The following is a 57,671-nucleotide window of genomic DNA, read 5'->3' as shown; positions in this document are numbered from 1 at the left end:
GCGGCGTATCCCAGGTTGGTTAGCAGATGTTGTTCAAAGTCCTTTCCCAGTTGCTTTTTCACCTGTTGTTGTTGCTTAGGCTTCATACGCCAGTAGTCCAGCAAGGCGACTCGCAAGGATGGATCACTTTTGGGTGCTACCTGCAATTGCAACGCCCAGGGGTCTTCTGGCTGAAGAGGATCTTGGAGTTGAAAACAAAGGTAGAAAGGTTGCTCAGTTTGAGTACGAACGATGCGATCGCGCCATGCCAGCCATTGTTTGTACTGCTCCAGCTTGTCGACAGATTTCCACGGCCGCCCCGATGGATGCAGACAGGCATAGAGGAGAGAATCTGCAATTGTTTTTTCGTAAGCTTGCGTGGTAGGGATATGCGTCGCAATGTCGGTTAACAAGCATTCCGAAAAGTGACGTAACAGGGTTTCGCGATCGTAAAACAAAGGCGTTTCTTGGGGTTTAGAAAACCCGGCAACACAAATCAGCGGCATGTAATCCACATACTGTTGCACTGTTGTTTCATACTCTTCACCAACGAACTCCCATGCGGGATAAATCTCAAAATTAGAAGAGTCTGTCGTTGCGGTCACATCAATCGTCTGGGTCACCGCTGTTTTTCTTGCCAGCTCCGCCGAACGGCGACGAGTTGACGTCGCTGTGCTACCTCGTGGCTTACGGGCCTGGGTGGATGCCGTCTTTTTGGAAGTTGCCTTAGCAGCGGTTGCGGTCTTCTTGGCACGAGACTTTGTCTCTTTTAGCGGTACAGGCGGCAATTCTCGGTATCGCAGGGCTGGAATGTATTGATCCTTATAAATAATTCGTTTGAGTGCCTGAGTGTAATGGAACCAGAACAATAAATCTGAGCCTAACTGCACATCAGCCAGGTTGTGCATGGCCAGGAAGTGCAAGTCATTGAGAACAGCCACAACCGAATTTGTGAGTTCCCCGTTTTTGGTTCGAATTACGGTGGGACAGCAGTCTATTTGCCAGTACTGCCACTCAAAGTTCTCCGGTAATTCTTCTTCCAGATACCGGGACAATTCCAACGAGGGAAGCGGTTCATTGTTGACGGTTGGCAGCAGGAAGTATTTTGGTTCGATGAGGTTTACGAGATTTGGGCGATCGCCCCCAGATTGCACTCCAAAATCATCGTGGAGCACTCCAGCTAAATCTTCCGACACCAGCTGGCGAGGATGGCGTTGGCTTTTAGCACTCAACGTCTGCCGTTCTGTAGTTTCAACCCAAAGATAGAACGAACCCTTCTGGACAAAATCTTCAGTCGTTGATGCATCCTTTGCTCGGTTCTCACCTACTTGGGGAATCCATGTTCCATGGAGAATTTGCATGGCACACAAACCTATGGCGCGGTGATAATTGCCTTTTAGGGTACCAGAAATTTTCTGTAAGTTGGATGAAGGGAAGCCTTGCGGCAGGTATCTTGTAACAAAGTACCTACCACGGGGGTTTCAGACCTGAGTCTTTAGGCGGGTGTCAACTCAGCAAGGTTTCTATCTCCTGCAACAGCTTTTCAAGGCGAGCACTTTTCTTGGGGTCTTTCCAGATTTTTGTTTTCTTGATGGCTTTTACCACAGCCATCAGCTTAGTCGAGATCGCCTCAGGAACATCGTCCTGTTGATGACGTTGCCGTAAGGATTTTACCTTTTGTTGAATCGTATCCACCGACAGGTTATGCTTCACAGCCTCGTCAAGCAACTGCTTTTGACGAACGGGATCTTTGATTTTTAGAACTTCGTTGACCTTGGTATAACTCAACCGACCCTGTTGCAAAATTTCTTGAATCGGTTCAGGTAGCCTGAGCAAGGGAACGCGATGCTTTCGGAAGCTCTCCGGGGTTAGGCGTCCAACAACATCAAACACGTCTTCAATAATGCTCCATTCCTCACTACGGACAACGTTGTCCGTAAGCCCTCGTTTTTGGTTAGAGGCCCGGTTCAGAATGCTGACTACTTCTTCTGGGGACTTCTGAAGATTGCGGCAAAGCATTCCCATAATTGCATTTGTCTCCTCCCACTTGTTGAGATCCCCCCGCTGCAGGTTCGAGATCGCTTTAATATCTTCGGCGGTAAAGTCATCTACCTCAAAGATTCGGCAAGGCACCTGAGTGAGCTCGGCAATTTCCGCAGAGCGATGGCGCTTCTCCCCAGCTAATAAGTCATATTCATTTGAATCGGGTCGCGGCCGAATTGAAAGGGGGTCAATAATACCAACCGCCTTCATCGATTTGGCCATTTTTTCCAGCTCATCGGGATCAAAGTACCGTCGAGCCTGGCTGGGATCGCGATTAATTTTGGAGCGGTCTACCCATACAATTTTGGGTGCCGAGTTTAACGTTGCAGCCTGTGCTTCGGCTTGAGGCCTGGAAGTTTGCTCCTCCATTGGAACTGAAACGGTATCAACGGAATCAGTGGCACTGTCTCCCTTGTTCCCAATCACAGCCATTAAGGTTTTGAAGCGGCTACTCTTTTCCGGCGGCATGCATAATCTCCTTTCCAATCGTGCAATATTCATTCCAGGCCATGCGAGCCCGGCGATCGCCCTTCACCTTATGCACTAAAATCCCGTCATTCCCTGCTTTCTGAAACGCGACGGCCTCGCGAATTTTTCCAGTAAATACAGGAAAGCCCATCTCTTTCAGAAAATCTCGGGCATCCGCTCCTTCTCGCCGGGGTGGTGGGGGAACTCGGGTCAGCAGGACTCGGTATTTGCCAGTTCCAATTTTCTGAAGCAGCTCAACCGTTTGTACCAGAGCATCTAAGGATAATGTATCGGGGGTTGTGGGTAGCACCAATAAATCACATCCCTCAAGGATCTCTTTCAAATCTTCGGCTTCGGCCCGAGCCTCAGTATCGATCACGAAGTGTTCACAGGCGCGATAGCGTGCGGCCTGGTTTACTCCGACGACCTTGAAGGGAAGGGGTTGATTGTTGGCTAATCCACGTTCTGCCCAACGACAAGCGGAGCGGTTAGGATCGCCGTCAATTAAAACAGTATCGCCTCGTTCTTGCAGGTACGCTGCAATGTGAATTGCCGTGGTAGTTTTAGCAACACCACCTTTGAAGCTTGCTGTGGTAATAATCATCCTGCTATTCGTAACAGCAACATTCACAGTGTAATCTGTTTACGGACAACCGCTTTATATTAAAGCTATTTTTTAGGGCAAAAGAAGAAGATAAACCCTATGTGTGAACTCTCTTCTTTTTTTAAAAAGCCGTTTGAGAAACATGTAGTAGCCACATCACATGCAGTGTCATTCCCGTATGTTTCTCAAACGATCAAGATATTTCTATGAAGTGATCAATCTGGACAAAAAGAGGACGGATGCAGTTGTGTTATGGGGGAAGTATGACGCATCCCACTTCCAACACACATGTTTCTATAGCGCTGTGCACGTTGATTAAGTACGGTGGTGTGTGGCACTTCGTGCCACACACCACCGTTGTTGTACTTAACGCACTTGCACATTGCTATACAGGCTTGGAACAATGACGTTGAAAGCCAGTTGCGATCGCCCGTCTAAGCTAGATCTTCTCATCCTTCTAAATACACCATGACGCCCTGCATAAAGCTAAAACGTATGCCTCAACATACACATCTTCATTTCTGCTCTAGCAAGCTAGCAATTGCCTTAATCAGGGCCTCAGGCTCCACAGGTTTGGCAAGATGCTGCTGAAATCCAGCCTGTCGAGCCTGTTGCTCATCATACTCACCGGCATAAGCCGTCAAGGCAATGGCCGGAACTCCGCCACCCCGTTCGGGCGATCGCTTACGAATTTGTTGAATTAGCGAATAGCCATCCATCTCGGGCATCCCGATGTCACTGATCAGGATGTCTGGAGGCTGGGAATCAAATTGCACCAGTCCTTCGATAGCCGAAGCTGCCATCACCACCTGCGCCCCTTGCTGGGAAAGAATGACGTAGACCAGCTCTCGCATATCTGTATCATCGTCCACAACGAGTACTTGAAGTTGGCTCAAGTCAGTATTAGGGGCTGTTATTGCACCAGCCGATCGAGATCTCGCTGGCCCCCGAAGCAGGGGTAAGCGCACAGTGAATGTAGCTCCCTGTCCATCTCCTGGGCTTTCTGCCTGAACTGTGCCGCCGTGTAGTTCTGTCAAATACCGCACAATCGCCAACCCCAGTCCCAACCCTCCAAATTTTCGGGTCGTTTTGCTATCTTCCTGCCGGAAGTAGTCAAACACATAGGGAAGAAATTCAGGATTGATGCCCTTTCCAGTATCTTTTATCTGAATTTGCGCATCCTGATCGACCTGGCAGAGATACACGCAGACTTGCCCATTGTGAGGGGTAAATTTCACAGCATTGGATAGCAGGTTCCACACAATTTGCTGAAGGCGTGTCGAATCTCCAGACACAGAATGCTCGCCCAGAGCCAAATGTGTTTCGATGTGAATATGCTTTGCTTCAGCCGCCAGTTGAACGGTTTCTAACGCTGACTCCACTACCGTCGTCAGGTTGACCGGGTGAATGTTCAGAGCCATCTTACCCCGCAGAATTCGGGAAACATCCAGCAAGTCGTCGATCAACTGGGTTTGTAGCTTTGCATTGCGCTCAATGGTTGCTAGCGCACGTTTGGTACTGGAGGCATCGAGCTGTTGACTTTGCAGGAGGCTAGACCAGCCCAGAATTGGGTTGAGGGGCGATCGCAACTCATGGGATAACACGGCCAGAAACTCATCCTTAATACGGTTAGCCCTTTCGGCCTCAGCTCGGGCGGCCTGCTCCCGCTTCAGAAGTTGTTCCCGCTCTGCTTCCTCATTCTTACGCTGGGTAATGTCGTTGAAGGAGATCGCGACGCCATCGCCTAACTTAACGGCCATGTTGCGAAACCATCCGGTCGCCCCATCCAAGTTGTAGGGCAATTCAATATCATGGGGTTCACCCGTTTCTACCACCTGCCGATAGCGTTGGAATAGCTCACGGTTGAGCTCGTTGTTGGGTGATACCGTCAGCAACCGTTGTCCAATCAAATCTTCAACGGGATGCCTGAGAATTTCAGCCGCTTTAGGATTGACATAGGCCCAGATGAAATCCACGATCGCCCCTGTCTTATCCCGCATGCTATCGAGAATGGTAAAGGCATCCAGCGACAATTCTTGGCTAATACGAAAGCGTTCTTCACTGCGACGCAGAGCTTCTTCATCACGTTTGCGATCGCTAATATCTACAAACGTTGCGATCGCCCCAATAATCTGACGTTTGGAATTTTGCAAAGGAGCTGCACTAATGAGAATGTCGTAGTAGCTGCCATCGCTCCGCACCATGCGAGATTCAAAAGCACTACTGGCCTCTCCCCGCAAGGCTTTTGCAATAGCATAATCCTCCGGTGGAATGGGTTGCCCCTGGGTGTCGTAAGCCATCCCCCAATTCAGCAAATTCCAATCCGGAAGCGACTCCTCAGGGTCTTGCTGGGCTAGCCGTCGAGCTGTGGAATTGACAAAGGTAATGCGGCCCTCAGCATTGCAAACGATAATGGCATCGGCCGCTTGCTTGAGGATGGTACTGAGCAGAATCTGCTGCTCTCTCAGGGCGGCTTCCGTCCGCTTTAACTCGGTCAGATCCAGGTAAAAGCAAATAATTTGCTCCTGCTCGGTATAGGGCTCATTCAGGAGCGCGGCACCAATCATAATGGGAACGCGGTGTCCATCCTTGTGGATGTATTCCTTCTCAAAGGCTTGGGCAACCCCTCGTTGCCGCAGTTCCTCAACTGCCTGTAAGTCAAGATAGAGCTGTTCGGGAGGGGTCAGGTTCATCCATTGAATGTGTCCTGCCTCCAGTTCATCGCGACTATAGCCGATCATGTTGAGCAAAGCATCATTGGCATACAGCACATTGCCGTCAAAGTCTCCCATCGCAACCCCAAAGGTGCTAACTTCCACCAGACGCCGAAACTTCGCCTCACTCTGCTTTAAGGCTTCCACCGCTAACTGGCGATCGGTTATATCCTGGGCAATGCCCACGATTTTTTCAATTTCACCCGCTTCATTGCGCACAGGAAAACCGCGATCGCGTATCCAACGAATCGAGCCATCGGGACGAACAATACGGTATTCACTTTCGATCTCGTCCTTATGCAGGCTAGTGGTGGCGATCGCCAGAACCCGTTCCCGATCGTCGGGATGCAGTGTCTCAACCCAGCGCGAGTAATCCTGATAAATCTCCGTCCGAGAGCGTCCCCAAATCTGCTCATAGGCAGGGCTGACATAGAGTATTTGAGGAACACCAAAATCACTCATCCAAAACACGTCTTGAATGGTCTCTGCCATTAGCCGAAAACGGGCTTCACTTTCGCGCAGAGCCATTTCCGTACGTTTTTGATCCGTGATGTCTTTAATTAGAACAAGCCAGGCCCGTCTCCCTAAATAGGTCTCTTCATGTGCCGTGATCTCAACATCAATCAAACTGCCATCCTTCTTACGATGCCGCCAGACACCCGAGTAATCCAGCGCTAGGGGCGTTGTCGACAGCTTATCTAACTTATTCAAAAGCGCAGGAATCTCTTCAGAGGGGCGAATATCGCAAACACTGATGCTCAGAAATTCATCTCTGGAATAGCCATAGTGCTGAATGGCCGCTTCATTTACATCCAGGAATATCAGGGTTTCCGCATCAAAAACCCACATGGGCTGCGGATTGTGCTCAAACAGGCGGCGATACCGCGACTCCCGCTCCCGCAAGTTATTCTCATCGTTCAAGCCACGGGCAAAGTTTTCCACAACTTCTGAGCGCGACATGCCACGTCGATGGGCTTCTTCTTCCAGGAATCGCCAAGCTGTTGCGGTTAATGTGATGCAAACTTGCTGCTTCGTCTCAGTCTCCCAATTGGGAACAAACTTGCCTGTCGTATCACGCTTCATGGAGGGGAGGCCCGTATATATGCACGGTTTCCTCTATTCAATCCTGCTTAATCTTCAGTAAAAATCCCTCTTAAGATAGAGGATTAATGGAATGGAACGCCATTAGTCGTAAACCTTGAAAGAAACAGGACTTACCCACCTTTGTTGTGGGTGGGGGTGCTCTGCACCCCCACCCACAACAAAGGTGTTCTAGATATAGCGGACTTGCGTAAGCCCTAGGAAATTAAGCCTGTTGAAAGGGCAATTGTCTCCCTGTACAGCCTTTGTCGCGTTAGTTAACGTCAGTTCGGGATAAGCCGAACCGCCCATTATTGCGTGCGCGACGCGCACGCAATAATGGGCTTTTTCGAGTGCCGCGCTCCGTGCGGCACTCGAAAAAGCCCTTAACCCGGACTGAGGTTAGTTAGGACATCAGGAGCAGGTGGGAGCAATGCCCCCATCCGATCCTGATGTCCTAGCTAACGGGATCTAGCAATAGATGCTGAAATTAAAGGTTTAACAGCGCATTTCACGCTGGCACTTAGCATTTCGTAATGTAAGAATTTAATTTAGCTACGTTTCAAAGGGGAATGCATCGGCCCTGCTGTTAGCACTCCATGAAGGCGGGGCACGCTTTTATTCTGGGGTGTTGGCCTTTGATCACCTTGTTACCCGTGACTCCTCACTAAGATTTATGTTGGAATTGGTAAAAAGTCTCCTGTTTCCCAGCCAGTACGTTCCCCATGGCCACTGTTATTTGTGGCAAACGCCACTGGTTGGGTTGTATGTGGTCAGCGATGCGTTGATTGCGATCGCCTACCTTTCCATCCCCGCCATGCTCATTTACTTTGTGCGGAAACGGGAGAACGTTCCATTTTCCAATGTATTCCTCCTATTTGGTGCCTTCATTGTCCTGTGTGGAACCGGACATTTATTTGATATCTGGACACTCTGGTTCCCGGCTTACTGGGTTGCTGGGGTAGAACGGGCCTTGACGGCACTGGTGTCATGCTATACAGCTCTGCGCCTGCTGGAGCTTCTACCACAATTTCTGGCGATGCAAACGCCCGAGCAGTTAGAAGCCATTAACCAGGAATTAGAAAAACAAATTGCTGAGCGGCAGCGCACAGAAGAAACTCTTCAAATGATCGTGGCTGGCACTTCTAGCGTAACGGGAGACGCGTTCTTCCCAGCACTGGCACAGAACCTGGCGAAAGCTCTGGGGGTAAGCTACGTTTTGGTCTGTGAAACTGTAGACGAACCCATCCAGACATTGCGAACTCTGGCCATGTGGGCCGAAGATCATTTCGTCGCCAATATTGAGTACAAAATAGCTGGCACCCCCTGCGACGTCTCTCTGCAAACCCCATCCGTCTGCACCTACCCAGAACAGATACAGGAGCAGTTTCCTGACTCTCCCTTGCTCCAGGAAATGAATGCTGAGAGCTATGTAGGTGTGCCTTTATTAGATGCCCATCAACAGCCCATTGGGCATCTATGCGTTCTCGATGTCAAACCCTTTTTCCCCGATGAGCGCACCCAGGCTTTGTTTAGCGTGTTTGCGGCACGGGCTGCGACGGAGTTACAGCGGAAGTGGGCTGAGGATGAAAAACGTCGTGCTTACGAGGAACTGGAAGCGCGGGTGGAAGCCAGAACTGCCGAATGGGTTACGGCAAATTTAGCTCTGGAAAGCGAAATTCGTGAACGGATTGGCGTTGAAGCGGCATTGCGCCAGAGTCAAGAACAGTTTTCTAAAGCCTTTCACTCGAACCCCATTGCTTGCAGTATCTCTACGTTGCAAGACGGGCGTTTTTTGGACGTCAATTCCAGCTTCCTGAAGTTGTTTGGCTACAGCCGGGAAGAAGTGATTGGTCGTACCTCCACCGAGCTAAAGATTTGGGTGAATGCTGAGGATCGCGATCGCCTGGTTCAACACCTGAAGCAACACCAATCCTGGCAGCAAGATGCACCGTTCTGTATCTGCTCAGGAGAAGTGCGGGAAGGGATGTCATCCTTTGAGAGGATTGACCTCCAGGGGGAGGCCTGTCTGCTGAGCATGGTCTACGACATTACCGATCGCAAACAGGTAGAAGCAGAACAGTTACAGCAAATGCGACTGGCCGCCCTGCGAGCTGACGTGGGCACAGCCTTAACCGAGGGTGACTCCATTCAGGATATGCTGCAACGCTGTGCGATCGCACTCCAGAAGAACCTGGACGCCGCCTTTGCCCGCATCTGGATGCTGGATGAATCGAAACAACTGCTCGTCCTACAAGCCAGTGCCGGGATGTATACCCGTCTAAACGGTAGCCACAGCCGCATTCCGGTTGGGCAGTTTAAGATTGGCTGGATTGCTAAGCATCGCCAACCCCATCTGACTAACCAGGTTAAAACTGACCCTTTTATTGCTGATCACGCCTGGGCGGAGCAAGAAGGCATCGTCGCGTTTGCAGGTTATCCCCTAACCATTCAAAATCGCCTCCTGGGGGTTATGGCAATTTTTGCCCGCCATCCTCTGGAAAAACGTACTTTGACGGAAATGGCTTCCATTGCCAGTGCGATCGCCGTAGGAATCGATCGCAAACTTTCTGAGGAAGCCTTACGCCAAACCGCAGAACGAGAGCGAGCCGCTGCACGGATGCTGCAACGAATGCACGAAAGCCTGGAGTTGGAAACCATTTTTCGGACCACCACCGAAGAACTGCGGCAGGTGGTGCAGTGCGATCGCGTCCTGATCTACCAATTCAACCCCGACTGGAGTGGACAGGTTATAGAGGAGTCTGTAGGCGATTCCTGGGGAGCCATTCTGGGAAATAGGGGCGATCGCTCGGTGCTGAGTCAGATCACCGTCGATCGCAACGATTGCATTATGCGCCAATTCAATGGCACGGAAGTCATGATTCGTGACACCTACCTGCAAGAGCGGAAAGGAGGGCTTTATAACGACAATGACTATTGCTGTGTTAGCGACGTCCAGCAGGAACGGTTTGACCCTTGCTATTTAGAGTTGATGGAGGCCCTACAAGCTCGCGCCTATATTATTGTGCCGATCTTTTCGGGTAACCATTTGTGGGGCCTACTCGCCACCTATCAGAATGGAGAACCCCGCCAGTGGCAATCTGCTGAGATTCAAATGGTGTTGCAAATCGGAACCCAACTGGGCGTTGCCGTACAGCAAGCCGAGCTGTTTGCCCAGATTCAGGAGCAAGCGAAAGAGCTGCGCTACGCCAAAGATATTGCCGATGCAGCCAACCGTGCCAAGAGCGAGTTTCTCGCCAACATGAGCCATGAGCTTCGTACTCCCCTGAACGCCATTTTGGGCTTTACCCAACTGATGCAACGGGATACCACGTTGAGCTCTGACCACCACCGCTCGGTCAAAATTGTGAACCAGAGTGGTGAGCACCTGTTGGGGTTAATCAACGATGTCCTGGAAATGTCCAAAATCGAAGCAGGACAGGTCACCCTGCACGAAACAGAATGTGATTTCTATCAGCTGCTAAACAATCTGGAAGATATGTTGCGCCTGAAAGCCCAATCCAAAGGGTTGCAACTTGTGTTTACCTATGATGCTGACATTCCGCTCTACATCAAAATTGATAAAAATAAATTGCGACAGGTTCTGATTAATCTGCTGGGCAATGCTATCAAGTTTACCGAGCAAGGCTGTGTCGCTCTGCGGGTTTCCAGGGTACGCTATCCGTCTACTTCCCCGCAGAGGCACGGCACGCTGCTGTTTGAAGTAGAGGACACTGGCTACGGTATTGGAGCGGATGAATTAGGTGATTTATTCCAGGCCTTCAAGCAAACTCACACAGGCCGACAATCTCAGGAAGGTACGGGGTTAGGGCTGCGGATTAGCAAGCAGTTTGTGCAGTTAATGGGAGGCAACATCACCGTACGGAGCGAACCCGGTCGTGGCAGTTGCTTCGCCTTCTCCATTCCAGCAACGTTCCTGGAAGCAGCCCCTGAGCTACCTGAGTTTCACCCGCTCCCGAGAGGAATTGTACGGCTGGCCCCTCACTGTATTACCCATCGAATTCTGATTGCTGAGGATAACGTCAATAACCGATTGTTACTGCGACAGCTCCTGACAGAACTGGGGTTTGAGGTGCAGGAAGCGGAGAACGGTCAGGGGGCGATCGCCCTCTGGCGACAATGGCAACCGGATCTCATCTTTATGGATATGCACATGCCGATCCTCAACGGCTATAAGGCGACCCGACAGATACGGGCTGAGGAGCGATCGCGCTTGTCTGAACGGGAACCTCACGAGCCATCCAGTGAGAGATTCGTACCCAGAACCAAAATTGTTGCCCTCACGGCCAGTGCTTTTACCGAACAACGCCAGGAAAGCCTGACGGCTGGTTGTGATGATTTTGTTAGCAAACCCTTTCAGCACGCAGAATTGCTCAACATTCTGGCGCGACATCTGGACATACAGTACGTCCATGAGGGCTCAACATCGGAGGATAGTGCCTCATCTCTTCCCCAAGCCCCTGAGAACCCATCCAATACGGCGGATTTGACTGTTATGCCTGCCGGTTGGATTGAGCAACTTCATCGGGCGGCCATGCAGGGCGATGATGCAACCTGCCTTGAGCTGGTTAACCAAATTCCCTCGGAGCAATCAGCACTGATTCAAACCCTAACCCACTGGGTGGAAGCTTACCAGTTTGATCAACTGATCACACTGATTCAACCAGTTGCATAAAGTTGTGGGTGGCGTGCTTCGCACGCCACCCACAACAAGCCTGTTAGATGGCTGACGGTGCTTACCGGCGCACAAAGTTCGCCGGGTCCTGATCGCGACGATGTTTGAATGGGATAGGAGTCCCCTGTCCATCACCTGCTAGAGCGGCGGTTTTCTCCAGGGCTTCTCGCAATCGTTTGGCCGCGTAGATCGACATATCGCGAGGGACGTTGATGCGATCGCGCAGATACCGCAATGCCGCATCAGACCCGGTTGGTGGGGCACAGACCTCGCCGGTCATCAGCGTGGTCAGGGCACACCGCAAGGCCTCGTCAAAGAGGCGATCGTCAGCGGGGTTAACGCGAACAATATTGGCGCGGTGCCGGAGGACGTAATAGAGGGCTTCCTGGCGGGAGTTTTCTGGCTCAGGATAATTGACATCTGGCAACCCAAACCAGGGACCCTGATCAACCTGAGCTTTATTCTGGAGCATCTGAGGTTCACCATTTTCCCAACAGCCCCCCATCTGTGGAGGCAGGTCATGGACATGGGTGTGAAAGTCGCTCTGAGTGCCACGGTAGGTAGGACGGCTTTCCATGGCCTCAAACCAGGCCGCCAGGCGAGGATTATCCTTGAGAGAATATCCCTTGTAGTAGTAAAGGCTGGCCAACATCCGCTCGACATAGGGCGTAAACACGACATCGGCGGTACTGAACTCCTCCAGGAAGTAAGGACCCGGAGTGCTAGCGAGGGCGTATTCAACCTTATCGACCGTTTCAGTAAATATCTCCCGGTTGCGTTGTTCCTGCCGGGGGGATGAGGCTGGGTAACATAGCCAGTTGCACCAGGCTCGAAACAGCAGACGCTCTAGCCGCCGCAGAGGCAGCACGGCCGGAGATCCCATCCCCTGTCCCAAAGGCCCAAAGGCCCGCTCCAGCGCAAGCAGAATATCGTCGCTTTCAGTGATGAGACGGCCATCCAGCTCAAGGGCAGGCAACATGCCAGAAGGCACCTTGCGTTTGTACCAGCTCTCTTTTTCCCCGTAACAAAACATCGTCACTTTTTCGATGCGATAGGGAATCTGCTTTTCTTCCAGCCAGAGCCACACTTTCTGGCAATAGGGACACCAGGCATGGTTGTCACGATATAAGGTCACACGCACATCCGACTCGGAGTGACCAAAGAGGCGGAGCCGAGCCTGAGCATTGGTAGGGCCGTTAACGGTATCAATCTGAAAGTCGGTGAGGGCTTCCAGTTCTGTCCAGCTTAGGGGTGCCATGGTCACGAAGATTCTGAAGGACGTTCAATCTCATCTTGTCATGTAGACCAGACGCCTTCTTATTATCTCCAGGACATACGCATTTTTATATAGGGAGATTTCCAACCATGAAATTACCAAGATGTTCGGTAAATTCTTATGCAGAAACCTCCTAACCTTACGTTATCGGGTTATGACAGTTCACCCGTAGCTTTTTTATTCTTAGGATCACGAACAAAATAACCTGTAATTCTTGTTGTGAGAGGGGCGGCAAAGCCGCCCCTCTCACAACAAGAATTACAGGTTAATAAATACGCGATCCTGAGTAGCAGGTAGTATTTTCAGGGGAAGAAACACTGCTTTAGGAAACAACGCCGATGACGTCTGTAGAACTGGTGCGCGGTCGCTGGGTTTTCACGGGAGAGGATACGCGGGTGGATGGGGCGATCGCCCTTCAAAACGACACGATCCTAGAAGTCGATAGCTGGGAAACACTACAGACAAAATATCCTGATGCCAAAGTTCACGGTTCCAGCCAGTTTGCGATTCTGCCGGGATTGATCAACGCCCATCACCACAGCAATGGCGTGCCCAATTCCTTACAGGGTGTGGATGATGACTTTTTGGAATTGTGGTTGTTTTCGTTGATTGGGTTGCGATCGCAAGACCCCACCCTCAAAACGCTGCTCAGCACTAGCTACCTTCTACAAAGCGGCGTAACCAGCGTATTGGACGTTGTCTCTATCTCAGGCACCCCAGATACCTGTCTGGATGATCTGCAAGCAAGACTGAACGCCTATGAGCAAGCTGGAATGCGAGTGGCTCTGGCTCCAGGCGCCAGCTACTCCAGTACCCTGGTGCATTTTGAAGACAATACGTTCGTGTCGGGGTTACCAGACGCCCTACAACAGCGGGTCCAAACCCTGATCTCTTTTCAACAAACCCTATCCACCGAAGAGTATCTGGCCCTCATTAGTGATTTAGTCGTACGCTATCAATCCCACCCTCACATTCGTGTATGGTTTGGGCCACCCGGGCCACAGTGGGTCAGCAATGAGCTGATGATCCAGGTGGCTGAAAAAGCGGCTGCTTTGCAAACTGGAATTCAAACCCATGTGGTGGAGTCCTTCTATGAGAACTTAATGGGGCCAAAGTTCTACGGAAAATCTGTCGTCGCGCATCTGCACGAGCTTGGTGTACTCAGCCCCCGTTTTTCCATGGCTCATGGAGTTTGGCTCAGCGAAGCTGATATCGAAATTTTGGCAGAGACGGGAGCCTCCGTGAGCCACAATCCCAGTTCCAACTTGCGCCTCCGAGCGGGGGTTGCCCCCCTGAATGCCCTGCTTCAAGCAGGGATCACCGTGGGCCTGGGCATGGATGGCACTGCCCTGGGGGATGACGAAGATATGTTTGCCGAAATGCGCCTGGCCGCTCGCCTGCATCGCACTCCGCAAATGCAAGCTCCCGCTCCCACCTTAGCGGATGTTTTTCATATGGCGACCACAGGCGGAGCCAAGCTTTTGATGCAGGAACAGAGTTTGGGTAAGCTGGCTCCGGGGTATAAAGCAGATCTGGTGCTGGTGAAGTGCGATCGCATCACCTTTCCGTGGATTGCCCCAGAAGCAAATCCACTCCATGCTGTCCTGATGCGTGCTCGACCAGCAGACGTTGATACTGTTTTTGTGAATGGCAAAATTGTTTTGCAGGATGGACGACCGACAGGATTTGATTTGGGGGCGATCGCCCAGGAAATTGCCGACCAGATGAATGCATCAGAATTCCGAGACGACTATCGGGCTCTGGCTCGCGAATTACGGCCTTATCTCCAGGATTGGTATAGCCGTTGGGAAGTACCCGAGCTAAAACCCTATGCTTCGTTTAATTCGCGGATTTAATACGCCACATCCTCAGGACTCGTCTGTTGATGGTGCGATGCGGTTCGGCCACCACCCCTATACTCTTACATGGGAAGGGAAGGAGTGCTTCACACTCCTTCCCTTCTCACGTCCTAAGACTGCTATACACCCTCTAAACGTTCCTGTTCTTCGCGGAGCCATTGCTTGAGGAGATCTTCCGATGGCAGTGCAATCAGATAGCGGGAAACGAATAGTTGATTGTCGAGCCCAGCGGTTGCGTAGCGGACGGTTTCTGCATCGCGCTCAGCGCAAAGAATAATGCCGACCGGAGGATTTTCATGGGGATACGCGACGTTTTCGCGCAGGTAGTTGAGGTAGAAATTCATCTGTCCGGCATAGTCGTGCTTGAATTTGCCGAGTTTGAGATCAATGGCAATTAAGCATTGAAGCGATCGATGGTAGAACAACAAATCCAAATAATGATGCTCGCTTTCCACCGTCATACGAAACTGCCGTTCTACAAAGCAAAAATCACGCCCTAACTCCTGCATAAATTCTTGCAGGTGATCGATAAGTGCCTGCTCCAAGTCGTTTTCTGTATAAACGGGCTTCTCTGCCAATCCCAAAAATTCCAGAATGTAGGGATCGCGAACTAGAGTCTGGGGGCTATCAACAAGTTGGCCCTGTTGAGCGAGTGTGAGTACGGCATCTTTATCCTTCGACAGCCCAATACGTTCATAAAGCATGTTGTTCATCTGGCGCTTCATTTCACGAAACGACCAGTTGCTTTTAACGGCTTCCAGTTCGTAGAAGGCACGTTTGAGGCGATCGCCAATTCGACACAGCTCCAGCAAATGCGACCACGACAGCGTTACAAACAGCTTCTGGTAATAGGCAGCATTCTGCCACCGGAGGGGCGGCTCCGTTTCTGCACGACTCTGGAGTGACGGAAAGGCAAGGCCAGAGGGATTTGTAGGAGAGGGCGATCGCAACCCTTGAGATTCACCAGACGTTGTCTGGTGAATCTCAGCCACCACCCATTCACCAGACGCTGTCTGGTGAATTTCCGCAGGTAGCAGTCGAGCGGAGGCTAGGAGTTGTGGCAGCAGAGTGTCTTGAGCCAGATGCGGGTATGTCAGTGCAAACTGTCGAAAATTCCTTAAATTACTGACAGCAAAACCTTTAATGCCCTGTTTCTTCAAATCCTTGGCCAGGGTTTCAATGAGTTGAGTGCCGTAGGCAGCGCGATCGACACCGTTCTGCTCGTATTCAATGATGTAGGCACCCACTAGCCAGTTACGCAGGGTCAGGGTCTGATTCACCGCACGCGCTACGGCAACCTGGCTGACTCGATTCACATCGCTGATTCCAGCAAGGAGGCGATCGTATTCCACGCGCAACGTTCCTGAACTAAACCGGACGATACTATCATGCCTGAGGCCTGAGACCTTTATGTTGTATTCCTCGATTAGGCAAAGCCTCCACGGTTCTTGCGTCCTAGCATCAATGGCCATGCGTTATGGGATAGGGGCAAACTCATAGCTCGTAGGCGATGTGGATTTGTTTTTCGGACGAACTTCTACAAATTGAGTCGCCGTGTTCGCATCCCCCGATGGTGAAAAGCGAATGTCTCCAGAAGCGCCATTGGCAAAGAAATTAGGTGCTCTTAATGCCTCTTGAATACCCTCACGACTCGGATTTTTCTGTCGTCTCAGGGCTTCTATGATTGCTTGTGTGGCATTGTAAGAAGTTGCACTCGCATGGCTCACAGGTGCCTTCCAGAGCTCTACGGAACGGTGAGAAAACCCCGAATTAGGGTTAGCCTCACTATGCCATGCCAAAGCCATGACCATCCCAACCGCTTCTTCACCACCCACTTCTAACGTTTTGGGTGTATATAAATTTGCGATATCTCCAATCAAAGATAAACGACCACGATTGGCTGTAATAACCTGCAAAGCATCATTCACTGTGTCAGGTGCAGGGACTAACATAATAGCGTCTGCTCCTTTCTCCATCGCCTGGTCAAGACTATTGGCAATACTAAAACTTTGATCGGATAAATCAAACCGATTCGTGACGTTGCCACTTGCCTTTTCCAGAACCTTGCTAAACTCAGACTCAAGTTCTTTACTGTACTGGCTTCTAGAGTCAAAGAAGATTGCAACTTTTGTCTTCCTTAGTTTAGTTACTGCATAATTTGCCAGTGCTTTCCCTCCCGTACTCGTATTCAAATTAGTACGAAAGACATAGGGGCTACGATGAGAAAGTTCGATCGTCGTACTGACAGGAGTAATAAATGGAATTTTCCCAGCAATATATGCCGGAACGGCTGCCAAACTCGTATTACTCGACCAATGACCTAGCACAGCTAGAATGGTTGGATCTCCAGTAATCGTGGACGCAACTTGTTCAGTGATTTTGGGGTCATCACTATCGTCAAAGATCTTCAATTTAAGCCTCGCACCATTAATGCCTCCAGCCTCATTAATTTCGTTTTGGGCCTGGGCAAATCCCCGCAACATCTCTAAAGCACGGCCTGGAGAATCTCCCGTAATTGGCACCGACACAGCAATTTCGTAGGATTTTTCGGAACCAATCCGAGCATTATTGAGATAAATCAATGTCTCTGGAGCATTTGGGTATTTCTTAAGAGCCTCTGTAAAAGCAGCGGCCGCTTCCTCATAGTCTCCTTTTGCCATAGCGGCTGCTCCTTTCGCCTTGGCAACCTCAAACTCAGGTTTTTCAGGATTGCCACCCTCTCTTTTTATTAAAATTTTATTCCCGGAGCTCATGCGATCTTCGAGAGAAGCAGGCTGAGTTTGGGGAGAGGCATCGGATGCCGTGAGGAGGTTATTGGGGGTTTGGGTACTGGGTTCAGATTGGGTCAGTGACCACACACCCAGTGAGAGAAGGAGCCCTGCGATCGCCAATCCCGAAAATATGAAAATCTTTTTGGGCGTTCGAGAAAAAATTTCAGCAATCGTTGCGCTCGAAGAAGGCTGAGTAGCTTGGGATCGTGGTAGCGATGAAACGCGCTGTGCTAGCTCCGCAGGTCGCCTTTCTGATAGCTTTCGTGCCTCTAGAACTGTAGGACTTTGAGAAATCGGAGGAGGAGAGTTAGATGTCTTTAGCCCGATCGCGTCTGTTTCTGCACTCTTCGCTCCTAAGGTACCTTGAACATCCCTGGAGGATAGAAGCCTCCCCTCAAGATGAGCAACGGTTTTGTCGGAAAGACCCAGAACTTTCTGAAAGCGCTTTAACTCATCACGTGTTTCTTCCACTAGCGGATATTCGTATTGAATAGACTCTGAAAAGACTTGCTCATACTGCTGGCACTTTTTCAATTGGTCTTCAATACCGGCGATAATAGGCGTTTTAAGTGCCTCTATATCCTCATCCGCCAAGTTCAGCTCTGTTTGACGTTGGTTGAGTTCTCGCAGTGTTATTCCACTCAATGGATATTGCTGCTCGGCAGCCTGGATAAATTCCCGTTCATACTGCCGCAAATTTTCTTGGTAGAGGTTGATCTGAGTTGTAATTTCAGATTCGATCGCCCTGACATCTGGTTCCTTTAAAGCCAGCGCTTGGCTGGTTTGTTGTAACTGCGTACGAACGGTGTCACTGGGCTGGTAGCGGCGCTGCGTGGCATTGATGAACGCCTGTCGGTACTGATCTAGTTTTTGCTGATAATTTTCGATCTCTGTAGTAATCCTTGCTTCAATTGGAGCAACATCAATATCTTTTAGGCCCAGATTCTGTTGTTGTTCCCGCAATTCATGGCGCTTCGCATCTGTAAGAGGAAACTGTTCCTGAATAGCTGCCGCAAAACTCTGCTGATACACCTTTAAGTTACGATGGTAGCGTTCCATTTCAGCAGTAATTCGAGTCTCAATCAACGCTACATCAACATCCCCTAGCTCTAGTTGCAAGAGTAACTGTTGCAGCTCATTCCGTTTCGTTTGCCCCAGAGGATACTCCTGATGAATAGCCTCTAAAAACGCTTGCTCATAGGTCTGTAATTTCTGCTGCCGGGCTTTGAACTGAGCATCAACTTTTGCCTCAATCGGCAATGTATCTTCTTTCCTGAGTTCTAACTCCTGTTGGAGATTTTGCAGGTCAGTGCGATCCTCCTCACTGATAGCCCCATGGTGCAGCAGCAAGTCAGAAAACGCTTGCTCATACTGTCGAAGTTTGGCTCGAAACCTCTGGCGGTAGGGCTCAAGAACCTCGTCCTCGATCGCCTTTGCTTGAGAACTACTCAAACCCAACTCGGTTTGCTTCCAATCCAACGTTCTGCGACCAACGAGAGAAAGCTCTCCCCTGCGGATATATCGCATCACTTCCTTACGATATTTCTCGTGGGGATCGCCAGGGGGCACCCGTACCAACCGAATTTTAGAACCGTCCCGGACTGGAAAAATTTCGGGTTTAGCTTGAGGTCTAATTTCTCGAACTTTTCGACTGGCGTACTCATGAAGTTCATCAACAGAAATCACTTCGTCTTCATCTTGATCAGCGGCCCCTGTTTTAATCCCTTCCACCAAGAAACGGGTATAAAGTGATAGCTCAGAGCCTCCATGCTCAAATGAATATTGTGTCGAGCTTGAAGAGGTCAGAATTGCTCGACCTTCCCCCCCTAATTGAGCCGGAATATCAACTGTATTATCATCTTTTGCAGATAGCCCTTCGGCAAAAGCACCACTGAAACAGCTATCCAGAATAATCACCTGTCGCCTCGATCGACTGCGGTTCATACAGTCGTGAAGGATGTTGCTGGATACAGCGGTAGAGCGAATCAAGTCTCCTTGGGCTGTTTTACGAGTGCTACGGGTTGCTAGAAAAAGTCGACCGGCATCATCTTTAATTCCATGGCCCGAAAAGAAGAACAGGACTAAGTCATCTTTATGACGCCCTGCGAAGAGAGCCTCAATTGACTCCTCCATGGCCTGTCGCTCAGGGTTATTCAACACCAATACATCAGCTTTGTTAAAACCGCCAATTTCAGGATTTAACAGAAGTTCTTGTATCGCGGCAACATCATTAACTGCCGCTGGAAGTGCATTTAATCCTGGTTCATACTCGCTGACACCAATTAATAGAGCGACTTTTGCCATGGTTAAACCTATGCTTCTAAAAATTTTCGAGCCGCTTCAACAGCCGCATCTAATTCTTCTCGGCTATGTGCCTTCACATTCAGTGTTTTCCCATTGCCTTCTACAACAAGTTCAATAGGTTTTCCGCCAAGACGATCGCCTAAAAATCTACATAATGCTTTTATATTGGTTGGACTTACTTCAGCACTTAGAATTCCAACCAAAAAGCCACCTAACGCTTTATTTCCTTCTGGTGGATTGGGATCAAGAACACGATCAGCTGCTTCAACTTCGTCTAGATCTCTCAATTCATTGAGAAAGCGCCGGGCTTCCCCATCTAACCCTTCTTCATCTAAATTAGGATCTTCGAAACGGATTGTAAATTTAACATTAGAGTTGGCTACCATTCAAATCCTCTTATTTTTCTCAAAATACAGGAAAAATTGAAATTATCTATACTCTATAGCAGAGGAAAATTTTTGTAACGGGCTATAAGCCTTATGTTTATAACGCGAAACAAAAACATTCAGTATGTGTAGCGCAAGATGTATTATTAAGCACCTTTCACTCTTGTGCCGTTGATTGAGCATCTTCTCTAATACAGACACTTTCCACTTCCGTAGAAATCGATTAAGTATAGAATTGGAGCACCATTTACCCCATCTTCTATACTTAGAAACTCTGCAAAAATAGTGTTGCTAAATGAGGTCATGAAACGAGATGTGAAACCTAAGTTTCCACATCTCGTTTCTGATAGAATCAGTAGATCGCAGACGAGCGTTTGGGCGTGCAAAACACACTCAAACGCTCGTCTGCGATCTACTGAGGATCTTACATAAGCTAAGAGAAGTAACACGGGCCTCGTCCGCACTACTTCTCACAACTCATCTCGCAAAACTCGGACACACCCGACTGCTATAGCTTTATTTACAGCGCTTTGCGCTTGAATCAGCTACGGTTGTTTTGTGAGAGCCGCGCGGAGCGCGGCTCTCACAAAACAACAGGATTTTAAGCGCTTGAAAAGCGCCGTAGCAACTGGACATAAGCCTTAAGGTACTAAGGGCTTGAGATAACACAACTTACATCAAATCTGGTTGAAGAACCCTGATGCGCCGCGCCACTGCACATCAGGTTCTTCAACCGGAGATCCTATTATGCTTATCAGGCTCCTAACGGTAACAGTTCACCTGTTGCAGTAAGGATTGCCGAAGCCTCGCATCTTGAAGAGTTTGAATTACTTGCCGAGCCTGAGACATTTGACCCAGTTGGGCATATCTGAGGGCGATCGCCCCCAGCAAACTCCCCCGATCGCGGTCATCCTCCATGCTGAGAGGTGCTTCACCACCGCGAATCATAACCGTTTGCGATTCGTCTCCGGGTACGGTACGGGCCACCTGAAATGCCTGATTGAGCAGAGTAGCGGCTTGGGGGCGATCGTCCATTAAGCGGTAGCGATCGGATAAGGAGATAAACCAGAAGGATTGCAATGCCGGGTCATTCAACCGAGTGATTCCTGTTTCAACGGTTGGGAAATCACCCATCTGGATTGCTTTTTCGATCGCCTCATTAATTTTAGCTAGCCGCTCTGAAGGCTCCGGAATCGCCTCGGCGACTCGTAATGCCGCACGGGGTTGCTTGTTAAAGGCTAACTGCTCAGCCAGTGTTCGCAAAGCATAGGTATGGCTAGTACTATCCTCAATAGTTTGGGCGGCAGCAATGGCTTGATCCAGCATTTGTATGGCCTGTTCCTCTTGCCCAGAGGTCAAGTAAGCTTGAGCGATCGCCCCGAAAACAGCCGTTTGAGTTGAGGCATCGTCAATGGATGCAGCCTGTGCAATCGCTTGATTAAACAACGTTGTCGATTGTTCTGACTGCCCCAGCAGTTTTGACTCAGCTGCAATGATGGCCAGAATCCGGGGTTGAAATCCCAGATCAACGTTTGCTTCCTGGGCAATGGGTAATGCGGCGTCGATATCACCCTGGTGTGCTAAGCCCCGAGCCGTTTTTGAAAACAAGTTATCGCGCCAACTGGCAAAACTGGGTGGAATTTGTTTAGTAATTTGTAGAGCTGCATCATAGCGCTGATCAGCAATCGCACGTTCTCCCAGAGCCGTCAATACATCCACTCGGTCGAAGGGTATTTCTTCCCCCGCTTGAATCGTTTGGGCAATGCGCACACCATAGTCATAGCGTCCCCGTTCAGCCACCTGATCCATTAATTGTTGACGAGCCGAGTTCTGGGCATTGACATCCGGAATGGTTCCCAGCTTTTCAATAGCCTGACCCAGTCGGGTTTCAGCGCGGTTTTCTTCGCCAGCCTGAGCATAGAGCAGAGCGATCGCCCCCAACCCAGGAGCTTGCACAGCCGGGTCCGCGATCGTTTGCACCGTTTCGTCGGCCTTGGCAATCAGACCACCTGCCTCACCATAACGTCGGGCTACGGCCACCAGTGCCGTATCAGCGGTTCCCAGCGATCGCGTCTCACTTACAGCTTGTCCGTAAATTTCATCGGCCTGCTGTGGCTGCTGGGCCGTAAGGTGCCCGGCGAACGCAGCCAGCGGGATCACTCGATCCTGAGTAGGCAAACTTTGCAGCACCTCCAGAGCCCGGCCAACCTGCCCCTTTTCTCGGTACTGTTCGGCAACAGCCACCATGACTGTGGCTGTATATCCAGGCACCGGGATGGATTGCGCGATGGAAAGGGCGCGATCGGGCATATCAATTTGTTCGTAAATGCTGGCAATCCGTTCCAGCACAGCAGCTCGGCGGTAAGGGTTGGGGTCGTTGATAGATTGGGCTAAGGGTAGCGATCGCTCAAGGGTACGGGCTGCAAGATCTGACTGTCCGGCATTTTTATACGCTTCGGCAATGCCATTCAGGGCGATCGCCTTCAGCTCGGCCCCCTGAATGGTATTACTGGCAATCATGGCCTGTCCCAAAATATTAACGCTCTGGTCGGGCTGCCCCACCTGGGTGTAATCGTTCGCCAGAGCCGTTAAGGTACGGGTTTTAGATGCACTGTAGCTAGGGCTAATGGTTTGTGCGACATCAAAAGCAGCCGATAGAACGGCGATCGCGGCCTGAGGCTGTTGAGGCGAGACAGATTGCATCAGCCGGTCGAGGGGGCTACTGTAGGCAACATTTTCCCCCAAGCTCCCTACCAGACGTTCCAGCAAACCGATTCGGGCAGAGCCATTGGGCATCACCCGGATACGTTGCAGGATCATCACCAGGAGCTGAGAACCATACTCAATACGACCATTAGTGATAGCCTGCTCTGCCTGCTCTAACCCCATGTTTAATAAGGCTTCTTCAGATTGTTGCCGCTCAGTCTGGCAGGTGGGTGCTGCGTTTTGAACCGATTGCGCTACCAGGACAGCAGCCAAAACAGGTTGAAGTGCGCTACTTGTGGCGATCGCAGAACTGACACACAAAATAGTGCTGATTTTCCAGAGAACTTTATGAGGCTTAAAGGAAGACATTTGACATTTCTAGCCATAGATAATGTGAAGAGCGACGATACTGGAACAACAATCTACGGTTTTCCAGACGTGCCTCATGCATTCGCATTTACGATCCAAGACGCTGATGGATCAATCTAGGTGCCTTCAAATTACAACGTTGTTCAACAGACCGCCTGTATGAATCGTTTTTTGAGGGTGCGAGAGGTTGCACAGCCAAGCGAGCAACCCACACAGGAGATCCAGGGTAGGGAGGCGCTGCCTCCTACCCTGAAAGCTTTGCGGGTGTGGCAAGCCTTGCCTGCCACACCCGCAAAGCTAAGTTTTTAATCTGCACAAGCGGGATGCACCCTTCTGGATGTTTTAATCGGCTCCCATTTGGAGGGCATAGAGATTGGCATAGACACCCTGACGAGCCATCAGTTCGGCATGAGTGCCGCGCTCGGCAATCTGGCCCTGTTGGATGACGAGCACCTGATCAGCCTGGGTAACGGTGCTGAGACGGTGGGCAATGACAAAGCTCGTGCGGTTTTGGAGGAGACGGGCGATCGCCTCCTGCACCAATGCCTCTGTCCGCGTATCAATGCTGCTTGTCGCCTCATCCAGAACCAGAATGCGGGGATTGACCAGCACAGCCCGAGCAATGCTCACCAACTGCCGCTGTCCCTGGCTGAGGGGAGCACCGCGTTCTCCCAGTTGAGTGCTGTAACCCTGGGGAAGGGTCGTGATAAATTCATGCACATTGGCGGCTTGAGCGGCGGCTTCAATTTCTGCATGGCTGGCATGGGAAGCACCAAAAGCAATGTTTTCAGCCACAGTGCCACTAAATAGCAGGTTATCCTGCAACACAATCCCGATCTGACGGCGCAAACTGGCCTGAGTCACCCGCCGCACATCCAACCCATCAATTTTGACGGCCCCATCCGTCACATCATAAAACCGCAGAATCAGGTTGATAATCGTACTTTTTCCCGCGCCTGTGGGCCCCACTAAGGCAATCATTTGCCCCGGTTCCGCGATTAAGTTGACGTCGTTCAAGACCCGCTGGTTAGGGGTGTATCCAAAAGACACGTTTTCAAAACGGACTTCCCCCTGAATGGGTGGCATCTCCCAGGCATTAGGGGCGTCCTGCAATTGGGCGGGCTCATCCAACAGGAAAAAGATGCGATCCAACCCTGCCAGAGCCGACTGCGCCTGAGTATAAAACTGGCTCAGAATTTGAATGGGACGGAAAAACTGCTGCACGTATAGCAGAAAGGACGTAACCATTCCTACGGTTGCGGCTCCTGTCACGGCCAGGTAGCCCCCGTAGGCCATTACCCCTGCGGTTGCAAGAGTATTCAAAAAGTCGATTGAAGGTAAAAATGCTGCCGTTACAGCTACCGCCTGTACATTGGCTCGACGATTAGCAGCATTGAGGCTGTCAAACTCTTCAATGTTGAGCTGGGTGCGGTTAAAGGCCTGAGCTTCGCGCACGCTACCAATGTCTTCTTCTAACTTGGCGGAGAGTTCGCCAATGGTCTCGCGGGTAACCCGGAACCGCTGTCTGGCCCAGCGCGAGAAGAACCCGGTCGTAAATACCATCAAGGGCACCACCAAATTGCTGAGCAGCGCAAGCGGCACATTAATAGAAAACATGGCAATAATGATGCCCACCAGGCTGAAGGTCTGGCCCAACATCTGGGGAATGGTGAGACCGAATGCCTGATTTACGGTGTTGACATCATTAATTAAGCGGCTCATCAGATCGCCCGCTTCACTGCGATCGAAAAAGCTGACGGGCAAACTTTGAATTTTAGTGAAAATATCTTCCCGCAACTGGCCCAGCAAGCGCTGCATGATCGAACCCATGCGCAAGATTTGACCGCGAGTTGCCCACACCCCCAGGCCATAAATCAGGGCTAGAAAGATCAACAGTTGCACCAATCCAGGCCAATTGCCCTGAAGAATCAGGTGATCGATAGCCCAACCAATCAGCAACGGACCAATAGACAGGCTAGATGCACCCAACAGAACGAGTAGAAACGCGACCGGAAGTTCATCCCGGTAGGGTAAAAAGTACTGGAGAAAACGGCTCAGGGTCGAGGCTTTGAGTTTGGCATCGGTTCCAGCTTGCATCATTAAATTACCTCCTGACCCTGCTTTACCTGAGATTCCAAAATCACCCCATACAGAGGGCTAGTACGCATCAGCTCTTCATGGCTGCCCTGGGCGACGAGACGGCCTCTGTCCATTAGCAAAATGCGGTCAGCGGTACGTACCGTACTAATCCGCTGCGCTACCACAAACGCGGTACAGGTACGCCGACGCATCAGGTCGTCGAGAGCTGCTTGAATTTGGGATGCGGTTTGGGCATCTACAGCGGATGTGCTGTCATCCAGAATCAAAACACTATAGTCGGTGAGGAGGGTGCGAGCGATCGCCACCCGCTGCTTCTGCCCACCCGACAGACCTACCCCCCGTTCGCCCACAATTGTGTCGTAGCCCTCGGGCAAACTCATTATAAAGTCATGAATTTGCGCAGCCTTTGCCACCTCAATGACCTGTTCCAGCGTAGCCTCTGGTTTGGCATAGGTCAGGTTGTCAAACAGGGTGCCTGAAAACAGCGTAGTTTCCTGAAAAACAATACCGATGTGCGATCGCAAACTCTCCAGGGTGAAGTCGCGTACATCCCGCCCATCAATCCGCACAGCTCCCGATGTGACGTCATAAAACCGGGGCAATAAATTCACCACCGTACTTTTTCCGGATCCCGTCATGCCGAGAATCGCGATCAGCTCATTGGGTTTGGTTTCAAAAGAAACGTTGGAGAGGGTAGGAACTGTGGCACCCGGATAGCGAAAGGAGACGTTTTCAAAGGTGATGCGCCCACCACAAGTTGTAAAGGGAGCCGCATTGGGGCGATTGCGAATTTCAATCTCGGCATCCACCACTTCATAAACTCGTTCAGCAGAGACAGCGGCCTGAGCGATCGCCGGAGCCGCGAATCCAATTAATAACACGGGTTGTAAGATCAGGATGAGATAGGAGTTGAACGCTACCAGTTCTCCCACCGAAAAGCGGCCCCCTATCACGGCCGCGCCACCATAGCCAATAACGGCGAGTGTCACCAAATTGCTCAGTAGAAAGATAAATGGAAAGGTGTTACGAATCGCCCGTACGGTTTTCATGTTCGCAGCCACCAGATCATGATTGAGATTGGTGTAGCGCTCCGTTTCCACCGACTCACGCACGAAGGCTTTCACCACTCGCACCCCCAACAGGTTCTCTTGCAGCACTCCGTTCAGATCGCTGAGCTGTTCTTGTACCTGGCGAAATAACTGACTATTGCGTTGCAGGAAGCGTGCCATCAACCATCCCGACATGGGCACAACGGTCAGACTGATGAGTGCTAGTTCCCAATTCATCAGCAGCAAGATCACGGCGATCGCCAACAACGTTACCGAACCACTGATCACCTGAATCAAACTGGTGCTGAGAAAGGTACGGATTTGTTCAATGTCACTGGTGACACGGGTCAGCAGTTGTGAGGTCTGCGATTGATCGTGATAACTAAAGCTGAGGTTTTGAATTTTGCTAAAAATACGATTGCGCAGGTCATACACAACACTTTGAGACAGAGCCTCGGCGCAGAAGCTTTGGCCAAAGTTGAAGAGGCCACGGGCGATCGCTGCCACCACCAACCCCGCCGCACTATAAAGCACAACAGTTAAATTCTGCTCCGCAATCCCCTGGTCGATCGCCCATCGAAATAGCTGTGGCGTAGCGGCATAAGCAGCAATTAAGCATAGAGCGCTCCCTAACGTCCCCAGGGTGAGCCAGGGGTAAGTTTTGAGATTTTCTAGAACCCGCTGCAGCGGTTGGCGGGATGACGGTTCCGAAGGCTGGGATGACTGAACCAACGCTGGACTCCTGCGACACCTGACGAACTCTTAAACCGTAACAGGTCAAACATGAGTTCGAATAGCGTTGGAGGGGGTGATCTTATAACCCCTTCCGATCTAGTAGATCCGAGAAATAGATGTGAAACATCGCCCCACATTCATCTCACGCATCTATCAGATCGGAAAATACTGTGTAAAGCACGATACATTTTGACCCTAATCGGGCAATACTAATGGCATCAATGACTTAGGAAAACCCTACTTTGCAATCTTCAGGTCGGTGGTTGGAAGTGGTATCTAGCAGAAAGGTACGAGTTCGAGCCCGTGGAAACAGGATATCGTGTGACAGAGAAGGTAAAGCGCTCTAGACGCGCATGGGTCAAGACAGCTCAATCGACATTAGCCAATTGGCTACTTGGGTTAGCGAACCGACTAGAGCCAGGAAACAGAGAGCAGAGTTTACAGATTCCGCCTCCCAGAAAAAATATCCCTTCTATAGTCCCTGCAAGACCTGAGAATGAGGGCGATCGCCTGACTGCCCTGAAGCGCTATGAAATTTTGGATAGCGCGGCTGAAGAAGAATTTGACGATCTCGTTCGTCTGGCATCTTACATCTGCGGCACACCGATCGCGCTGATCAGCCTAACCGATTCGCATCGGCAGTGGTTCAAGTCAAAACTGGGAACACCTCTGCCAGAACTGCCGCGAGAAATGACCTTCTGCTCCCATGCCATTCTCGAACCCATGCAACCGATGGTGGTGCAAGACGCTTTAGATGACGATCGCTTCGCCGACAATCCATTAGTCTCTAACGATCCCAACCTGCGATTTTATGCCGGACATCCCCTGGTCACCCCCGACGGTTATCCATTGGGAACGCTTTGTGTGATGGATTATATTCCCCGCCACCTCAACTCAGCTCAGCTTGAGGCACTACAGATGGTAGGGCGCTGTGTCATGACACAAATGGAACTCCGGCTGAATCTCAAACGTCTGGAACACCAACGCACACAGCAACAAGAAACGGAAGCCAAACTGCGAGCATCTGACCAGCAGGTCGTCAATTTGCTGGAACACATGACAGATGCTTTCCTTGCCACCGATCGCCAGGGACACTTTAGCTACATCAACCAGGAAGCAGCGACTATTTTGCAACGGGAGAAGCATCTTCTTTTGGGGCACGTGATTTGGGACGTGCTGCCAGAGTTGATTGGGTCTACCTTTGAGCAAAAATTTCGGTGGGCATTAGCGCACCAAACAAATGTGGTTCTGGAAGAATTCTATAAACCCAGCAACCGATGGTTAGAGGTACGCATCTTCCCGTCCTATGATGGAGTATCTGTCTTCTTCCATGACATTACGACGCGCAAAAATACGGAAGTGGCTCTGCGCTTGGCGCAAGAGAAATCCGATCGCCTGTTGTTGAATATTATTCCCCAATCAATTGCTGAGCGGCTAAAACAGAATTCAGCCGCCATTGCCGATGACTTTGAAGATGTCACGGTTCTGTTTGCCGATATTGTCGGTTTTACAGAACTGAGTAGCCAGGTGTCACCGATTAAGCTAGTCGGATTACTCAATCAGATTTTTTCTGTCTTTGATCGATTGGCTGAACAGCATGGGTTAGAAAAAATCAAAACCATTGGGGACGCATATATGGTTGCAGGGGGGTTACCTGAGCCCCAGCCCAATCATGCAGAAGCTGCAGCACGAATGGCACTCGATATGCAGCAGGAAATCATCCAGTTTACAGCCCGAGAAAACCAACCCATTGCTCTGCGCATTGGTCTTCACACGGGCCCGGTGGTAGCAGGGGTTATTGGTTCCCGAAAGTTCAGCTACGACTTGTGGGGAGATACAGTGAATATTGCCAGCCGGATGGAATCCTGTGGGGTGAGTGGTGGCATTCAAGTCACCGATTCAACCTATGAGCGTTTGCGCGACCAATACTGGTTTGAACCCCGAGGCATGGTCAGCGTTAAAGGAAAAGGCGAGATGATGACTTACTGGCTAAAAGGAGCCATGCCATAGGGGCCAAGACGTGCCTTAAAAGCTGCTACGCGAGTTCTCTATGTTTAGGAAATTCCTGTTGTGTGTGGTATACGAAGCACATCACACAACAAAAATGCGTAAGTCCTGAACCTGTAATTCCTTTTAGGGGAGTGGCGGCTTAGCCACTCCCCTAAAAGGAATTACAGGTTGTTTCATTTGTGATCCTAGGAGTTTTTGTTTGTACGCTCGTGTATAAACATTCAATCCCGAAAGCAAGGTCTAGCAGTCCGTCAATGTTTAGGTGTGGGGTAACCCCACACCTAAACATTAAATTCCAGGACTTTTTGAGGGGTCTACGGCCCCTCAAAAAGTCCTGGATAGAAGACTAGTATGCTGAGGCGGAAATCCATCACCTATGTTTTTGTGTGGGGTGCTTCGCACCCCACACAAAAACATAGTATGCAAACTTAGGCGGCAGCCTACTAGCCAATCACACGAAAGGTTAAGTTGATGCGGGGTGAAACGGGACGTTTGGTTTTAGGAATCTGGTGCTGCCAGTGATGTTGCGTTGCCCCTCGCATCAGTAAGAGACTTCCTGAGGTGAGTTCCACTTGATGCTTCAGGGTTTTATCAAACCGATGCCGCAACATAAATCGTCGGGTTCCTCCCAAACTGAGGGAGCCGATAACTGGATTGTGTCCCAATTCGGGTTCATCGTCACTGTGCCAACCCATGCTGTCATTTCCATCCCGATACAGGTTGAGAAGCACACTGTTATACACAACGCCCGAGATAGCATCGGCCTTTACTTTTAGATCAAGCAACGGTGGTATCCAGGGGGTTGGCATCATCGTGAGATTTGAGTAAGTATAGGATTTACCGGGATCTCCATACCAGGCTGTGAGTCGGGGTTGCAGCAGCGATCGCCCAAACAATGTAATAGCATCCTGCCGCCATTGAATACGCTGAGTCAACTCTGTCAGGAAGCGATCGCTCTCCGATACATTCAAGAAGTTGGGGTAAAACTGGATGTCTGCATCGGGTAGGGGCAAGGAAAGCTTGAGCATATAACGCAGCAACGGAAGATTAATGAAGTTTAATACCAGTTCAGAATGAAGATGTCGCTGACTTCGTGACCCACCCGAGTTCCCATAGAAGGTGGGGTGCATCCTGATTCGGAAGAAATACAAGCCTGAGCAATATCATCGAGCAACAGGTAAAAGGCGCCAACGGGAACAACAGGGTAATAGAAATCTGACAAAAGTAAGAATTAATCGCAGATGACCCTAAATAAATGGTAATTCCTTCCAAATTTAAGCTAAAAGTAATGCAGGACTCGTACGAGTGATCGCAAGATTCAATACGAGGGCAGAAATCAACTATCCACCTATTTGATATCCGAGAATACACCTATGGCAGCCAAAAGAGGGCGATCGCCCGCAGCCGCAACCATCACTCAAAATTCCATTGACGAGGCGTCCGCCGCTTTAGAGGGATTGCCTGAAAAACCCAAGACCTCCTGGTCGCTTCGAGAAGCTGTTAATCAATTGCAGGGAACCATTAATGCAGCTCTAGAGCGGGGTTATTCCCACCAGGAAGTAGCAGAAATGCTCGGCGAGCAAGGTATTCGCATCAGCCCGGCTTCTCTCAAGTCTTATCTAGCAGCGATCAATCGTGACGCAGGTTCGTCGGCTCCCAAGCGGCGACGTTCGTCAGCCAAAGCGAGTGCCCCCGAAGAAGCGGCTGCTCCCGAAGAAGCTCCCGCACCTGAGCCTACCCCCGCGCCCGAAAGCCAAGCTGAAGAAGCACCTGCGCCTAAGAAGACTCGGGGACGGGGCACTGGTCCTCGCACCGCTAACAAAGCAAAAGCCCCCGCTGCGAAAACAAAGAAAACTGGTACTGAGTCCGGTGCCCCTCGAGGCCGTCGGAAGAAGACGGATTCAGCTGCTAAAACAGCGTCCTGATGCTTAAAGCCACAAATTAGGAAGCGTGCAGGGGCGAATGACCTATTCGCCCTATTTTTGGCTGCAATCTCATCTTTTGTGGGAGCAGGTGGCTTTGCCACCGCTCCCACAAAAAGAATTGCAAGTTGTTAAATGCAAGGTTCTTAGGGCTAAGGAGATTTCCAGCAATGAAATTACCCCCCAGGATGTTGGTGTTTTGCCCGCGAAGCGGGCAAAACACCAACATCCTGGGTAAATTCTTATGCAGAAACGTCCTAAGAGGATTATTTTCTAAAAGCTGTGTTCCAAGTTGCCTTTCAAAAATAACTGGTCCTCACAAGATTGTGTAAGGCAAGAAAATTACGACTGACTAGTAGGCTGGGGCAGAAGTGTACAACCTAATTTTTTGTGGTGGGGTGCTTCGCACCTCACCACAAAAAATAGGCAACGAACTTAGGCCGTAGCCTACTAGGATCTTTCAGAGGTGTTTCTTCGTGCGCTAAGTGCTCAAAAAATATCTCTTCCAGCCATTAAGACATACCCTAGTCCTGATCCGGCTGGTTATCAAAATCACCCAGTAACGCTTTAATTTGCTTCAGGTGCTTTGGCTGAATGGTTCGCTGACCTTTGAGCCAGCGGGTGACCAGGGAGCGATCAACTTGCAGAGTATCGGCCAGCTGTGCCTTTGTCATGCCCTTCGCTTCCAAAGCGGCCTTGATGGCTTCACCCGTCAAGGCAGGGGGTTGGGGAACCGCGCGAGACGCCTTTAGGGCAATAGGTGCATGGCCTCCTAGCTTCTCTTGAATTTTGACAGAAGGTTTAATAATAACAATGGCTTTCAGCCATATAGATAGCCAATTACGTGGGCGATAGCCTGAATCCACATCCTCATTCAGCGACCAGGTGGGGCGAATGCTCTCTGGATAAGTGGCCGGATCAAAGCCGATTTCCCATCCCAATTCTTTGAGGGTGAGCAATGCACTATCCCACTGATTGATTAATTTGACCCGACGCAGGCGATCCTTGCGCAGGGCATCTAGTAAATCCTTTGGTTCTAACCGTTCCAGCAGCGTTTGTACTTCATAGCGGCCATCATCGCGAATGCGGCTCATGATAGTCAGGAAAATAGCCAGCTTGGATGCTAAGCGTTGACGATAGGGGTTGATTTGCAGCGTACTCTTCGCAAGATAGCCGTATTGAAAGAGAGATTCTCTTGCGTGAGTATCACTAGCATTGAGGAATTTTTCAGTCCAGATTCCCGGACGTACTTTTATATATAGTTCATCCGGATCACCCGCTTCATACGTCGGTGAATCGGGCTGATTCATATCCATGGTTAATGCTAGTTGACCCGCATACCCCAAGCCCTCCAGAATCCACATTGGACCTCGTTCAACGTTATAACGCTTGGCTCCAATGTTAATGTTCTTGACTAAAACGGAAAGGCTACAAACCAGTTCTACCAAGTGTCCGATCTTCTTCAGTTTTTGAGCGATGGTGATATCGGTACGCTTATCCCAACCGAACAGGCGGATCAGATCTGTACCTCGTAACCGAATTTGCTCAGCCCAGGGCTCCTCTGAATCGGTCGCGTAAGAGGAAAAGATCAGAAATACATAGGCTGCTTCTGGACCAAACTGTTGAATAATTTCCCAGGCCGCTTTGCCAGGAACTAACTCAATCTGTTGACTAGACGGGCTCTGGCGTACAATCTGGTGCTGGATGAAGCCTTCCCCTACCAGCTTTTTCCAGTAGGGATACTCTCCATCCTCCCATTGGGAATTGATGAGTGCCTGAGCTCCTGTCAGGATGGGATACCCTGTTGCAACCCGTTCCATTTCCGTATCCTGAAACAGTGGTTCACGGCTCGTTGTTCCATGGCTGGACTTTAGCCCCAACAATTTGTCAATTTCCGCTGCACTGTGGCCGGACAAATTTAGGTGGCGTAACCACTGACTGGCCGTGTGGAAGGCACAAGCACTAACAACGAGGGATTCACGCCATTCATCACTGTCGGTTAAATCAGCACCAGACTCCAGGGACAACATGCCGACCACAGCACAGTCAGCAGGCATTAAATCTTCGCGACGCCATTGTTCAAGCCGCACTAATATCCAGTTTGCAGATTGTTCCCAGAACTCATCGGTTTTTAAGACTGAACGAAATCGACGTTCCAGCCGCATCATCGTCTCTTTTTGTAGAGCACCGATTTTTTCAGTTTCGTCGTAGAGGTTGATAACATCGGCATCGTTCTGTAATCGCGCATTTGCCAAATGCAATCGAAACTGATTGATTCCGGTGGCAACGTTGACCAACACTAAATTGAGGAAAGACTTACCCGCTTTTAACTTTGCCGCGTACTGTTGCATCTGTTGTTGGTTCAACGCAATGGATGCAAGGTCAGAGGCAAGCGGCTCAGTCAGAACGGATGTTGAGTCGAGAGTGAGATTGTTAAACTGAGTCACGGGTTTTACGCAAAGCTTATCCACATCGGCATAGTATACTTCCGAGATCGAAAGATCTGGATCATCTTCCAGATAAATGTCAATAGACTTGACTGAGCGATCGCCTTCATCCACTTCCTAAAAAAATTAGATAGCTTCACTAGCATGGGTTTTAGCGATCGCGCCTACTCTTTCTCATTGCTTTTAAAGACTAGGATCGTGTAACTTTCTGACTAGGATCGATAAACATATTAGACAAGTGACTGATATACCCTCTCAGAGAGGGACCCAAGTACCGCTTGAAACACTGAATAATTGGTAATTTTTCTAGTTGTCAATTCAGGACTCAATAAAAGCTAGAATTTGGCAAAAGTTTAACTTTCTTAACAATTGACACAATTGACCTGGATTCTAGAATCCTATTACATTTGTCAATTCTTGAATGGGCAACGTGCCGGAACCCTTTTCAGTAACTGGCAACTCTCCCTCATTTACAAGGCATTGGCCAAAAGTCCTTCTATGGTTTTATCCACAGGATGGAGTACTTTGAGCCTGTAGTTGGATGCGTTGAAAGGGATCATCTATGCCCTCGCCAACCCACTCAACTATCGATCCAAACACTCATTCGCCTCGATATGGTGGTTAGGGAAATCGAGCGTTTTCCTAAATTGACAAATTGACTTGTCGTTCTAGAGTCCAGCAACATCTGTCAATTTTACCGGCAGCTACAGGTCGATTGACAAATTGACTTGTTGTTCTAGTATCAAGCAACATGGAGTGCCTGTGCTCTGGCTTTGTTGACCTCGCTCAGCTCGATCAATCATGGGTTTCAGGTCAGTAGAACCGGATTGACAAATTGACAGGCCACTCTAGAATCTTGCAACGTTTAGGATAATCCTAGCAATTCTCATTTTGGAATCCAACCCGAAAATAGCCCGTCTTCGGCGGGCTATTTTCGGGCTTCAAAGCTGAGAGTTCCTGCCCTTCGGGCAGGAACTCTCAGCTTTGAAGCTCATACTGAGAATTGCTGCCTCTTAAGGGTTCGAATTGACAAATTGACAAGCCACTCTAGAATCTTGCAACACACCCTATTTTTCTAGCGTTGACAAAGTTGACAGGTTCTCTAGTATCCTAAAACATTGCGTTGACAGATTTGACCAAGGCTCTAGAATGCCATAACAAAAATTTCCGAGAGTCTTCCTTCTTGCTCAAAGCTCTAATACTGGACAACCTGGATTTGCCTATGTTTAGTGGTGTAAGGTGCAAAGCACCCTACGCCACTAAACATTAAGTTGGCTGCTGCCATCGAGCTCTAGGATGCTACAACAAAAGCCCTGGAAGCCTTGCTAGAGGTCTAGAATAGCGCTACGAAAAAATTTAGTACTGAATTTTCGCCGCTAGGATCTGCCAACAAAGAGATCTGGCAACTTACGCAAAATCAAGGGTTGTAGCTCTAATTGCCAAATCTAAGAACTATTTAGATACCGATGGTTGACTAACTCAGCTTTGCCAAAAACAGGTTGTTTAATGATCAAACATAATCATCAGCCAGCATAGTATCCGCTGGTCTGTACTTTTGCGCGACCCCTCAATTTCTAGGGGGTTGGTTCTGCATAGCCTATGCAGCAACTCACCCTTTGGAATTTTGTCTGGGTATGTTTGTCGTGCTTTAGCTTCGAGTCCCTGGTTGGGAGGCATCCTGATTGCTATAAACCCTATGAAACAGACCCATACAATTCGGTTTGAAAGTGTTCGTGAATGGGGAGATGCATTTCTATCTCTGTTTCCCCATAGGTTTGACTATATTTTTGCGCCCCATGCCAATCCAGGTGAAACGCCTGCATGGCGAACTGAAAGCCGCCATCCATTGAGCGATCGCCTTATTCAACAAGGGGCTTATCTCTATGGTGTTCGCTTTGGTGCAGAAACCAACTATGGCCTTTTAGATATTGACTCTGGGAGTCGCTATCACCCCAAACACGACCCGTTGGCTATCTCACGGATTGCAGCTGCGTTAGAACCCATAGGTTTGGTTCATTATGTTGCCTGCACCTCTAGCTACAGCGGTGGCTTGCATTTGTACTTTCCGTTTCAGAATGCGCAAAGCTCGTGGCAGCTAGCGATCGCCCTCGCTTGCCTCTTAGAAAATGCTGGATTTAAAATCCAGGCCGGACAACTTGAGATTTTTCCAAATCCTAAACCCTATGGAGTGGGAGGGAACCTCAGTTTGTTTAATGCCCACCGATTACCGCTACAAAGCGGTTCCTACCTGCTCAATGAGTCCTGGGAACCTATTTGGAGTGATACGCAAACCTTTGTCAATCGTTGGAAACTGGCTCAACAACGCAACGACATTGATAGTCATGCGTTGAAACGGATCATTAAACAAGCTAAACGGAAGCACTTTGGTATTTCTGGAAAAGCAGAAAAGTTTATCAACGATTTGAATGCTGAGATCGAGGTGGGCTGGACAGGATATGGACAGACCAATCGTTTATTGGGCCGTATTACTATGCGGTGCTATATCTTTCATCACCTACTTTCCGGTGGAGAACCACTACAGGGCGATGCGCTTGTAGCGGAGATTGTTGAAACTGCTCAAGCACTACCGGGCTATCAAGAGTGGTGTCGGCATCAACATGAAATTGAACAGCGGGCTGAGGAATGGGCTCGATGCATTGAACATAGCCACTACTTTCCTTTCGGAAGCCAATCGCAAAAACCAAAACCCGAAGAACGAGGTCCCGAATTAACGGCTGCGATTGACCAATCGCCCTCCTGGAATCAGCGCCAATCAGCTGCAACACGCGATCGCATTCGACGAGCCATCGCTGACTTACTCGAACAAGACAAACTCCCAGCTAAAGCAACCGCTCGGTTTCAGGCATTACTGCAATATGGAATCGGCGGTGCTTCTCTGTATCGTCATCGAGATTTATGGCATCCCAATTATTTAGGAGTTGAGCCCACTCAAGACCCAGCTCATGGTGACAATGCATCTGGTGATAATGCATCTGGCAATACACCTGTGGAAAACCCCCCGAACCCCCCGGCTCTTCATAGAGATGGGCAGTTAGATTGCGCTAAAGGCGCACCTAACTGCCACAGTTCTACAAACTTATTAGCTACGGGAGATGGTGATAACTTACAGGGCAAGGGTTTCAGCGATCGCACTTCTCCTAAATCTCCTAAAAATGGGAGTGATATAGGTGATAGAGCTCCTTCTTCCCAACACGGCATTCCGTTTATTCGTAGAGTGTTGTCTCAGATCAAAGCAACACAGCAATCCCTGCAAGAAACCTTACGGTCGACTCAGAAACAGCATCGTCACCATCAATCTCAGCAGGCGAGGCAACAGCAAATTGCTCGAATGCAGCAGTTTCTGAACTCTGGTGACCCAATTCTGGTGGCTGAAGCTTTAGCTTGGGCGGAGCGTAATCCGGGTGTTCTCCCCACAGATCCAGGTCATCCTTCGTTGTCATCCCTACCTCCTGAGCCTGGTAATCGTTCAGCTCTGATGACGGCTATTCAATCGCAAATCACCCGTTTGAGATGGGCGGATACCCGGGTGTGTGACTGTTTGCATCAACAATTCCATAAAGATTGCCTGACCCAATTAAGTGATGAGGAGTTAAGTCAATGGTTGTCGTGGTTAAGTTCGCAGAGTGAATGACAGGGAAATGAGCCGAAGCACAACCGCATCATGCATCAGCGATGAACACTAGATCTGAATTTGTACATAAGAAGAGTTTCTGTACATAAGAAGCTATGAACCTCGACTTGAATTTTGATAGCCTGCGGCGTACTCTCTATGCTCTTGACTTGGAGCAGGCCAGGCAACTTCGGGATGAGCTGAGTGTTGTAATTCAAACCCTGGAAGAGCGATCGCCTCCCGCTCCTCCGGTTAAAACAAGGGGCCGCGAGATTATAGAGGTTCGCCATCTAGGGATCGGGCCATCTGCTCGTCTTTATCAGCTAGAGCGGATTCGTTGTGGCAAAGCGGGTTGTAAGTGCGCTGGGGAAAATGGCAAGCTACATGGCCCTTACTGGTATGTCTATTGGCGAGATGCAGGCAAGCTGAAGAGCCGATATGTGGGAAAGCGGTTAAAGGTTGAGGAATGAGTCACGGTTTCTATGTTGTATTAACCGCAATTTGAGATAAGCCTTTAACCCGAACTAGTAGGACTCACCCAAGTCCGCTAGGGTGCATCCCAGTTTTATTGATGTGGCGGGCTTCGCCCGCCACATTAATAAAACTGGGTTTTCAATCTGCAAAAGTGAGGTGTACTCAGTCCCTATATCTAGTGCATCGTTGTTGTGGGTGGGGTGCTCTGCACCCCACCCACAACAACGATGCATAAGTCCTGTTCAGGTTATATAAGAGGACAAATCTTGAAGGACTTCGGGGGCGATCGCTCCATTTACAAAGTCTGGTGGCATCTGCCGTTGCGATGCTGGTGCAGTCGCCAAGACCCACTCCAAAACACTCATGACCTCGGGTAGGGAATAGGCAATATGCATGTCTTGATTATTGTTTTGCAGGCGCTTCAGCCGCATTGCCTGGCGATCGTACAGCCGCTTCCAGGGAACCGCAATCAGAGGAACTTTAAGAGCGATGCATTCATGGACCGTGTTATAGCCCCCACTGCCGATTACTACGTCTGCCATCCACAGCACATCCATGGCAGGGTAATGAGCAATCCATGGATAGGGCAGTGTTCCCTTGGGTGGCTCAGGGGCTAGCAGCCTTAGGGTGACTTGAGGAAAGGTATGAGCGATCGCCTCGCTCAACGCCACAAAGAATGCTTGTTCCTCAGGTTGTCCTGCCAGTAGCACCAGCACCAATGGCGATGGATCGTGTGGTTCTACATTCAGAAGGGTACAGGCGGTGGAGCGATCGCCCAGCTCTCCGGGTTGCCGTACCAGCCAGGGGGCACTCTGTCGCACCTGTGGCAAGGTGGCGAAAGGAACAGCCGTTCCTTCCCCAGGAATCCATAACCGTTCGTAATGGCATCGCACAAAGTCCGTCAGATGGTGAGATGCAACATATCGGGGATTTAGATCCCGATGGATCAGGATGCGGGAGCGATCGCTCAACTTAGGCAACAGGTCTGCCAGTTCTCCCACTAACCCCCGTGGAAAGGTATCGACCAATAACCCGGTGTAAGGTAACGTCTTGAGCCATCGCCAAATCTGGTAACAAGCCTCACTTAGGGGAATATCTGGTGCCAGGGTATGAAACTGCAGATTCGGAAGGACAGACAGGTAAGACTGCATGAAGGGGGCATAGGGGCTGTTGGTCAGGATGTGAACAGAGTGATGCTGAGCAAGGGGACGGGCAATGGCGATCGCCCGATTCAAATGTCCCCAGCCGCCACCCATCGCGTAAATCAGCCATCCTGCTTGCATCGGCACCCCTTAACGTAAAGGTTGGATTTTTCAGACACACAGCGCCCGAAAAATCTAAGAATCCGTTTGAAAAGTCCTGAAAAGGGTTGATGTTGCGTACGCAACATCAACCCTTTTCAGGACTTTTCAAACCAGTACTAAAAGGAAGCGTCTTGCTCCAGCATCAACTCGCATCCAGCCGATTCTCAAAATCCATGTCGCCTTCTTCTTCAAAGCTGGAAACATCGGATTCGTTGAAATCAATGCTACGGGTGTAGGGGTTGTAGGAGTAGAGATCGCGGTCACTGTAGTAAGTGTGCCCCCAGTAACCCCTGCCGTAATAGCCATAGCTTGGGTAGTAGCCATGTTCAACCTGAAAGGGATCATGATCTGGACCCGCTAATCCTCCCTGACAATAGGAACAACCTGTGGGATCGGTGCGGCCACAACGGCGTTGAAAGAGAAAACCGATTTTGCGATCGCACCCCTTCTCTGCTGTGGGATCTGTACCGGCACTCAGGGGGGCGGCACCCGTGGCTAGAGGGTTTTCTGAAGCTGCCAGAGAAGCTGTCTCTGGTGAAGCGGCTCCATCGGGTAAGGTTACATGCAGCGTAACAGGCCCCAATTGAAAGGAGCTTTGATCGGCCAACCTGCCCACCGTTACGGAGCCACTCTTAAGCTGTACCCCAATACCACTCTGATCCGTAATCAGCAATTGCCCATCTTGCTCGGTGATCAGGGCATGATACTCGGCTACTTGAGGATGGCCGATGACCGCTCGCGAAACGCGCTGCCCGTCCACCATTCCGGGCATCATCGTAAATTCTCGCCCCAGCGCGATCGGAGTTTCCAGGAATGGTTGCTGGCGTTGCCCAGTAGTGGGGTCGTCCCAGCGCAATTGAATTCGCACAGCCGTTAACTCCCTGCACGATGGAGAGCGTAGGCCAAACCCGCTTGCTGCTCTGGGGTAAGCTCCTTGAAGCCAAAGGGGGCCAGGGCGATCGGCGTTAACGGGTCTTTGGTATATAGCACGGTCTGGTCACTGGCATCTCGCAGGGAGAGTTTGCCTTCCTTCAGCTTCACTTTGTATACAGAAACCTTATCCGGTGTCTCAATCTCAAATCCGTAATCCCGTTGTTTGACCCGATAAATGTCCTGATCAGAGCCGGTTTCGAACTTGTAATCTCCATCACTTTGGCGGCGCAGAATATAAAGTTCTTTAGTTTGGTCTGCATTCTCTACCTTCCACTTGTCAGAATCGCTGACAATGTAGGCCAAAGCCGTATCAGTGGCGTTTTTGACCTTTACCTTTTGGTTGTCATCTACAGTAAATCGTGCCAGTTCATCACCATTGGCTCCTTCGAGTTTGGCTCCATCGCTCCGAAACTCCAACGAGAAGGCTTCCGTGCCATCCTCGCGCTTAAACTTTACTTTTACTTTGCTGGCTTGAGGTGCAACTGCTTCGCTGGAAACCTCTGTTGTAGGAGCTGGCTGTGGGGAGACATTCTGACCGCTACTGCATCCCAAAAATAGCGTCAGCATCAGACCCAACAGGCTATATAGCAATACCCGTAACATCGAACGCATCAAAAACTCCTTGGCATTGGACGAATGAACCGGATTCACGAGGCTTCCGTCTTGTCATCAGATAAAACTTTGGCAAGATTCAGGATGTGATAAAGGCTCAAAAACATCAGGGTGATGGCCTGATAAAGTTGCTCCACTTGTACGTCAGGGTTCTCCGGAGGGGGAAGCATTTTTACCCGAAGATATAGGCTGTTATCCTCCACTTCTAGACGCTTCAAGCTGCAAGTTTTGGGTAATTGGATTGCCTCTCGAGCGGCAGGGGTAAGTACGGGTAAGGCTCCATATTTTTTCCGGGGTACTCGCAAGGCCAGGGCCAGCTCAAACCCCTTAGATTTTGATTTCGTTTTGTATTTTCGCTTACCGCTGCGTCCACGTTTCCAGCCTGCGGCCGTCACCCAACTTTCTGTACAGAGCAGCTGAAACCGGGTTCGATCCAATAGCTCTCCTTCTAGCGTGAGCCATTGATCGTCATAGCGTTTCAGATTCCATCCGGAGCGATGGGGATGGGGTCCATCGAATGTACATTTCTGAATACGGAGTGGAGGGTTGAGGACAAGATGGGTAGAGACGGGAGCCTGCTTGTCCATATCTCGCACCAACATGGTGAGAAGTTTAGGGAGTAACTGATAGCGGTAGTTGGGGATGTTGATGGCAACGTATTGGCCGCGTTTTCGGCTGGTGACGATGATGCCGCCGATCAGCCCAATCAGCACGATGACTAAGGCAATTGTCATGGCTGAGCTAAGGCCAGAAGCCACTATTAGGGCGATGAATACGGCGATCGCCCCCAAAATACACCCAATCATCCATTGGGTCATTTCTCGTTGCTTCTGTTCAATGGTTTGATCCAGCGCCACCACTCGTTTCAGATCCGAGACAATGTGCTGTACCGATGCTTCGGCTTGATATACGGGTGTTTCTCGCAGGCCAACCAGATCATGGTCCTGCACCTCTGTTGTCTTAGCCATGCAACCCACTCACAACATCAATACGACCGTTTTGCTGAAACGGTGAATGCAGGTCACGATGCCTTGCAAAATCCACAATTTCAGTGGAGCGGTCGAGAACCCTGTCACAAAAACAGCCTGTTGTCCTTCGGATCAACCTCCCAATACTCAAAATTCCCCCATGGGGTTAAATCCGGGTTAACAGAAGTCACCTTTGCCTTTACAGTACCTCTGTAGACCCCCACCCTCCGTCCCCTGAAAACGCCACTTCCCTTCCTTCATAACCCACCGGTATTTTCCGGTTATCCAGAGTAATAATTGTTCATATCGGCCATTCAGTGGCAGAGAGTATGGCTCCTCAGATTGCGTACATTTCCTTTGATATAGTTCCGGCACCAAAGGGAGCCGCTATTCATATTCAAGCCCTGGTACAGGCTCTGGCTGCTGCTTTTGGGGAGGTGCAGCTGGTGACCATATCACCGAAAGCAGAGGTCATCACCTATCCAGAACGGTGGCCTGGCGTGCAGCATATTGCCCTCCCGGCCACCGGCCCAACCCTGATTGACCGCGTGATGACCTTCCGTAAGCACCTGCTGGACTGGTGGCAGGGGCAGTTTTTTGATGTAGTGCATTTCCGCTCTATCTATGAGGGGTTTCCGATTGCGGTGCGTAAGGCAAAACTGGCCCAACATCTGGTCTTTGAGGTGAATGGGTTACCCTCCATTGAGCTGAAATATCGGTATCCACGAATTGCGGGCGATCGCGATCTTCAACAGAAATTACGGCAACAGGAAGCCTTTTGCCTGGAAGCGGCAGATCGGGTAATAACCCCCAGTTCCGTCACTCACACGTATCTACAGCGGCGTGGCACCCCTGCTGAAAAAATTCAGGTGATCCCCAATGGTGTAGATTTAGACATTTTTCATTACCAACCGCCCCAATCAACTCCAGAGTTGTCTCCTCTACACTTGCTGTATTTTGGAACAGCCGCTGCCTGGCAGGGGTTGGCGATCGCCCTCCAGGCCCTTAGCTTGTATCGCCGAGATTACCCTGCTGATCTCAATATTCTGGCCTTGATCCGCCCGTGGCAACGGCGAGACTTGCAGCATTTAATCCACAAGCTCGACTTGGAGGATGCCGTCCACTTTCGCGAACCGGTTTCCCAATCGGGCGTTGTAACCTGGATGCACGAATCTGACGTAATTCTGGCTCCTCTGATTCTGAATGACCGCAATCTGGTGCAGGGATGTTGCCCACTCAAGGTACTGGAGGGAATGGCTTCAGGTACTCCCATTATTACCAGTGATTTGCCCGTGATCCGTGATCTGGGTAACCCCGATGAACATTTTCTCGCTGTGCGCCCGGGTTCTCCCAAAGCGATTAAGGATGCTCTTCTCCGTTTGCGGGTGGAACCGGAGTTGCGCCGACGATTGGCGAGCTCAGCCCGTCAACGCATTGAAGCTCACTACACTTGGGCGCAAACAACCCAACCCTTGATTCAGCTTTACCAGGAGTTGCTGGGAACATAAGACCTCTGGCGTGAACTGTTGAAAGGCTTCGCCTTTCAACAGTTCACGCCCTCAAAAACCGGTAGAAAGATAGGATTTATGCCATATATCACAGGAGTGGGGTCAGCAGGTCGTGTAAGTGCGATCGCTCCCGCTCTAAAGTATGACAGCGCAACACGTACTCACGGGCCGATTGCTGTACTTGCTGCTGAATGGCGCGATCCAGCATTAACCACTCCAGCACGGCTTCTCCCAACTGGGGGAGGTGCGATCGGGGCAGCACAAAACCGTTTTTCCCGTGCTTCAGCACATCGGTAATGCCTCCGGCATCGCTGGCAATACAACAACGGCCACAGGCCATCGCCTCTAGCAGCGCATTGGGCATCCCCTCCCACAGAGAAGGTTGTAAGTACACATCACAGAGTTGTAGATGGCGGGCTACCGCTGTCGCATCGGGCAGGTGTCCTGTCACAATCACCCGGTCTGCATTATTGGGTTGATGCATTCGGTAAAGGGATAAATCCGCTTCTTGGGAAGACCGCACATCACCAATTACCAATAGACAAGCGGGGTAATGTTGCCTGACTACCGTCAATGCCTGCAATAGAAATGACTGTCCCTTCTTCTCTCGCAATTCCCCGGCGAAGCCCAGCACTACCTCGTTGGACAAAATGCCCAGTGCAGCTCGTAAGTTAGACAAATCTACCCTTACGGCATCGTTGGGTGGAGCGAATCGCTCGGTGTCAACGGCGTTGGGCAGAACCCTCACATCTTCACGGCGAGTCAGACACTTCACCTTGTGGGCCAGATCTGCACTTACAGCCGTTACATGGTGAGCCCGTTCCAACGTCCACTGCAACCGGGCAAAGTCTCCGGGGGGAAACAAGTCTCGATCCAGGTCATTACCCCGTACACTGACGAAACTCAGGCATTGATGCAATTCGGCAAACCAGGCTGCAACAAATCCTCCAGGAAACAGGTAATGGCCCCAAACCCCATCATAGGAATGCTGTCTATGCAGCCCCTCCAAAAAATTTAAGGTATGGGGAAGGGTGGCATCCCACTGACGATAGCGTCCGATGCGATAAATTTGCGGGCGGTCAGGGCGGCGGGCTAATTCTGGATCGGGGGGCAGCACTTCCCCTGCCGGCAGTTGGCGGCTCCACACCACGACATCCACCGCAAACCCCAAATCGCATAGAGATGCACTGATACGCCCGGCACTGGCAGCCAGGCCACCCATATCGGGAGGATAGCGATCGCACAAAAATAAAAGTCGTGGCACGGTGGTTTTTGCTATGGTTTGTAACCCCTGATAGGATTCCTACTGCTTCTCTTTATACCGAATCTTGCATCAAAGCCTATAGAAGCACGTTTCAAACATGTGGCTGGTTGTTGTGAGAAAGCACCCTCCCTATATTGCTGCGCCAGGTTTGTTTTCGCATAGAAAACCATCGGTTTTTCATTTCAATAGGACTTACGCGAGTCCTCTATCCGTAGTGTATTTGTGTTGTGGATGGGGTGCTTCGCACCCCATCCACAACACAAATGCGTAAGTCCTGTTCAAAACAGACCCGAATGAAAGCTTCAGGCACGAATACAATAGTCTTACGCTAAAAAGTTAGCTCCAAGGCCATGGCTCGTCACGTCAACCAAAAGTGTCAACAGTGTGCTGCCCTCGCCGTTGAGGAGGCGATCGCCCTTCATGGTCCTGAGGGTGACAATTGCTGGAACCCTGAGAACCGTAATGGCTGGGGGTACGATTGTCATCGCCGCCGCTCCCATTATCGCCATCGAGACGATGACAATCGCACTCGCCGCAGGCTGCGCAGAGCCGCCAAGCTCAACCCGGGAGGTGTTGCGATCGCTCCGATAGGTGATCCTGACACTCCTCTAGAATTGCTGCCCCCACCCACGACACATTACGCAGCGGTCCTGGTGCTATACCGCAATCGCAAAGATTCACCTGTGCATGCGATCGCCGCCGAAATTTGGCAAGGAGACACCAAGATACACACCATTAAAGCGGTTCACTGTCTCGGGATGCGGGGCAACGAAGTGGCCGACTACATCGAGCAGTTGTTAACGCAACTCCACGAAAGGTTCAAAGTTTCTCGCTTTGAGTCGGAACCCAAGGAGTTACCTGTGGCAGACTGCCCGCTCACTCCCTGCCCTATGAAGCCCTAGAAACGTGAGGGGCATACATCTTCCCTCCTGACGCCTGGCGCAAGACAGCAATGCTCATTTTGGAATCCAACCCGAAAATAGCCCGCTAAGACGGGCTATTATTCGGGCTTCAAAGCTGATTCGTGCCCGAAGGGCACGAATCAGCTTTGAAGCCCATACTGAGAATTGCTGGGCGCAAGAGGACGATGCGCTTACCCTGGGCGATCGCTATATCATGGTGTAAATGCAAGCTCTTCACATCTAACCCCACGTTGCCGAGGTGATAAAGAAACGGCGATGGTTCAGTTCCCCCGCCTTCAAGCTGCGATCGCCGATCCAGAATCCGCCAATCTGGCCCAGTTGTGGCGCGAGGTGGAGCAGCAATTGGCGGGTTTAGAGCGAGATGAAAAACTCCGGGCTGCGGGGGAGGCGATCGCTCTACTGGCTGAACTACACTTCGCCCGGGCTCAGTGGTTACTCAATAATTGGGAGGAGCGATGGAGCGATCGCCCCGAATTTGATGAGGAACCGCTACTGACAGACGATATGTTAGCTGGCTTCTTGCGGCAAACCATGAGTCTCAACCTGGACGACATCCTGGAAAGCTTCACTCAAACCCGCACTCGTCGCGAACCCGAGGATCCAATTGTCGGTGAAGTTGAAAAGCAGGCTGTACTAAACTGGCTGGAGCAAGAAACCAAGGCGCAACAAGAGAAGGAACAAGCGTTATCAGTTGCCCATGATGAAAACGTAAGCGAATGGATTCAGCTGATCCGCACCTGGCTACAAAAGCATCACACAGGTGCTAATTTCAGCGCATTGGCATGGGATCTACAACAAACGAATCCTCACATGAGCCTGGTTACTGTTTGGCTTGGCTTACTGCTTGGAGGATTTGCTGTTGAGCCCGTCGGCGATGATTTTTACTCTCAAGACTTTTGGATTAATGGTTAATCCTTTTTCATTCATCGGGCGCGTGTGAAACATAGACTGCATCAAAGCTTTCCGTAAAAATTGGCTAATTAAATACTGTCAAACATCCATCCATTGAAAGACCCCTTTAGAGGAAACAACTTTACCTTTTAGCGATTGGATTAGCACACATTCAAACGCACATTAGAGGATAGTGAATAGGAGTCTGAATTATGGCAATTGAAGGGGTCATTTTAGACGTAGACGGCACTCTCGTTGCAAGTAACGACACCCACGCTCAGGCGTGGGTCGCAGCGTTTGCTGCCTTTGGCTACGAAATTCCTTTTGAACAGGTGCGCCCCATGATGGGTATGGGGGGGGATCAAATTATCCCGCGTTTAGTACCCGGTCTGACCAGCAAGGAAGGGGTTGGCCAACAGATTACTCAGCACCGCAGAGAGTTGATCGTAAACGAATATAGCAATGCCCTGGCTCCAACCCAGGGGGCTCGGGATCTGGTTCAAAAGCTGCGGGATAATGGCTTGCACTTGATCATTGCCAGCTCTGCCAGTGATCAGGAAATGGATGTTTTACTTGATGTTGCGCAGGTAAAGGATTTGGTTCCTGAGATTACTAACTCTAGTGATGCGGATGCTACGAAACCTGCTCCGGACATTGTAGAGGCTGCTTTAAACAAGGCTCATCTGCAACCCGATCGCACCGTCATGTTAGGGGATACTCCTTATGACATCGAGGCTGCTAACAAAGCAGGCGTCAGTGTGATTGCTCTGCGCTCTGGTGGCTTTGATGATCAACAGCTTCAGGGGGCGATCGCTATCTATGATGACCCCGCTGACTTACTGCGCCACTACGAAACTTCCCCGCTTTCCAGCACGGCTCCTACTCCCATCACCCCCGCTGCGAAGCCTGGGGTTTCTGATGAACCTTCTTTTGGAGCTCCGAGCAACAGTTGGGGTTCCTTCCAGAACCAGCCTGCTGCCTATTTAGAGAATGCTCTGGAATCCGCCCGTTCTTTCTTCAATAAAAACCAACCCGTTTTGGTTAACTTGGGATGGGTTTTCCTGGCCCTGATTGGCTTACAACTGGTCTTCACGATTCTGGATGTGGTTAACCATCTTCCACTCATTGCGCCTTTCCTTGAGCTTGTTGGGCTGACCTACACAAGCTGGTTTGTCTGGCGTTATTTGCTGAAGGCAAACACCCGTCAGGAGCTTGGTGAGAAGATCCAGCAGACTAAAGCAGAATTGTTGGGCGATCGCAATCAATAAATGACATAGAAAAAGAGCTTCCATTAGGAGGCCCTTTTCTGTTTTCTGCCTTGCCACGCATTGAGCCAGAAGGTTTAATCCTTCATCAGCCACTCCCAAGAAACTCACAGTTTCTCTTGTCTATGAGGTAATGGAGGGTGATCACCCTCCATTACCTCATTTGCTCTTAGGAAACACACGTGTGTCCTTGATATTTCGCTGGGTGGAACCCTCACAGCTCTACCCGGTGAGGAACTCACATCTTGCACTTTTCTAAAACCGAGATGCAGAAGGGTGATTTCTCCGTTGCTGAGAGACGAAGAAATCACCCTTCTGCGTTTTAGCTCAAGATCTGATGTTATCTACAGCCGAATGTATTGGTTTATGGTTTATTGGCCGCTACAGCCCAAGCCTGCTCCAATAGAGTTTATTTAGTGTAATTATAGTGTAAGTACTTTTTGAGTCTAATGAGACTATATCTGATAAGACATACTCTGGGTTAGCTTAAAAATTCTACTGAGAAAATTTGTGCATAATTCACCTGCTATGTGGATGGTTTACCCACATAGCAAGGGTGGCATACATAACAGAGGAATTTTGTTGCTAAAAATCTTCCGAAATTTTGCTCAGTGCTAGAGTTGTAGCTTCTGTGGTTTTCTGTAGCCAGCTTTGTCTGCTACTAGTACGCTGAGGCGGCAATCCATCACCTATGTTTTTGTGTAGGTTGCTTCGCATCCTACACAAAAACATAGGTTGCGAACTTAGGCCACAGCCTACTAAATAACGAAGCAATTAATGAGAAGAATTTTAGCGTTATTTCTTAGAGGTCTAAAAATATTCCTTGATGGTGATGGCTAATAATACTAAACTAGTTTGGCTCCACAACAAATGAGAACGTAAGCCAGTACTCGTAGGAACGGGTTTAGCATCACTTTCCTGACTTCGCAGAAACCTTGGTGGCAAAACTTGTATAGTACGTGCAAAGACCCCTATTTAAACTGCTATGATAGTTCGCTTGATCGAAGAGTTTTGCTCCTCTAGGAATAATAGCGTTTCAACTTAATCTATAAAAATATATCTTTTTCTATTCATTGCTTGGAACCTCTTTATCTCTAGCTCCGCATAAGGAGGTTGCATCTTGTGTTTTGCTAACGAAGTTCAAAGCCTTCCTTAAAAGCTTGATTGGAAGCGTATGAACAGCAACAAAAGAGATTGGAATAGAGCAATGTATTAAAGTCTCAAATATTTCCCAAACAGTGCTTTTAAAGTGTTATTCAAGACGCTTGGTTATCCTATCGCTTCTCAGTATAAAACTGTAACTTACAGCGTTTTGCACTTGAATTAACCATGGTTGTTTTTGTGAGAGCTACGCACTCTGCGTAGCTCTCACAAAAACAACCAGATTTTAAGCGTTTGAAAAGCGCTTTATGTTCCGGTCTTCCAACGCACAACATGAGCTACAACTTGAAATTGAGTTGGCATTAGAGTGCGATCGCCCAATGTACGCCAATCAATTGAGACTGAGTGTGTCGTGAAAACTTTGCTTGAATGAACTTGCTTTCAGAAGCTTTTTTATTGCGCATGCTCAGTATGGATAAAAATAAAATTACTTCTAAAACATGAATTTTTTAACGTGATGCCTTGTACCTCACTAAAAAATCTGCATTTTAGAGCTCTTGCCCTTTTACTGAGCGCATAAATCTATCATTACGTTAAACAGCATCGTTCACGCTTCCAAAGGAGTTCGAGCTTGAGAGTGATGGTTTCTCGTTTTTGTGAACTATTCTACTAAAAAGCTACCCGGTAGCTGGGCACTTTTTAACCAAAACATTTTGGTTAAAAAGATGATTCATTTGATCGGAGGAGTGCTAATATCAAACTAAATCTTTTGGTTATTTAACCTATGCCTCGTCTAAAGACAAAAAAGGCGGTGGCCCTTCCTACGAAACTACCTAAGATTGTTGCTTTCGCAAATCAAAAGGGTGGTGCAGGTAAATCGACGGGAGCCGTACATGCCGCAGATTGGTTTGCTAAACAGGGCTACTCAACAGTTCTTGTAGATGCAGATGGCCAGCAAAGTTCTTCAGAATGGATGAATGAGCTAAAGCTTAACTATGAAGTTATCAGCAATCCAGAAGCATTATTTGACGAACTGCCTAAATTAGCTAAGTCTCATGATGTTGTGATTGTTGATGGACCCGGAAATGCGAGTGAAGTAACGAAAGCTGTTCTAATTCGCTCTGATCTCGTGCTTATTCCGTGCCGGGATTCCATGATAGACCTGGCTAGCACTGGCAAGATTGTACAATTCGTACGGCAGGCCAAGGAAATCCGTGGAGGATTGCCTGTAGCAGCGATTTATTTGAATGCTGTGAAGGACAACACCATTCTACTGCGAGAAGCGAGAGAGGCTCTACAAGATGGTTTGCTGCCTTTACTGAGCACCTCCTTGCCCGATCGCCAGTGCATTAAGGATGCTCCAGGCCAGGCCAGTACGGTTTTTCGGATGAAGGGTGAGTCTCCCAGAATAGTTTCGGATGTTTACTCGCAATTATTGATAGAAGCCTTGAAATTGTTTGAAGCGGAATCATGATGACTCGACGAAAGCTAAAAGATGCGATCGCCAGTAACGAAGAACTAAGCTTCGTCTTTGGTAACACGACTGTTCAAAAAATTACTCAGGCAGTTCAGGATGTAAGCGAGAAGACTATATCTTTGCAAGAGATTCTCTGCTCGTTCACCTTTGTGCCTGATGGAAAGCCTGTTCGTCACTATTACGACCTGGATGAGTTAAATCGTTGGGCTTTGAACGATATTAAGCCAAACGGTATCTGTTCTCCTTTATGGATACGCCCCCATCCCTATCAGAAAAGTAAGTACGAATTAGTCGCCGGATTGCGCCGCTACAAAGCAGCTGAGATTCTTCAGTTAGAGAACGTCCCAGTTAAAATTTTTGATTGGGACGACCGTACTGCATTTCAGGCAGCTATTTCGGAAAACTCGAATCGTCGGGATTTTAGCGCCCTTGAGGAACTCGATAACACTCTACGAATGATCGAAATTCAGTTAGGGTGCGATACTGAAGAAGTGGTAAGTCTACTCTACCGGATGAACAACGCGGCAAAGGGAACCACTAACCAAAACGTTTTGGTTAGTGAAGAAGCTGAGGTGGTCAAACAAATTTTTGATGCATTTGGCCGTATTACCTGGCAATCCTTTGTCTCAACGCGGCTGCCACTGCTTAAGAAGCCCCCTGAAGTTCTCGACGCTATTCGTCACGGCAAAATCCATTATACAAAAGGCATCTTACTGGCCAGCATTAAAGATAACGAAGCTCGCCAAGTCCTATTAGAAGAGGCTGCACAACGTTCCCTCAGCCTTTCTGAGATCAAGCAACGCATTAAAGATACCCAGAGCGAAACTCGGCCACCTGTTGCTTCTATGGATCTTAAGCAAAGGCTTGCACTTACAGTAAAACAGGCCAGAGGTAACAAAAAACTGTGGAGAGACCCGAACAAAACTCGGCAAATAGAACAGTTATTGGAGCAACTCGAGGCAATTATTGTGCAATGATTTAGGCCTGGAAAATTGTTTAGAACAGGCGTGATTAGGAATGGTGTACTTCTTTTACAGCCCAGTCATGTCTGTTCTAATGGTGATAAATAAGACAATATAGCAATATGCAAGTACGCTAAATCTAAAAGGGATGGGATATGAGGTGTGAAACACTCAATATCCTATCCCTTTTTTGCTGAACCAGTTTGCATGGCACGGTTGTCTTTAGGGAAGTAATTGTTTGGCAAAGTGCTTACTTCATGCAACCGTAGCAGCCTCTAATTGTGTAGATAGGCAAGAATCATTTGGCCCAGAACGGTAAAAGAACCTTATACCACTTTAAACAGAGGTTCTTTTACCTACCTGTAGGGACAGGTTACCCTTCAATCTACCTGCGAAGCTAAGAGGTCACGGCTAAATCCGTTTATACTCGCTTGCTAACGTTTCCATTTTTTGAAACTGGCTTAGTTTGTCAGTAGTTTAACTCGCTGTCTAAAACATAATACATGCCTTGCTAGAATTGGCAGATATTTTAGAAACTAATTTAAAGCAAAAATCATATAAAACTTTGAGGCTCAAATGACAATAACCCTTTGTAAGATTGGGTTATTTGTTGTCTCAACTTTACGCCTTAAGGTATCGTCTAAGTTTGCCCTTGCCTGAAGTCAGGACGAGCGACAATGATAGTTTTTTTAGACAATGAACGTTACAGGCAAAAGGAGTCAGTTAAATCTTAGTCAGCCCATTCTCTGTCAATAGAATTAGAAGATAAAAAATATTTCTTGTTTGGAATATTTTGACCATAGCTTATGCAACCCTTTTATAGATGGTCTATTGATATCAGGCGTAGTGGCAAGTTGTAAACCCTGCTGATTCTCATATATTTCTTCAAGAAAGCAAATTTATTGGGAGAATATTTGCTTCTTGAATATATTCTTACACTAAACTTACACCATTTTATGAAGTGCTGATTTGTATGTTCATTCTTCATCAATTGGGTCGTTATTGAGCGGGCGATCACCCAACTTCTAAGTACACATATAAGCGTTTAGGATGAGTGGAGTAGATTAGGTTATAAGGCTGTCGTATGTCTGGGAGGTGCCTTGGTCTGCTGTCAATCACCTCCACTCTGTAGAGTTCTGGATAAATCATGTTGTTGACAAGTCCTACACAAAATACTCAAGACCCCCTAATTGGGGGGACGCCGCAGATTTATGAGTGGGTGTGGAAAGAACAGCCCTATCGTATTTCCTATGAAGTTCGTGGCGAAGGGCTACCCGTTCTCCTTCTACCGGCCTTTAGTACGGTTTCCAGCCGCTCTGAGATGCAGGGGTTAGCTACGCGACTGTCCTTAGATTTTCAGGTGGTTGCTCTGGATTGGTTGGGGTTCGGGCAATCTGCTCGGCCAGCACTGGATTATCGCCCTGATCTCTATCATCAGCTGCTTCACGATTTTCTTCGTGTTCATTTCAGCCAACCCATTAGCGTTGTAGCCGCTGGGCATGCTGCTGGGTATGCCATGCACATAGCTCAGCAGCAGCCGAATTCCTGGTCAAAAATGGTACTTGTGGCTCCGACCTGGAAGGGGCCATTATGTGCCATGGGTGCCCCATCTCCCCTGCGGGATGGCGTGCGGGAGTTAGTGCGATCGCCTGGCCTGGGCCAGTTACTCTACGGCTTAAATACGACTCCTGGTTTCCTCAAGTTCATGTACCGTCGCCATGTATTTGTGAACGAGGCCAAACTAACGCCCGAATTTATCCAGCAGAAATACCAGAGTACTCAGCAGCCTGGCGGACGGTTTGCCCCTGCCGCTTTTGTCACCGGAACCCTCGATCCGATGGCTCATCGGGAAGAGTTTCTGGCAGCGGGGCGATCGCTGACGATTCCAACCCTGGTGGTCATTGGTGAGCAATCTCCTCCCCAATCGAGAGCAGAAATGGAGGCCCTCGCAGCACTACCCAATATTCAAACGGTCAGGTTACCCGGAACTTTGGGAATGCACGAAGAAGAGGCCGTCTCCCTATCAGAGGTGCTCAGTTCCTTCTTGACTGAGGATGCCTGAGTAGCATGGAAGGGCGTTATCAAATGTTTTGAGCGCCAAGCGCTCGAAACATTTGATATTAACAGTACTTCTCAAGCCGGGGACTGCCCCATTGGTTTTCCATACTGTTATATAGAATCTGCATGATACGTGCACCGGGCTCGCTAATGGCATCTCGGGCAATGGTCGCTACTTGGCCAGTCACGCTTGTTTGATATTCGGCAACGATGTCGCCAAAGGCATTGCGCTGTACAGCGACTTTCTGCCCTGGGGCAACCCGTTCCCCTACGTCCACTAGCATTTCCAGGAAGCCTCCATGGCCGGAGCGGATGGTTTCAAAAGAATCCCCAACGAAGGTTCCAACGTCCTGGGACGTGCGGCCAATCGGCCCATCAACAATCCCGTGATGTTTCAGGACGTTTAGGGTTCCTTCGACTGTCAGCGCAATTTTGTGAGTATCAAAATAGCGTGGGCCACCAATTTCGACTGTCATCGCTGGGATCCCCGCATTGATAAAGGCGAGTTCCAGTGTGCCGCCTTCACCGGGGTCATCTTTAATTTGCTCTACTGGAAACAGTTCTGCCATTTGTCGAATTTCGGGTTGTTGCAAATTGGCATAGATGAATAGAGAAAACTCGCTGCCCGTAGATACGGTGTGATAATCGATCGCGATATCTACATTGTTGGTGAAGAGCCGATTCCATAGCAGCCCGGCATGGCGGGTCGGAGCATCAATACCCAATTCATCCCCCGGCCATACACGATTAAAATCGACGAGTAACCCTCCACATTGAGCGATCGCCCATTGGCTACGGGTGTACTCAATAGCCGCACGGGAAACACCGTAGAGAGCGATCGCTGTGCCAGACATCTCCAAGGGGTCAATCTGTTCCATCACGCGCTGTACAGCGTCGATGGAGCTGAGTTCATCACCGTGCACGCCGGTGACCATAGCAACGCGCTTGCCGCTATGTATGCCTTTGGCGACAACAATGGGCACATACCAGTGCTGGCCGGTTCCCATTTGTACGCCCTGGAAATAGAAGCGATGCTTCTTTCCCGGTTCCAGTTCACTTACATCTAACTGGCTGATGACAGGTATACCCTGGATTGTATCGCCCGTGTAGATGGTCGTACTGAAAGTAAGAACGTTCACGGGTTGGCTCCTTCTGACATGATGCGGCTACCCAAAGAGAATTAAAGTGGAAGAGAAAATGCTCTCAAAGCTTCTATAGAAAGAGACTGGAAAGCACTTTAAACCTACATATTACTCATAATTCTGAACCAAAACCTACTCCTCTTTTTACTATCGTGTTGCAAGAAAAAAGCCTACCGCGGAAGGTGGCAGGCTTTTTTCGAGATGCTATGAAGGATGGCGATGTCAATAATTTCAGGAGATCGGATCACGAACGGCGATCGTCCGACATCGCCCTTTCACTTTAACCGTATGGGTAATCAAGAAGCGGCCGTTGAGGCCTTCCTGCGCCCTGGGCGAGAGGTCTTAGCTTCGGTCGTGGTTTTTTTCGCTTTTGTCGATGTCGTGGTTTTTGCTTTTGCAGAATCTGCAGTTTTGGATTTAGCAGGCGTTGCAGTTTTCGCTTTCGGGGATGTTGTGGTTTTCGCCTTTGCGGGGGCCTTACTGGCAGTCCGTGGGCTGCGCGTCTTTTTGGGAGCGGGAGCTTCCTCGGGGGTGCTTTCGGGAACGGGAATGGTGGCGGTTGTTACGGCCTCGGTTTTGGCTGTTTTGGCGGCTACCCGTTGCCGTCTGGGTGCTATCCCTGCCTCACGGCTGCTGGCTGCCAGATAGGACTTGAGAGATGCTGGGCTAATACGAATGCCTTGCTCACCCAGCATTGCCGCAACTTCTTGGTGCGAATAGCCGCGGGACAGCGCGCTACTGATTGTTCCCTGCAATTGCTTAATAGCTTCTCGCAAAGACCAGTGAGTTTTGGGCTTTTCGGGTAACTGGCTCAATGCGGTCGACGCTTGCTCAAGGGACTGTTGAGTGATACTTGCGGCGACAGGTGCACGTCCTTTTCTGGCTGCCATAGATTTGTTCTCGCGGGTCCAATAGGTGGATAGTTGACTCCTTACGTCTGCTTGATCTTGCAATTGATGTAATGAGTACTTTCTTACTTGTAGCGTAAATTCTAAAATAATTAACAATTTTTTTGTCAGTAAGCGATCAATTTTCTGTTCCTATGGTTATGGCGATCACCATTCTCATAGCCTACCCCTAATCAATCCCAATCTGGAATGCAGGTTCTAATGCTATGACACGGCATTGAAACCTGCATTCCGGTACAAACCATACTCTTTGTCATTGCTGTTAGAAGCAAGAAGAGAGGCAGGAGGTGGCACGACTCTTCTCCTTGCACTCTACCCAAAACAACTACAGCTATATGGGCATTCCTGTTGTGAATTTCCACCTACTTCCCATCACCAACATGCAAAAGACTGTGGATGCTATATCAACGCTGGTTGATCAGCCCTATCGCTACAGCCATTGAAGAATCGGTGGGTGTGCAGTACCGATCTTCTTATCTTATTAGCCTCCCTGGGGCATCTCACGTTCCGATTCAACAGACCCCCTGCGTCAATCGTTGCACCGCTTCGCTGCACAATGATTGATGCAGGAGTTCTAATAGGTTGGGTCTTGATCCAGAAGATGCATTTCTTGATGTGCGGCTTCCAGTTCCATCTGGGTGGTGTGCATTGCTTCACGGAGCTTGTCCAGCTCGGCCTCGGTGCTGCTCAGTTTCTCCGTCAGTTGTTGGTAATCGCTTCTATCCGCAAAGGTTATAGCAACACCCAGAAATTGTCTTTGGGCGTTGAAAACGGGGGCTATTGTAATATCAAAATATTTGATTCCTTTCGCGGTGACTCCCTCAACGTGTTTCAGTGAGACGGTAGATCGAGCGCGGTAGAAGGCCTGAATTGAAATATGGGAGCGGAGTATTTTCCCGGGAACGAGTTCTTGAAATGGTCGGTTCCAATCTTCCGGGGTTAAGTCAAACAGGTGGCTCGCTTGCTCGTTAGCTCCGATTAACCATCCATTGAGATCGATCGCAAGCTGGGCAGCAGGATTGGTTTCGAAGAGAGTACGCCAGAAGTCATGCTCTTGAGTAGGTGGCGTGAGCGCCTTCTGTGGGGAAGATTTTTGAGCAATTGATAGATAATCAGAAATTTCTAGCTTTGATGCCTTGGTATAAATGCGATGTTGATGGTGAAATGAGGTAAAAATTGGCCTGCGGTGTACTAGAGTCTCGGTTTTACCCAGAAACAAGAAGCCTGTATGTTTCAGGCCAAAATGAAAGCGCACTAGCACCCTAGCTTGAATTTCTGGTTTGAAATAGATCAGTACATTGCGACACATTAATAAGTCAAGCTTGGAGATAGGCGCATCTTGAGTCAAGTCATGGTAAGCAAAAATGACTGTGTGCTGTAAAGCTGGATGAAAGGTATAACCCTGGGGCGTGGGATGGAAGTATTTTTGGAGCCACTCTGGTGGAATACTGGCCAGTTCTAGTTCCTTGTAGGTAGCCCGCCGTGCTTGTTGAATGGCTTCTTCATCGGCATCTGTGGCATAACATTGGACACGCTTCAGGCAATTCTCAATCCCCAGGGCTTCTGCCAGCAGGATCAGGAGGCTATAAATTTCATGTCCTGCGGCACAGCCTGCGCTCCAGATACGAATAGGTTCATCCGGTTCTTTGCTACCAATAATTTTTGGGATAACTTCGTCAGCTAAATATGTCCAAGCATCGTGATCGCGAAAAAAGCCGGTGACGTTGATGAGAACGTCGTTGAGAAGATCCCGGTATTCTTCTGGATGGCGTTGCAAATACTGTAAGTAATTGTTATAGCTCTCAATCTTGAGGCTCTGCATCCGATGCTGAAATCGCCGCATCAGAGTCGAGTGTTTATAGCCCGTCAAGTCACATCCCCGGTTGTGCTTGAGGTAGTCTAATAAGGCTTCAAATTCAGAATTGGTTTCCGGGGGAGCCATGGAAGGTCGTGAGGTAATGAATGGGCTGATGTCCTGATACGGGTGTTTGAGTTGCCAAAATAGTGCCGAACCGGGCAGTTATTGCTGATGAGCGAATCGGATGTGTGGACGATACGTTTGATGGGTGTCAGTCAAAGGAAAATGTAACGTAAACTCCTTAATGGGCGAGCGCTTCCTCCTACGTCTTTGTCCACTTCTTCTTTTCTTCTTACTGTATCACTCCCCTTTCTTTCCTCCTGCTGGGTGCATCCCAGTTTTGTTAATGTGGCGGGCTTCGCCCGCCACATTAACAAAACCGAGTTTTCAATCTGCAAAAGTGGGATGTACCCCTCCTGTTCCTCCGGATCGAGCCGCCAGATCAGGAATAGATTTTCTGCATCAGTCGTTCTTCTGAGGACATGGATCGCTGCGCCGCGAACCCGTGCAGCGACGTATACAGAAAGCCCGATGTCGCCCCCTTGGCCTTCTTCCGCACGTTCAAGCTAAATTGTTTCGTTGTGAAGTTATACTAAGCGCGATCGCCTATCCCCACTCGCTTCTCTGTATGTAGAAGTTATTTTTCCCGTGTGAACGTATAAAAAATAACTGCTAAAACAGCCCTTTATGAGAGGGAAATGTCCAATCATTATTTGACCAGTGGCGAGGGCCCGATAGAGGTTCCCTTTTCTTAGTCTTCAGCCTTATCCCTACCACTACGTCTATAGCAACGTGCGAGTGCGTTAAGTACAGCAACGGTGGTGTGGGGCACGAAGTGCCCCACACCACCGTACTTAATCAACCCGCACATTGC

The 57,671-nt window shown here is 49.5% G+C and carries 35 protein-coding genes (1 of these 35 running past the window's edge); 14 read left to right on the top strand and 21 right to left on the bottom strand.

Annotated elements, in window-relative coordinates; genetic code table 11:
* The 4 genes from NDI52_RS23820 to NDI52_RS23805 all read right to left on the bottom strand — a co-directional run.
* Nucleotides 1-1,340, bottom strand: the start of a protein-coding gene (locus NDI52_RS23820; protein ID WP_190775830.1) for a DEAD/DEAH box helicase. Its footprint begins 2,038 nt before the window's first position; only the first 1,340 of its 3,378 coding nucleotides appear in the window; it begins with the start codon at nt 1,338-1,340; its stop codon lies beyond the left edge, outside the window.
* Nucleotides 1,341-1,485: 145 nt separating this feature from the next.
* Nucleotides 1,486-2,490 (bottom strand): ParB/RepB/Spo0J family partition protein, encoded by a 1,005-nt coding sequence (locus NDI52_RS23815; protein WP_190775831.1) that lies wholly within the window; start codon nt 2,488-2,490, stop codon nt 1,486-1,488.
* Nucleotides 2,471-3,094: a ParA family protein gene (locus NDI52_RS23810; protein ID WP_190775832.1), complete on the bottom strand. Its 624-nt coding sequence runs from the start codon at nt 3,092-3,094 to the stop codon at nt 2,471-2,473. The genes NDI52_RS23815 and NDI52_RS23810 overlap by 20 nt, the downstream gene beginning before the upstream one ends.
* A gap of 515 nt (nt 3,095-3,609) precedes the next feature.
* Entirely contained in the window at nt 3,610-6,891 is a 3,282-nt protein-coding gene (locus tag NDI52_RS23805) for a PAS domain S-box protein (RefSeq protein WP_190775833.1), read from the bottom strand.
* 673 nt (nt 6,892-7,564) lie between these two features.
* On the opposite strand from NDI52_RS23805, the gene NDI52_RS23800 reads away from it, so the two are divergent.
* Nucleotides 7,565-11,584 (top strand): GAF domain-containing protein, encoded by a 4,020-nt coding sequence (locus tag NDI52_RS23800; protein ID WP_199307634.1) that lies wholly within the window; start codon nt 7,565-7,567, stop codon nt 11,582-11,584.
* A 61-nt stretch (nt 11,585-11,645) separates the two neighbouring features.
* Here the strand turns inward: NDI52_RS23800 and NDI52_RS23795 are convergent, their stop codons facing one another.
* A complete protein-coding gene (locus NDI52_RS23795) occupies nt 11,646-12,842 on the bottom strand; it encodes a glutathione S-transferase family protein (RefSeq protein WP_190775834.1) in 1,197 nt (398 codons plus the stop codon).
* A gap of 356 nt (nt 12,843-13,198) precedes the next feature.
* Between NDI52_RS23795 and NDI52_RS23790 the strand changes: the two genes are divergently transcribed.
* Nucleotides 13,199-14,716 carry an amidohydrolase family protein gene (locus NDI52_RS23790; protein WP_190775835.1) on the top strand — a complete coding sequence of 506 codons (1,518 nt, stop codon included), beginning with the start codon at nt 13,199-13,201 and terminating at the stop codon, nt 14,714-14,716.
* A gap of 122 nt (nt 14,717-14,838) precedes the next feature.
* On the opposite strand, the gene NDI52_RS23785 is transcribed toward NDI52_RS23790, so the two are convergent.
* The 6 genes from NDI52_RS23785 to NDI52_RS23760 form a co-directional block, all read right to left on the bottom strand.
* On the bottom strand, nt 14,839-16,071 hold the full coding sequence (locus NDI52_RS23785) for a PDDEXK nuclease domain-containing protein (protein ID WP_190775836.1): 1,233 nt from the start codon (nt 16,069-16,071) through the stop codon (nt 14,839-14,841).
* 123 nt (nt 16,072-16,194) lie between these two features.
* Complete coding sequence (locus NDI52_RS23780; protein WP_190775837.1) at nt 16,195-19,794, bottom strand: ABC transporter substrate-binding protein; 3,600 nt, start codon at nt 19,792-19,794, stop codon at nt 16,195-16,197.
* Between the two features lie 8 nt (nt 19,795-19,802).
* On the bottom strand, nt 19,803-20,180 hold the full coding sequence (locus tag NDI52_RS23775) for a hypothetical protein (protein ID WP_190789239.1): 378 nt from the start codon (nt 20,178-20,180) through the stop codon (nt 19,803-19,805).
* Between the two features lie 762 nt (nt 20,181-20,942).
* Nucleotides 20,943-23,255: a hypothetical protein gene (locus NDI52_RS23770; RefSeq protein ID WP_190773798.1), complete on the bottom strand. Its 2,313-nt coding sequence runs from the start codon at nt 23,253-23,255 to the stop codon at nt 20,943-20,945.
* Nucleotides 23,256-23,597: 342 nt separating this feature from the next.
* Nucleotides 23,598-25,355, bottom strand: a complete 1,758-nt coding sequence (locus NDI52_RS23765) for an ABC transporter ATP-binding protein (protein ID WP_190773799.1) — start codon at nt 25,353-25,355, stop codon at nt 23,598-23,600.
* Nucleotides 25,355-27,136, bottom strand: a complete 1,782-nt coding sequence (locus NDI52_RS23760; protein ID WP_190773800.1) for an ABC transporter ATP-binding protein — start codon at nt 27,134-27,136, stop codon at nt 25,355-25,357. The genes NDI52_RS23765 and NDI52_RS23760 overlap by 1 nt, the downstream gene beginning before the upstream one ends.
* Before the next feature lie 324 nt (nt 27,137-27,460).
* On the opposite strand from NDI52_RS23760, the gene NDI52_RS23755 reads away from it, so the two are divergent.
* Nucleotides 27,461-29,149, top strand: coding sequence for an adenylate/guanylate cyclase domain-containing protein (locus NDI52_RS23755; protein WP_199307635.1), 1,689 nt, complete (start codon nt 27,461-27,463; stop codon nt 29,147-29,149).
* A 443-nt stretch (nt 29,150-29,592) separates the two neighbouring features.
* Here NDI52_RS23755 and NDI52_RS23750 read toward each other — a convergent pair whose 3' ends face one another.
* Nucleotides 29,593-30,177: an alpha-ketoglutarate-dependent dioxygenase AlkB gene (locus NDI52_RS23750; protein WP_199307636.1), complete on the bottom strand. Its 585-nt coding sequence runs from the start codon at nt 30,175-30,177 to the stop codon at nt 29,593-29,595.
* 345 nt (nt 30,178-30,522) lie between these two features.
* On the opposite strand from NDI52_RS23750, the gene NDI52_RS23745 reads away from it, so the two are divergent.
* Nucleotides 30,523-31,074 (top strand): hypothetical protein, encoded by a 552-nt coding sequence (locus tag NDI52_RS23745; protein ID WP_190773802.1) that lies wholly within the window; start codon nt 30,523-30,525, stop codon nt 31,072-31,074.
* A gap of 521 nt (nt 31,075-31,595) precedes the next feature.
* On the opposite strand, the gene NDI52_RS23740 is transcribed toward NDI52_RS23745, so the two are convergent.
* On the bottom strand, nt 31,596-33,518 hold the full coding sequence (locus tag NDI52_RS23740; RefSeq protein WP_190789240.1) for a helix-turn-helix transcriptional regulator: 1,923 nt from the start codon (nt 33,516-33,518) through the stop codon (nt 31,596-31,598).
* 1,696 nt (nt 33,519-35,214) lie between these two features.
* On the opposite strand from NDI52_RS23740, the gene NDI52_RS23735 reads away from it, so the two are divergent.
* A complete protein-coding gene (locus tag NDI52_RS23735; RefSeq protein WP_190773804.1) occupies nt 35,215-37,170 on the top strand; it encodes a hypothetical protein in 1,956 nt (651 codons plus the stop codon).
* Nucleotides 37,171-37,265: 95 nt separating this feature from the next.
* The gene (locus NDI52_RS23730; protein WP_190773805.1) at nt 37,266-37,619 is read left to right on the top strand and encodes a DUF6788 family protein; all 354 of its coding nucleotides are present in this window, start codon (nt 37,266-37,268) and stop codon (nt 37,617-37,619) included.
* A gap of 246 nt (nt 37,620-37,865) precedes the next feature.
* On the opposite strand, the gene NDI52_RS23725 is transcribed toward NDI52_RS23730, so the two are convergent.
* The 4 genes from NDI52_RS23725 to NDI52_RS23710 form a co-directional block, all read right to left on the bottom strand.
* Nucleotides 37,866-38,906 (bottom strand): glycosyltransferase, encoded by a 1,041-nt coding sequence (locus NDI52_RS23725; RefSeq protein WP_190773806.1) that lies wholly within the window; start codon nt 38,904-38,906, stop codon nt 37,866-37,868.
* A 163-nt stretch (nt 38,907-39,069) separates the two neighbouring features.
* Nucleotides 39,070-39,795 carry an FHA domain-containing protein gene (locus NDI52_RS23720; protein WP_190773807.1) on the bottom strand — a complete coding sequence of 242 codons (726 nt, stop codon included), beginning with the start codon at nt 39,793-39,795 and terminating at the stop codon, nt 39,070-39,072.
* A gap of 5 nt (nt 39,796-39,800) precedes the next feature.
* Nucleotides 39,801-40,472 carry a hypothetical protein gene (locus tag NDI52_RS23715; RefSeq protein ID WP_190773808.1) on the bottom strand — a complete coding sequence of 224 codons (672 nt, stop codon included), beginning with the start codon at nt 40,470-40,472 and terminating at the stop codon, nt 39,801-39,803.
* 35 nt (nt 40,473-40,507) lie between these two features.
* Entirely contained in the window at nt 40,508-41,440 is a 933-nt protein-coding gene (locus NDI52_RS23710) for a hypothetical protein (RefSeq protein WP_190773809.1), read from the bottom strand.
* Between the two features lie 329 nt (nt 41,441-41,769).
* Between NDI52_RS23710 and NDI52_RS23705 the strand changes: the two genes are divergently transcribed.
* Nucleotides 41,770-42,948, top strand: a complete 1,179-nt coding sequence (locus NDI52_RS23705; RefSeq protein ID WP_190773810.1) for a glycosyltransferase family 4 protein — start codon at nt 41,770-41,772, stop codon at nt 42,946-42,948.
* A gap of 88 nt (nt 42,949-43,036) precedes the next feature.
* Here the strand turns inward: NDI52_RS23705 and NDI52_RS23700 are convergent, their stop codons facing one another.
* Nucleotides 43,037-44,212: a glycosyltransferase gene (locus NDI52_RS23700; protein ID WP_190773811.1), complete on the bottom strand. Its 1,176-nt coding sequence runs from the start codon at nt 44,210-44,212 to the stop codon at nt 43,037-43,039.
* A gap of 350 nt (nt 44,213-44,562) precedes the next feature.
* Here NDI52_RS23700 and NDI52_RS23695 point away from each other — a divergent pair, with 350 nt between their 5' ends.
* The 6 genes from NDI52_RS23695 to NDI52_RS23670 all read left to right on the top strand — a co-directional run bounded on the left by NDI52_RS23695 (nt 44,563) and on the right by NDI52_RS23670 (nt 52,893).
* The gene (locus NDI52_RS23695) at nt 44,563-45,114 is read left to right on the top strand and encodes a hypothetical protein (RefSeq protein WP_190773812.1); all 552 of its coding nucleotides are present in this window, start codon (nt 44,563-44,565) and stop codon (nt 45,112-45,114) included.
* 276 nt (nt 45,115-45,390) lie between these two features.
* Nucleotides 45,391-46,047, top strand: a complete 657-nt coding sequence (locus NDI52_RS23690; protein WP_190773813.1) for a hypothetical protein — start codon at nt 45,391-45,393, stop codon at nt 46,045-46,047.
* 191 nt (nt 46,048-46,238) lie between these two features.
* Nucleotides 46,239-47,294 carry an HAD-IA family hydrolase gene (locus NDI52_RS23685; protein WP_190773814.1) on the top strand — a complete coding sequence of 352 codons (1,056 nt, stop codon included), beginning with the start codon at nt 46,239-46,241 and terminating at the stop codon, nt 47,292-47,294.
* A 1,882-nt stretch (nt 47,295-49,176) separates the two neighbouring features.
* Nucleotides 49,177-49,866 (top strand): ParA family protein, encoded by a 690-nt coding sequence (locus NDI52_RS23680; RefSeq protein WP_190773815.1) that lies wholly within the window; start codon nt 49,177-49,179, stop codon nt 49,864-49,866.
* On the top strand, nt 49,863-50,846 hold the full coding sequence (locus NDI52_RS23675) for a ParB/RepB/Spo0J family partition protein (protein ID WP_190773816.1): 984 nt from the start codon (nt 49,863-49,865) through the stop codon (nt 50,844-50,846). Before NDI52_RS23680 ends, NDI52_RS23675 begins: the two co-directional genes overlap by 4 nt.
* Before the next feature lie 1,132 nt (nt 50,847-51,978).
* Complete coding sequence (locus tag NDI52_RS23670) at nt 51,979-52,893, top strand: alpha/beta hydrolase (RefSeq protein ID WP_190773817.1); 915 nt, start codon at nt 51,979-51,981, stop codon at nt 52,891-52,893.
* Nucleotides 52,894-52,951: 58 nt separating this feature from the next.
* Here the strand turns inward: NDI52_RS23670 and NDI52_RS23665 are convergent, their stop codons facing one another.
* The gene (locus NDI52_RS23665; protein WP_190773818.1) at nt 52,952-54,028 is read right to left on the bottom strand and encodes a succinylglutamate desuccinylase/aspartoacylase family protein; all 1,077 of its coding nucleotides are present in this window, start codon (nt 54,026-54,028) and stop codon (nt 52,952-52,954) included.
* 299 nt (nt 54,029-54,327) lie between these two features.
* On the bottom strand, nt 54,328-54,921 hold the full coding sequence (locus NDI52_RS23660) for a hypothetical protein (protein ID WP_190773819.1): 594 nt from the start codon (nt 54,919-54,921) through the stop codon (nt 54,328-54,330).
* Nucleotides 54,922-55,226: 305 nt separating this feature from the next.
* On the opposite strand from NDI52_RS23660, the gene NDI52_RS23655 reads away from it, so the two are divergent.
* Entirely contained in the window at nt 55,227-55,382 is a 156-nt protein-coding gene (locus NDI52_RS23655) for a hypothetical protein (protein ID WP_190773820.1), read from the top strand.
* Nucleotides 55,383-55,513: 131 nt separating this feature from the next.
* Here the strand turns inward: NDI52_RS23655 and NDI52_RS23650 are convergent, their stop codons facing one another.
* Nucleotides 55,514-56,881, bottom strand: coding sequence for a CheR family methyltransferase (locus tag NDI52_RS23650; RefSeq protein ID WP_190773821.1), 1,368 nt, complete (start codon nt 56,879-56,881; stop codon nt 55,514-55,516).
* Nucleotides 56,882-57,671: the final 790 nt, after the last annotated feature.

This window comes from Leptolyngbya sp. PL-A3 (assembly GCF_039962325.1).
Taxonomy (GTDB): Bacteria; Cyanobacteriota; Cyanobacteriia; order Elainellales; family Elainellaceae; genus Vacuolonema.
This window is presented reverse-complemented; position numbering and strand designations above follow the sequence as displayed.

What these genes read in the sequence shown, in the direction of transcription:
- NDI52_RS23815 (WP_190775831.1), bottom strand. Translation starts at nt 2,490, where the DNA reads ATGCCGCCGGAAAAGAGTAGCCGCTTCAAAACCTTAATGGCTGTGATT.
- NDI52_RS23810 (WP_190775832.1), bottom strand. Translation starts at nt 3,094, where the DNA reads ATGATTATTACCACAGCAAGCTTCAAAGGTGGTGTTGCTAAAACTACC.
- NDI52_RS23805 (WP_190775833.1), bottom strand. Translation starts at nt 6,891, where the DNA reads ATGAAGCGTGATACGACAGGCAAGTTTGTTCCCAATTGGGAGACTGAG.
- NDI52_RS23800 (WP_199307634.1), top strand. Translation starts at nt 7,565, where the DNA reads ATGTTGGAATTGGTAAAAAGTCTCCTGTTTCCCAGCCAGTACGTTCCC.
- NDI52_RS23795 (WP_190775834.1), bottom strand. Translation starts at nt 12,842, where the DNA reads ATGGCACCCCTAAGCTGGACAGAACTGGAAGCCCTCACCGACTTTCAG.
- NDI52_RS23790 (WP_190775835.1), top strand. Translation starts at nt 13,199, where the DNA reads ATGACGTCTGTAGAACTGGTGCGCGGTCGCTGGGTTTTCACGGGAGAG.
- NDI52_RS23780 (WP_190775837.1), bottom strand. Translation starts at nt 19,794, where the DNA reads ATGGCAAAAGTCGCTCTATTAATTGGTGTCAGCGAGTATGAACCAGGA.
- NDI52_RS23775 (WP_190789239.1), bottom strand. Translation starts at nt 20,180, where the DNA reads ATGGTAGCCAACTCTAATGTTAAATTTACAATCCGTTTCGAAGATCCT.
- NDI52_RS23770 (WP_190773798.1), bottom strand. Translation starts at nt 23,255, where the DNA reads ATGTCTTCCTTTAAGCCTCATAAAGTTCTCTGGAAAATCAGCACTATT.
- NDI52_RS23765 (WP_190773799.1), bottom strand. Translation starts at nt 25,355, where the DNA reads ATGATGCAAGCTGGAACCGATGCCAAACTCAAAGCCTCGACCCTGAGC.
- NDI52_RS23750 (WP_199307636.1), bottom strand. Translation starts at nt 30,177, where the DNA reads ATGCTCAAGCTTTCCTTGCCCCTACCCGATGCAGACATCCAGTTTTAC.
- NDI52_RS23745 (WP_190773802.1), top strand. Translation starts at nt 30,523, where the DNA reads ATGGCAGCCAAAAGAGGGCGATCGCCCGCAGCCGCAACCATCACTCAA.
- NDI52_RS23735 (WP_190773804.1), top strand. Translation starts at nt 35,215, where the DNA reads ATGAAACAGACCCATACAATTCGGTTTGAAAGTGTTCGTGAATGGGGA.
- NDI52_RS23730 (WP_190773805.1), top strand. Translation starts at nt 37,266, where the DNA reads ATGAACCTCGACTTGAATTTTGATAGCCTGCGGCGTACTCTCTATGCT.
- NDI52_RS23725 (WP_190773806.1), bottom strand. Translation starts at nt 38,906, where the DNA reads ATGCAAGCAGGATGGCTGATTTACGCGATGGGTGGCGGCTGGGGACAT.
- NDI52_RS23715 (WP_190773808.1), bottom strand. Translation starts at nt 40,472, where the DNA reads ATGCGTTCGATGTTACGGGTATTGCTATATAGCCTGTTGGGTCTGATG.
- NDI52_RS23710 (WP_190773809.1), bottom strand. Translation starts at nt 41,440, where the DNA reads ATGGCTAAGACAACAGAGGTGCAGGACCATGATCTGGTTGGCCTGCGA.
- NDI52_RS23705 (WP_190773810.1), top strand. Translation starts at nt 41,770, where the DNA reads ATGGCTCCTCAGATTGCGTACATTTCCTTTGATATAGTTCCGGCACCA.
- NDI52_RS23695 (WP_190773812.1), top strand. Translation starts at nt 44,563, where the DNA reads ATGGCTCGTCACGTCAACCAAAAGTGTCAACAGTGTGCTGCCCTCGCC.
- NDI52_RS23690 (WP_190773813.1), top strand. Translation starts at nt 45,391, where the DNA reads ATGGTTCAGTTCCCCCGCCTTCAAGCTGCGATCGCCGATCCAGAATCC.
- NDI52_RS23685 (WP_190773814.1), top strand. Translation starts at nt 46,239, where the DNA reads ATGGCAATTGAAGGGGTCATTTTAGACGTAGACGGCACTCTCGTTGCA.
- NDI52_RS23680 (WP_190773815.1), top strand. Translation starts at nt 49,177, where the DNA reads ATGCCTCGTCTAAAGACAAAAAAGGCGGTGGCCCTTCCTACGAAACTA.
- NDI52_RS23675 (WP_190773816.1), top strand. Translation starts at nt 49,863, where the DNA reads ATGATGACTCGACGAAAGCTAAAAGATGCGATCGCCAGTAACGAAGAA.
- NDI52_RS23670 (WP_190773817.1), top strand. Translation starts at nt 51,979, where the DNA reads ATGTTGTTGACAAGTCCTACACAAAATACTCAAGACCCCCTAATTGGG.
- NDI52_RS23660 (WP_190773819.1), bottom strand. Translation starts at nt 54,921, where the DNA reads ATGGCAGCCAGAAAAGGACGTGCACCTGTCGCCGCAAGTATCACTCAA.
- NDI52_RS23650 (WP_190773821.1), bottom strand. Translation starts at nt 56,881, where the DNA reads ATGGCTCCCCCGGAAACCAATTCTGAATTTGAAGCCTTATTAGACTAC.